This window comes from Plantactinospora mayteni (genome assembly GCF_016862935.1).
Taxonomy (GTDB): domain Bacteria; phylum Actinomycetota; class Actinomycetes; order Mycobacteriales; family Micromonosporaceae; genus Plantactinospora; species Plantactinospora mayteni.
This window is the reverse complement of the sequence record NZ_BONX01000061.1, coordinates 1-41,797: the sequence shown is the minus strand read 5'-3', so window position 1 is coordinate 41,797 and position 41,797 is coordinate 1. Positions and strand designations below refer to the sequence as shown.

The window sequence follows — 41,797 nt, the reverse complement described above, 5'->3', positions numbered from 1 at the left end:
CTGGCTCGACCGTCCGGTCCGGCGGGGTGTCGGCCCGCAGCCGTAGCCGGTGCTGCCACGCGACCAGTTGTCGGTGCACGCTGGCCGGCCCGATCAGGGGGTCCTCGGTGACCGGCCAGTCGGCCGGGTGTAGCAGGAAGGCGTCGGTCTGCCAGCCGCCCAGCCCGCCGTGGCTGCCGACAAGCTCCTCGAACGCGGTGACCTCCTCGGTGACCGGGTCGACCGTGCTGATCAGCACCAGGTCGCCCACGTGGTCCATCTCCTGATGTCTGAGCAGGTCAGCCGCGGCGAACGGGCCGTAACCGGCCAACGGGTCCGTACCGTCGACGCGTCCGTCGCGCAGGTGATGCTCGCCCCGGTCGCCGACGGCCACCGGGCCCGCCTCGCCGCCGACCACGACCACCCCGATCCCGGAGTGGGCGGCCAGCCCACTGACCAGACCGGGGTAGGCGGCGTCGATCTCGGCCCGGTTGAGTTTGCCCGGGTGCCGGGTGAGGTAGACCATCGCCAGGTTGCCGGAGGCCACGACGACCGATTCGGCCTCCGTACCGGCGGCTCGGCGGGCTTCCTCGCCGGCCGGCCCGAGCGTCACCTCGCGGTCCGCGGTACGCGAGCGGACGGCCGCCCGAGTCGAGGCCGCGGTGACACCCCGCCGGGCCGTGATCTCGGTGAGCAGCGTGTTGACCGGACCCCAGGGCTCCACCGCGCCGCTCACGTCGGCCGTCGCGGCCTGCGCTGGTACCCGTCCCGTCCGCCCGCCGGCGGTGGCACCGGTACGGACCAGTCGATCCACCACCCGCGCCAACGGCTCCCCGAACCGCTGCCGGAAGGTCGCACCCTGACTCTGGCCGTGGTCGGAGAGCACCACCAGGTGGTAGCGGCGGTCCGCGCCGGCCGAGAGCCGCTCGATGATGCCGAGTACCCCGTCGAGCCGGCCCAGCGCCTCCATCGCCTCCGGCCGGGCCGGCCCGGCGTGGTGGGCGACCTCGTCGTAGTCGACGAAGTCGCAGAAGATCACCGGGGTGCCCAGCGCCATCTGCTCGGCGATCAAGGAGACGTTCACGTCGCGCAGCATGCCGGCCAGGGGCCGCAACGCCAGGAACGCCCCCGACCGGCCGACCCGGGGTCGGATGTCGCGCAACCGCTGCGCGCGGGCCTGGTGCAGTTCCTTGAGTACCCGGCCGAGGCCCAGCACGATCGCCCGGCTGAAGCCGTAGGTCATGAACGACGCGTACCCCCGGGTGGAGCGGCCGGGCAGCGCCGCGCGGCTGATCGTGAACAGGGTCGTGGGCGCGTCGCCGGAGAAGACGTTGCTGATGCTCACCCCGCCGTCCCGGAGCAGCCCGTGGCCGTCGGAGAGCCGGCGCTCGACCACCGCCGCGTCCTGGGGCCGGTTCGTGACCATCAGCCGACCGCTCTGCTTCTCGTACCAGCGGAATGCCGGCACCGATCGGACGTCGCCGTGCAGGATGCCGGCCTGGGCCGCCGGGGTCGTCGCCGGCATCCCGGTGTGCCAGGTGCGTAGCTGGTGGCTGCGGCTGCGGAGCCATCGGCCGATGGTGGGCAGGTTGCCGGTCCGTACCGCCCACTGGATCAACGGGGCGGACACGCCGTCGAGCTGCACGACGAGCAGCCCGTCCCCACCGGCCGGTGTGCCCGCTCCGCCACCCGCCCGGCGTACCCTGCGCATCACCCGCCGCGCCGCACCGACGAACACGTCGTCGGTGCCCGAATCCGTCAACCAGTCGACCAGCGTGGCCAGCACCGCGGCGATCCACGATGCCACGAACGCCGCCGGCAACCCGGAGATCTTCGCGTCGGGTGCGAGCCGCAGCGCGACGTACATCACGATCGTCTGCACGCTGGCGCCGACCACCATCGCACCCAGGCCGCCGAGCACGGTGGCCAGTGCGAGCAGCAGCGGTCGCAGCAGCGCGCCGACGCACGCGACCAGTACGACCAGCCACAGTACGGCGGACAACCCGTAGGCGTCGACACCGGGCATCAGCCAGAGCATGCCGGCCAGTACGACGAACGAGGTGACCGCGCTGCGCAACAGCCCGAGCAGGCGGGCCAGGGTGGGGCGCCAGGCCCGCAACTCCGCGCGTACCAGCCGTACCCGTCCGGGCGGCACCATGGCCGGCGTGCGCGACGGATCGGCGGGCTGGTTCACCGCACCACCCTGACACAGCACCGCCACGCCAACCCAGGCCGTCACGGCGCGACAGCGGGATGTGATCATGACAACACCGCCGCACGGCGGACTCCTCGACCGACCGGTCGATCGGCGAGCCGAGACGTGCCGCGATCCGCGATCACGTCGCTCGGGCAGCCAGCGTTGTCGGGGCCACGTGTGGTGAGCGTCGGGTGGCGTGAACCGGCTGAGGAGCCAGCTGCCTAGTTACCCATCTATTGGCTATATTTGGGTGGTTCCGCCCGGGTGACGCGGGCGATCGGCGGCGGCCCTCACCGACGCGCCTTCCAGGTCGGCCAGCGGACAGGGGTGGGGACGTGGCGGAGCCGCCGTCCGGCGGGAGCGGGAAGGCGCCGCCGGACCGCCCTCGGAGCAGCCGCGGTGGACGTCGATCGCGGATCAGGGCCCTCGGGCCGGGGCTGGTCTCCGGCGCGGCGGACACCGATCCGACCACCGTGGCGACCATGGTCGTCGTCGGCTCGACCACCACCTACGGACTCGCCTGGTTGACGCTGCTCATGATGCCGGCGATCGCCGTCGTCCAGATCCTCGCCACCCGCGTCGGCGTACTCGCCCGCCGAGATCTCCAGCAGGCCGTGCGCGACGGCTACGGCCGGTTGCTCGGTGCACTGCTGCTGACGTCGATCCTGGCGGTCAACGTGGTGACCATCGCGGCCGACCTCTCGGCCGGAGCAGCCGCCCTCGGCATCCTCACCGGGACACCGTCGCCGTGGCTCGTGCCCGCGTTCGGCGCCGCCCTGGTCGTGCTGCTCGTGATCGGCAAGTACGACGAGGTGGAACGGGTCCTCAAGTGGATGATGCTGATCCTGCTCCTCTACGGCGCGGCCGTCGTACTCGCGCACCCGGACTGGACGGCGGTGGCCCGGGGCAGTCTGGTGCCCTCGGCCCGGCTCAACTCGGACCACCTCGCCGGCGCGCTGGCGATCTTCGGCACCACCCTGACCAGCTACATGTACGTCTGGCAGACGGTGGAACAGGTCGAAGGGCCGCCCCAGGCGGGTGAACTGAAGGCCCGCGAGTTCGACGGCGTGGCGGGAGCCGTCTTCGCCACGGTGATCTTCTGGTCGATCCTGGTCTCCAGCGGAGCCACCCTGGGCGTACACAACCAGCATCCCAACAGCGCCCAGGAGGCCGCGCAGGCGTTGCGCCCGGTGGCCGGGCCACTGGCCAGTACCCTGTTCTCGCTGGGCCTGCTCGCGTCCGCGATCATCGCCACACCGATCATCGCGGCCACCGGCGGCTACGTCACCGCCGCCGCCATGGGCTGGCGGCGCGGACTGTCCCGCAGCCTGCGCCAGGCCCCCGGCTTCTACGCCGTGATCATCGCGCAGACGGCGCTCGGCGCCGCGCTGGGAATGTCCGGCATCCCGCCGATACGCCTGCTGTTCCTCGCCAGCGTGGTCGCCGGCATCGCCACACCCATCGGGCTGATCCTGCTCGTGCTCGTCGCCGCGAACCCGAGGCTCGTCGCCGGCCAGCAGATCCATCGCGGCCTGCTCACCGCCGGCTGGGCGATCACGATCATGGTCAGCCTCGCCGCTCTGGTCTACCTCGCCCAACAACTACATCTCATCCCGCTGTGACGCGGCAGGTCCGGGCGGTCGGCACGCTGCGGCGCAGCCCGGGTACGCCCGAGAAGCTCGGCGTCCCGCCGGGCGCTGGTCGACCCGGGTGACCCGGACCGCTGCGGCGTAGTCTGCACCCGGGTTGCCGGCTGGCCGGGCAGGTCAGGCGGGCTTGATCTTCGTGGCGTCGGTGGCGGCGGTGTCGGAGGGCCCCTGGTGATCGCGGAGCGACAGGCGACGGGCCAGCACCGTGGCGCCGGCAAGCGTGGCCAGCACGATCGCCACCTCCGCGACCACCACCTCGACATTGGTGCTGTAGCCGGTGGTCCGGGCGAACGCCATGGTGACCGGTGTGACGAGGATGCCGGCCGTCGGCACCAGGAGGCTCATCATCCAGGCTGTTTTTCGGATCAGGGGCAGGTCGGAGAGTCGGAGCCGCACCGCGACGACCGCTCCGACAACCACCACCGCGGCCGGTACGCCGTAGTAGACGGCGACGGCGAGCTGGATCGGTATCTGGACCGAGCGGGGGAGGTCCACCAGGCGTACGAACAGCGGGTACAGCGCGACCAGGACGCCGTAGCCGAGCAGGCCACCGAGGAGCGCACCGGTCAGCGCGGTGCCGAGAAGACGGCGGTAGCTCCCGCGAACCCGCTGGACGCCGGCCTCGTCGGCGAGCCGTCGGGCGAAGCCGGGTATGTCGTCACCGAGCAACAGCATGGGGTCGCGTCCATCGGCGGCTGCGGCTTCCAGGTCGAGGCGCAGATCGGCGGCGAATGCCGCTCGGTCCGCCGGACCGACCCCGTAGGCGCGCCAGGCGCGGTCGGCCTCGGCCAAGACGGTGTCGATGGGGTCCACGGTCAACTCCTCGTGAGGTCGTGGTCGGACGGGGTGAGGATGCCGTCGACGGTTTCGACGAAGCGGGTCCACTGTTTCTGCCAGGCATCCAGTTGGATCCGGCCGGGGCCGGTCAGCGCGTAGACCTTGCGGGGCGGGCCGGTGGGGCTCACCTGCTGTTCGTCGGCGACAAGGCCAAGGCGACGCATCCGGGTGAGCAGTGGATAGATGGTGCCGTAGCTGATCGCGCCGAAGCCGGCCGCTTCCATCCGCCGCACGAGTTCGTAGCCGTGCACGGGTTCGCGTGCCAGCAGTGCCAGCAGACACATGTCCAGCGCTCCGCGGAGGAGTTGGGTCTGCCGGTCGCTGTCATGAGCCGGCTCGTTTCCCGCCGCTATCATGCGATGCATCATACAACACTATTCGGCGCCGCGATATACCGCTGGAGTCGGGTGCGGCGTTCCGCACGTCGCCGTGGAGCGCCGCGAGTGACCGCTTCAGGGCGGCGGCGCTACCCCGATCCGGCGCCACCCCGATCCCTCCGGGTGACTTCGCCGGGACGTTGGTCCCGTCCTCGGGTGCGGGCCGGCCCTGCCGGGTAAGCCGCCCGGGGAGCAGGTTGAGGGCAGGAGGAATGGAGGCGCTGATGAAAGCAGTCGTCTATGACGGGCCGGGCCAGAAGTCCTGGAGGGACGTCCCCGAGCCCACGATCACGGACCCCCGGGACGCGATCGTCAAGGTGGACACCGTGACAATTTGCGGCACGGACCTGCACATCCTGGCCGGCGACGTACCAGAGGTCCAGCCCGGGCGGATCCTCGGGCACGAGGCCGTCGGCACCGTCGTCGACGTCGGCGCGGGGGTCACCGGCCTGAGCCGGGGCGACCGCGTACTGGCGTCCTGCATCTCGGCCTGCGGCGTGTGCCGCTACTGCCGCTCCGGCCGGTACGGGCAGTGCCTGGGCGGCGGCGGGTGGATCCTCGGCCACCGCGTCGACGGCGTGCAGGCGCAGTACGCCCGGCTGCCCTTCGCCGATCTGTCCACGTACCGGCTGCCGGCGAACGTCACCGACGAGACCGCCGTCATGCTGGCCGACATCCTGCCCACGGCCTACGAGGTGGGTGTACTCAACGGTCAGGTCCGGCCGGGCGACACGGTCGTGGTGGTCGGGGCCGGGCCGATCGGGCTCGCCGCGATCCTGACCGCCCGGCTGTACTCCCCGGCGCACCTCGTCGCGGTCGACAGGGCGGAGCGCCGGTTGCAGGCGGCCAAGCAGTTCGGGGCGGACGTCGCGGTCGACGCCGGCGAGGACCCACGGGAGGCCGTCCAGGCGCTCACCGGCGGGCTCGGCGCGGACGTGGTGATGGAGGCGGTCGGTACGCCGCAGGCGTTCGAGACCTGCACCACGCTCGTCCGCCCCGGCGGCCGGGTGGCGAACATCGGGGTGCACGGCAAGTCGGCCGTACTGCACCTGGAGGAGCTGTGGAGCCGGAACGTCACGATCACCACGGGACTCGTCGACACGTACTCGACGCCGGACCTGCTCGGCATGCTGGCCGCCGGTCAGCTCGACGTGGGGCACATGATCACGCACCGGTTCGCGCTCGATGACTTCATGGCGGCGTACGACGCCTTCACCAGGCCGGCCGAGACCGGCGCGCTGAAGGTCGTCCTGTCGCAGGACTGATCCCGGTACGACGACGACAGCGGCGGCATCGGCCGGGTTTGGGTGGCCACGCCACGGGGCGGGCCGCCGCCCCCGCCGCGCCCTCGCCGCCGGGATCCGGTGGGGACCCCGGCGGCACCGGTAGGGACGGCGGGCGGCGGGCCGCCGCGTGCGGTCAGCCGGTGGCCGACGGGAGTTCCCGGACCACCGCGACCCGGCAGTGTGCGTGGTGCAGCAGTTGCTGGCTGATCGAGCCGAGCAGCAGCCCGCCGAAGCCGTCACGGCCTCGGGAGCCGACGATCACCAGTTACCCGGTGCCGGCAGGCCGGATGGCGCCGCACCGATCCCGGGCGAAACCGGCCCGGCAGGAGCTGAAGGGTCGATCGCCACCCACGGCCGGGCCGTTCGGCCCTGCCCACGCCCGGGCCGGTCGACGTGCCATGGACGGGAGGACCCGCCGTCGCGGTGGGCGGGCCCCGGAGACGTTCCGGTGGGCGGGCCCCGGAGACGTTCCGGTGGGCGGACCGGAGACGTCGCGGCGGGTACCGGGTGGGGTGCTCGGGAGGGAGCAGGCCGTGCGGAGATGGACGGTGTGGGAGGTCATGACCGCCGACGTCGTGGCGGTGCCCGAGGACGCCAGCTACCGGGCGATCGTCGACGTCCTCGCCGAACGCCGGATCAGCGCGGTTCCCGTGGTCGACCCGGCCGGGCGGGTCGTGGGCGTGGTCTCCGAGGCCGACCTGCTGCGCAAGGTCGAACTCGCCGGAACCGTCGCCCGCCGCCTCGTCCCCGGCCGGCGGCGGGCGACGCGGGCGAAGGGCGAGAGCAGGACCGCACGGGACCTGATGAGCGTGCCGGTGGTGACCGCCGGGCCGGGGACCTCGCTGCACGCCGCCGCTCGGCTGATGGCCGAGAAGGGCGTCAAGCGGCTTCCGGTCGTGGCCGACGACGGCACCCTGGTCGGGATCGTCTCCCGTGCCGACGTGCTGAAGGTGCACCTGCGCTCCGACGCGGAGCTGCGCGGCGACATCGCGGACGAGGTACTGCGGCGGACCCTGTGGCTGGAACCGTTCGAGGTGCGCCTCGACGTCGACGCCGGGGTCGTCACGCTGCGCGGACACCTCGATCGGCGCTCGCTGGCCGAGCTGACGGTCCGACTGGTCGGGTCCGTGCCGGGGGTGGTCGCGGTGCAGGACCACCTCACGTACGAGCTGGACGACGCCGGGCCGGCCGGGGTCGGGCGGAACCCGTGCTGATCGCCGGGCGGGACCGATGGCGGCCGGCTCGGGCCGTTGGGCCCTGGTCGACCGGCCCGAACCCGAGATGTGATGGAGGGGCCAGTGCCGACCCGGTCGGGCTCGGACGCCCTGATGATCCGCGAGCCAGAACCCAGCCCGACCGGGTCCGATTCGGCGATTGGGGAGAGCCATGACAAGTACCCGTGACCTGCTGGCCGAGCAGCCGTTCCTCGACGGTCTGGCCCCGGCCTGGCTCGACCGGCTCACCGCCTACGCCCACCCGGTGTTCCGCAACCGTGGCTACCGGCTGTTCGCGGGGGGACGGCCGGCGATGCGCTTCTGGCTGCTGCGTACCGGGCGGGTGGCGCTGGACCTGCCGACGCCGGGCCGGGGGGACGTGGTCATCGAGACCGTGGGAGCCGGCGAGGTGCTGGGCTGGTCCTGGCTCTTCCCGCCGCAGCGGTGGCAGTTCGGGGCCGTGGCGGTCGAGCCGGTCCGGGCGGTCGAGTTCGACGCGTCCGGCGTACGGCACCTGATGACGGACGACACCGCGCTCGGCTACGAGCTGAACCGTCGGTTCATGGCCGTCATGCTGGACCGGTTGCAGGCCACCCGCACCCGCCTGCTCGACCTGTACGGCTACCCGGAGCCACGCGCCTCGTAGCCCGTCCGCACCCCGAACCTGCCCCTCAGCCCGCGCACCGCCACACGTGCCTGCCGGTCCGCAGGCCAGCGGGTGGTCAGGCCGTACGCGCGGAACTGGCCGCGTACCCCGACTTCGGCACTGGTCGGGCGCGGGCCGAGGGTTGATCACCGCCGGGATCGGCGGTCCGAGGCGGTGGCGGTGGCCACGTCGACCGGATAGCTGCCCCGGGCCAGCAGCATGATCAGCCCGTTGAGCAGCAGCGGGAGGAGCATGACGAGGAAGGCGTCGCGCAGCCCGCCGGCACGGCCGGCCGAACCGCCGCCGCCGAGTACGTCGGCGAGCAGGCCGAAGGCCGCCGGGGCCACCGCCTCGGCCGCGAGGCGCAGCAGCGTACGCAGGCTCTCGGCCCGCCCCCACATCCTGCCCGGCACGATGTCCAGCCGGGCGGCGTCCAGTGGCGGGTTGGCGGCGGCGAGCGCGGCGGTGCCGAGGGCGATGACCGGCAGCGCCAGCCCGATCGAGGAGATGAGGAAGCCGGGCAGCAGCAGGAGCGCCGCGGCGCTGTAGCCGACGGCGGGCACCAGGACGCGGGCGTCGGTACGGCCACGGTGCAGGATCCGGTCGGTGAACCGGCCACCGGCCACCGCCCCGGCGAGCGCGGTGGTGCCGACGACCAGGGCGAGCGCCCCCAGCAGCCCCTCCGAGACGCCGAAGTGCTGGGTCGCGAAGACGACCGCGAAGGTACGCAGCCCGGCGAAGAAGAAGTAGCCGCTCGCGGACGCGATGATCAGCAGCCGGTTGGTGGGAATCCGGAGCAGGTAGACCATGGCGCGCCGCAGCGGGATCTCGTCCGCGTCCTCGGCCAGGATCCGCTCGGGCGCCGGTTCGATACCCCGGGCGATGACCACGTCCCGCACCTTGTCGCCGTCGGAGCCGTGTGGGTGCTCCCCGTCGACGCGCTCGTCGTCCGCGCCGTCGTCCGCTGGCGGATCGCCGCAGAGCCAGGACGCGCCGCCGCGCTCCGGTTCGGGTAGCTGCCGCAGCAGCGACACGGCCAGCGCCAGGCTGGCGGCGGCGAGCAGGAAGAAGGCGTACCGCCAGGAGAGCGCGGCGGCTATCGCACCACCGGCGAGCAGCCCCGCCCCGGCGCCGACGATCTCGCCGGTGAGGATCCAGCCCAGCACGGCCGCCCGGTCCGCCGGCGGGACGAAGTCACCGGTCAGCGACACCACCACCGGACCGGAGGCGGCGACGGCGGCACCGAGCAGCAGCCGGGAGGCGAGCAGCCAGCGGTAGTCGGGGGAGAGACCGCCGGCGATCATGGCGACCGCCCAGGCGGCTACCGTGACCGTGAGCAGGCGTACCCGGTTGACCCGGTCGGCGAGCATTCCCATGGGTATCGCCGCGAGGGCCCCGACGCCGGACGAGGCGGACGCCAGCAGACCCAACCGGGCGTGGCTGATCCCCAGGTCGGCTTCGAGTTGCGCGGCGGCGGCGCCGATGGTGCCGGTGTCGGCGCTGTTCAGCGCGAGGACGGCGCCGAGCAGCAGGACGACGCGCAGGCGTCCCGGGCCGCCCAGGACCCGACGGCTCCGGGCCCCGAACCACGCGCCCAGGCGGCGCCCCGAAGGCCACCGGGACACCGTGTCGCGCGGTTCGGTGAGCCGGCATCACCCCGATGGTGTGAAACAGCCGGGCGGACCGGATCCCTTCTGGTGTGGCATGCCGGGTTTCAGCCGGTCAGCGCCGCCCTCCCGCGCTGTGCCGGCCGCCCTCGGCCGGTCGACGCAGATGTGACTCGATGGCCTCGATGACGCGGGGGCGGAGGTCGGCCGCGCGGATGACGGCGTCGACCGAGCCGACCTCGACAGCACGCTGGATGTTGTGCACCCGGTCGAACTCCGTGGCCACCTCGCCGAGCTTCTCCGCCCGGACCGACCCGCGAAGCTCGTCGAGTTCCGCGGTCAACGCGGCCCGGTCGGCGCCGGAGGCGGACGCGACCCGGGCCTCCAGGTCCCGTACCCGAGGGTCGGCCGCGGTACGGGCGTCGACGTCGCCGGAGAAGACCACGGCGGCGGCCGGAGCACCGCCCAGCACCGAGGCGAACGAGCCCTCCAGCGCCAGTACGGTCATCTCGGGGTTCAGCGCCTTCGAGAACACCACGAACGCGCCGCCGTGGTACCGCGAGATCACGCAGAACACGATGGGCCCACGGAAGTTGACGATCGCCCGGCCGATCTCGGCGCCGTACTCCAGTTGCAGTTTCCGCATCGACTCCGGCGAGCCGTCGAAGCCGGACAGGTTCGCCAGCACCACCAGCGGCCGGTTCCCGCTGGCCGAGTTGATCGCCCGGGCGGCCTTCTTCGAGGAGGCCGGGAAGAGCGTGCCGGCGGTGTAGGTGTCCGGGCCGTCGGTGGGCGGGAAGCCGCGCCGGGGTACCGTGCGTGACTCGATGCCGAGCAGGCAGACCGGGATGCCGCCGAGATGGACGTCCTGCACCACCGCGGTCTCCGCGTCGGCCATCCCCGCCCAGCGTTCCAACACCGGGTGGTCCTGGTCGGCCAGCGCCCGCATCACGGTCCGGATGTCGAACGGCTTCTTGCGATCGGGGTTGGCGGTCGCGGAGAAGATCTCGCCGACGGTGCTGAAGTCGCTGCCGGGTACGGCATGCGGGAAGTCGGAGACGTCCCGGTCGGTGGGGTCGGTGCTGGTCGCCCGCCGTGGCGCCGGCTCGCCCGGCGCGACGTACGTGTGCTCGTAGTGCGACATCAGCACGTCCCGCGCGGCGGTCAGGTTCGGCGCCCAGTATTGTGCCTGCCCGTTCGGGCCCATCACCCGGTCGTAGCCGCCGATGCCGAAGTTGTCCTCGGCGGAGACGCCGCCGGAGAAGTCGAGCGACTGCTTGCCGGTGAGCACCATCGCCGAGTCCGGCGTCATCACCAGGATGCCCCTGGTGTGCATCAGCATCGTCGCCTCGGCGTTCCAGTACGGCTGGGCGCCGACGTTGATCCCCGCGACCACGATGTTGATCTCGCCGCCGTACTGGGTGAACTCGACGATCCGCTTGAGTGCGGCGGCCACCCAGTCCATGTTCTCGGTGCCCGACGTCATGGAGATCCGGGCGCCGGCGGAGAGCGCGTACCACTCCAGCGGTACCCGCATCCGCTCGGCCAGGTCCAGCGCGGCGATCACCCGACGGCACTCCGGCTCCGACAGCGCACCGAGCGACTTCGTCGGGTCGCCGAGCAGCACCACCCGGGTGACGCCCTGCGGGTGCCGTGCGGTCGGGGTGCTGACCACGCCGGCGACGATCGCCGCACTGTTGCGCCCCTTCGGCCGGTCGACCGGCACCAGCGCGTGCTCGCCGTCGAGGTCGTACTCGACGAAGTCGCCGAGCAGGCCGGTCAGCTCGTACGGGTAGACCGTGTTGCGGCTGCTCGCCCGCAGCACCTTCAGCCGGTAGTCGTCGAGCGGCTCGACCGGCTCGACCGGCGGCTCGCCGACGGTCAGTTCGGCACCGCCGGTGGCGTCGAAGGAGATCCGTACCGCGATCTTGGTCAGCTCGCCCGTCCTGCGGTCGCGCTGCCGCGCGATGAACAGGATCTCCTCCAGCCCGGCACCCGCGGTCGTCGGGCGTACCCGCCCGGCGATCATCTCCATCTCCTCCCGGGTGAGGCCGCTCGGCGGCCAGACGTAGATCACGATCCGGTTGGTGTTGAAGCGCGTCTTCGACGGGCGCCGGGACTGCGCGCGGCGGATCGAGTCGAGGCAGGCGGCCACGGTGTCCTCGGTGGTCGGCAGCGCGACCAGCCGGCCGTCCTGCTCGCGCAGCTCGGTCAGGTCGCGTACCTGCGCGAACGCGACGAGGCGCTCGTCGGACGGGTTGTCCCGGGCCACGCACTGGAAGAGGTAGACCTCCTCGTCCGACGACGGCAGTCGGGTCAGGTCGAACTCGCGCAGCCGCTCGATCTGCATCCGCTGCGCGATGTACGGGTGCAGGCCGCGGATCAGCCGCTCCTCGACCATCCCGCCGCTCGACGGCCGGAACGTGAAGTGGTGGTGCATCACCGCCCCCCGCCGTCCCGCCACGGTGGTGGTGAGCCGGCGAACCTGCGGCGGCAGCGGGTGCGCGCCGATGACATCGAGCAACGCCTCGACCGTCGCGTCGAAGTCCTCCGGCTGGTTCTCCCAGCCGAGGTAGAGGTCGGCGTCGACGGCGTCCTCGCCGCCCGCCAGTTCGGCGAGCCCGCGCAGCGCGCTGCCCAGCGCGTCGAAGCGCACCGCGGCGGAGACGAGGCGGGAGCCCGCCCGGTCGGCGACCACGAACGTGCAGCCCGCGACCTCGCGGGTGTTGACGCCGGTGAGCCCCTTGTTGCCGTAGTACCGCCGGGTCAGCACCTCCAGCATGACCGCGTGGTCGAGGTGGTCGCGGTGGAGCCGCCGGCCGAGCAGCCGGACCAGTGGCTCGGTGCTGCGTACCATCTCCGCGATCCGCTCGGCGCGGTCCGGCGCGTCCGGCTGCTCGTCCAGGTGGCGCAGGTGGGTGCGGACCCGGTCGTAGACCAGGGCGCGGTTGCGCCGCAGCAGCGGCTGGGCGAACCAGGCGAACACCACGCCCCGGGCGAGGTCGGCGACCACCGGGAAGCGGACCTGGGTCGCGGCCACCAGTCGCTCCAGCGCGAGACCGGCCGGCTCGCGCAGCGACTCGTCCGGCGGCGGCTCCCGCAGCCACGCGCGCAACAGCGTCGCGACGACGGTGGCGTCGGCGGAGGCGCGTTGCTGGGCGAGGAAGATCCGGAACACGGCGGCTTCGAGCGCGGGGGAGCGCTCCAGTTCGGTGACACCGTAGTGCCCGAGTGCCCGGGCGAGCCTGGCCTGGAACGCGTCCGGCAGCCCGGCCCGCTCGACGTCGAGGCTCTGCAGGTAGGTGTGGAAGTATTCCCGGGCGCTGTGCACGTGGGCCTCGCCGCCGCCGTCCTCGCCGGTGGGCCGGTTGCGGCTCAGTTCGGCGAGGTTGGCGAACACGTTGACCAGGTCGAGTTCCTCGGCCAGCGGCCGGCGGCCCTCCTCGATGGCCGCCCGCCGGGTGCCGAGGTAGTCGTCGAGTACCCGGCGGTCGTCGTGCGGGTCGACGTCGAAGCCGAGCAGCAGGCCGCGCAGGTCCTCCTGGCCGCGCCGGGTGCGCTGCCGCGCCGGGATCTCCTCGGGCGCGGTCGGCAGGTCCAGTTCGACGGAGGCAACGGCCGGGGTGTCGGCGGCCCCGTCGCCGAGCGGCTCCAGCCGCAGCAGCGGTGCGCCGGCCTGCACCTGGCTGCCCACGGAGACGGCGCATTCCTTCAGCCGCGCCTTGAACGGCGCCCGCAGTACCGTCTCCATCTTCATGGCTTCCAGCACCAGTACCGGCGCGCCGGCCTCGACCTCGGCGCCGACCGGCAGCGGCGTGGCGACGACCAGCGCGGGCATCGGGGAGCGGACGACGCCGCCCTCGTCCCGGCTGACCCGGTGCGTCACGCCGGCCACCTCGACCAGATGGGTCGGCCCGTGCGTCCCGGTGAGCAGGCGGTACCGGTTGCCGTTGACGACGATCTGTCCGCTGTGCCGGTCGAAGCGGTCGAGTTCGACGTCGGCGGTGTGCACGCCGCCGCCCGCCTCGATGCCGACCCGGAACCGGTGCGGGCTGATCCGTGCCACGCGGATCCGGTAGCCGACGCCGCGCAGTTTGAGGTCCAACGGTCGGCCGCTGGAGTGCTGCACCTGCGGGCGCCCGCCGGACGCCGTCGCCAGCAGTCGCCGCCGCTCGACGCCTTCCTCCTCCTCGTACGTCTCGATGGCGGCCGCCGCCAGCGCGACGGCGGAGTGCCGGTGCGCGACCAGCCGGCCCGTACCCCGGACGCGGTCGATCCAGCCGGTGTCCGCGCTGGCGTCGATCACCTCGGGCTGGTCGAGCAGGTCGAGCACGAAGCTCTTGTTCGTCGCGCCGCCCTCGATGACCACCGTGGTCTCCGCCATCGCCCGGCGCAGCCTGCCGAGCGCCTCGGCGCGGTCACGACCGTAGGCGATGATCTTCGCGATCATCGAGTCGAAGTCGGCCGGGATGGTGTCGCCCTCGCTGACACCGGTGTCCACCCGGATGCCCGGCCCGGCCGGCAGGTCCAGCCGGACGATCCGGCCGGGGGAGGGCGCGAAGTCGCGGTCCGGGTCCTCGGCGTTCAGCCGGGCCTCGATGGCGTGCCCGCGCTCCACCGGCGGCTCGCCCTCGAGCCGCCCGCCCGCGGCCACGTGCAGTTGCGCCTTGACCAGGTCGAACCCGGTGGTCGCCTCGGTGATCGGATGCTCGACCTGTAGCCGGGTGTTGACCTCGAGGAACGCGAACAGCCGGTCGCCGGGGTGATAGAGGAACTCGACGGTTGCCGCACCCCGGTACCCGACCGCGACGGCGAGCCGTTCGGCGGACGCCTTGAGTTCGGCGGCCTGCGCCGGGCTGAGTACCGGCGACGACGACTCCTCGATCACCTTCTGGTTGCGCCGCTGCACCGAACAGTCGCGGACGCCGAGCGCCCAGGCGGTGCCCTGGCCGTCGGCGATCACCTGGACCTCCACGTGTCGCGCACCGGTGACCAGGCGTTCCAGGAACACGACGCCGCTGCCGAACGCCCGCGCCGCCTCCTGGCTGGTCCGCTCGAAGGCGTCGGAGAGTTCGGAGTCGTTCGTGACCACTCGGATGCCGCGCCCGCCGCCGCCCGCGGTCGCCTTCAGCATCAGCGGGTAGCCGATCTTGGTCGCCGCCGCCAGGGCCGCGTCCAGGGTCTCGACCGCGCCGCGGCTCCACGGCGCGACCGGGACGCCGACCTCCTCGGCGATCAGCTTCGCGCCGATCTTGTCGCCCAGTTGCCGCATGGCGTCCGCGCTCGGCCCGACGAAGGTGACCCCGAGCTTGTCGCACAGCTCCGCGAACGCCGGGTCCTCGGCGACGAAGCCCCAACCGACCCACGCGGCGTCGGCCCCGGACCGCAGGAGCGCACGCTCCAGCGCCGTCATGTCGAGGTACGGACGCGCGGAGGCGGGGCCGAGGTAGTAGCCGAGGTCCGCCTCGCGTACGAATGTGGCGGTGCGGTCGACGTCGGTGTAGAGGGCGACGGTCTCGATCCGCGTCCCGGTCTCCGCAGCCAGCTCTCGGACCGCGTGGATGAGGCGCATCGCGGCCTCACCACGGTTGACGATGGCGATACGGCTGAACACCCGACCGACCCCTCCGGTAGACCCACGACGAACTCGCCACGGGACGAATGCCCCCGGCCCTGATCACCCTTCTGCCTGCGGGCTGGTAGCGCCATGTCGTGGACACCGAACAGTATGCGGCCCGGTTTGTAGGAACCCAACAAAACCTTTTGGCTGTCCCCGCCCCCGGCGCGACCGTCGGGCCAGCGGCGATGCCGGCACCCGCAGGGTGTGATCATGCCCGCCGCGCTGGCGTGGCAGGATCGCCGCCATGACGTCGCCGCAATGGCTGAACCGTTATCTCGCCGGGCGACGGGAACAGGTCTGGCATGAGCTGCGCCAACTGGGCGGCACCATTCGGCGGGATTCCGACCTTGCCGGTGAGGCGCAGTTGGTCTGCGACGAGATGGCCCGCCGGGCCCGCCAGAACGTCGAGGTCCTCGTCGAACGGCTCACCGCGGACGGCTACCGATTCCACGCGAACGACGACGAACAGACCCCGGTGACGCCACACGCCGCCCCCACCGCCTCGGCGTCCGCGCACGCGGACTGGCTGGCGGAACGGTTCGGCGACGTCCCCATGACGATCCGTTCCTGGACGCGGTTGGTCGGAGACGTCTGGCTGGTGGGAAGCCACCCGCAGTGGCCGGGGTCAGCCTCCGGTGACCCGCTGGTCATCGAACTGGAGGGTTCGCGGTACCCCGACCACCCGTCGATCCGAGACTACTTCGGGGCCGAGTGGGATGGTTGGCGGGAACACTCCGAGGACGCCCCGAATGCCGGCCTGTTCGTGCTGCCCCTCGCGCCGGACCGGCTGCACAAGGAGAACGTCAGTGGCGGCCCGCCCTACGGAGTCGTACTGCCCGACGGCTGCGTGGACGGGCTCTTCGCGGGCGAGACGACCACACCATTCGTCTGCTATCTGAACCAGGTGTTCCAGCGCGGAGGTTTTCCCCGCTGGACCGGATCACCGGACGAGTGGCGGATCAAGCGCGCCCTGGCCCGAGACCTGCTCCCGCTCTGAGTCGACGGGCCAGCGGCTGACCGTCGGGACCCCGTGGCAGGCCCACCGAAGGTGGCGGCCCGCCGACGACCGACCCCGGAAGCGGTCAGGAATCGAGAAGCCCAGGTCAGGGAGCCGCAACTAGCGTCACCGGCATGGACGTCACCACTCGGCCGAGCCCGCCCGCGCGGCGACCGCGTCGAACGTCCCCACCCGGCAGGTCGCCGGCGCCCGTGGTTGCCCGTCTTCCGAGGAGGTCCCGGTGAACTGGAACAAGTGGGTTCGGCAGCTCCACCGCTGGCTGTCTGTCGCCTTCACCCTCTCCGTCGTCGTCGCCACCGTCGCCGTGGCGCAGCAGGAGCCTGCCGCCTGGGTGTTCTACCTGCCGCTGCTCCCGCTCGCCCTGCTCCTGTTCACCGGTCTGTACCTGTTCGTCCTGCCGTACGCGACCAGGTGGCGTGGCGGGCGCCGCACTGTCCGCGACACCTGACCCGGTTGACCCGGGCCGTTCGCGCCGCGGCCGGCTTCTGGACGTAACGCTGAGCCCGATCCATCGCGAAGAACGGCGGTTCAGCGCGAGGTTTCCGACTGATTCCCTTCTCTTCGGTACGGACCGGTTGACTGTCCGCCTCCGTGGCTGCAAGATTCCTATCTTGCAGATAGGAATTATGGAGTTGGGCGGAAGGGGCGAGCGGTGGGTGTCGGACCTCGACCCCTCGCCGGGTGCCACCCCGCCGATCGGAGGCACATCAGCGGTGCACATCTCCGCGCGTACCGACTACGCCATCCGGGCGATGCTCGTCATCGCCGAATCCCACCCACGCCTGGTCACGACCTCGGAGATCGCCACGGTGGACCAGATTCCGGCGAGCTTCCTCTCGGAGATCCTGATGGACCTGCGGCGTACGGGACTGCTGCTGAGCTTCCGGGGGACCGAGGGCGGCCATGCCCTCGCCCGTGCGGCGGAGGCGATCAGTGTCGGCGACATCCTGCGAGCCACCGAGGGCGTACTGATCACGACCGTTCGCGGTCGACCGACCGCACTGGCCAGCTATCGCGGGGTGGCGGGTGGCCTGCGGGACGTCTGGCTCTCGCTGGACCGGGCGATCACCGAGATAGTCGACCGGACCACGCTGGCTGACCTGCTCGGCAGCGCGGGACGGTCCCCGACCGGCTGACGGCCGACCGAACGGCCATTGACGTCGCGACGCCCGCAGCCCTAGCGTAAAACCGATATAGCCGATCAAGTTAATAGGAAAATGGGGAGATAGATGAACCGGACCAGAGCGGCGGTCGCTCTCACGCTCGTTGCCAGCCTGGCCCTGTCGGCCTGCGGCGGAGGGTCGTCGGCGGGCGACACGACGACCCTGTCGATCGTCGGCTACGCCGTGCCGGAGGCGGCGAACAAGGCGATCATCGCGGAGTGGAACAAGACCGACGACGGCAAGGGCGTACGGTTCCAGACCTCGTACGGCGCGTCCGGCGACCAGAGCCGCGCGGTCGTCTCCGGCCTCAAGGCGGACTACGTGCACTTCTCGGTCACCAGCGACGTGACCCGGTTGGTGGACGCGGGACTCGTCGACCAGAACTGGGACGACGGCCCCAACAAGGGCATCGTGTCCTCGTCCGTCGTGGTACTCGCCGTCAGGGAGGGTAACCCGAAGAACATCCAGGGCTGGGACGACCTCGTCAAGCCGGGCGTCTCGATCGTCACCCCCAACCCCGCCTCGTCCGGCGCGGCCCGGTGGAACGCCCTCGCTGCCTGGGGACACGTCTCCGCCAACGGCGGAACCGACGCGCAGGCCGAGGAGTACCTGCGCAAGCTCTTCGCGAACGTGGTCTCGCTGCCGAACAGCGGCCGGGACGCCACCACCGCCTTCCTCGGCGGTACCGGTGACGTCCTGCTCGCGTACGAGAACGAGACCATCCTGGCCACCCAGAGCGGCGAAAAACTCGACTGGGTGATCCCGTCGACCACGATCCTGATCGAGAACCCGGGCGCGATCCTGAAGAGCGCCGGCCCCAAGGCCCAGTCCTTCCTGAGCTTCGTCCTCAGTTCCGGCGGGCAGCGTCAGTTCGCGCTCAAGGGCTTTCGGCCGATCATCGACGGCATCGACACCAGCGGTGTCGAGGGAGCCCTCGACCCCGACAACCCGTTCCCGGCCCCGCAGAAGCTGCTCACCGTCGAGAAGGACTTCGAGAGCTGGTCGGCGCTGTCGAAGAAGTTCTTCGACGAGAAGGACGGCGTCATCGTCAAGATCATCGCCGCGTCCGGGAAGGCGCGATGACATCGGCCACCCTCGCTCCCGACCGGCCGGCGTGGGGGCGCCGGCCGGCTCGGGGCGGTCGGCGCCTCACCCGGGCCTCGGGTCTCGGCCTCGGTGTGGCGATGCTCTGGTTCAGCCTGCTCGTCCTCATCCCGCTCACCGCCGTGGTGGTCACCGCCGCCGACGGCGGGTGGACCGAGTTCTGGTCGGCGGTCACCAACCAGCAGACCGCGGCGGCGATCCGGCTCACGGTCGGCACCGCGTTCCTGGTGACCCTGGTCAACGTCGTCATGGGTACGACGATCGCCTGGGTGTTGGTCCGCGACGAGCCGTTCTTCGGCAAGCGGGCCCTGGAAGTCCTGATCGACATCCCGTTCGCCCTGCCGACGATCGTCGCCGGTCTGGTGCTGCTGTCGCTCTACGGACCGGGGAGCCCGCTGGGCGTGAACATCGCCAACACCCGGGTCGCGGTCTTCTTCGCGTTCCTCTTCGTCACGCTGCCGTTCGTGGTGCGGACCGTACAGCCGGTGCTGGCCGAACTCGACCGGGAGGCCGAGGAGGCGGCGGCCTCCCTCGGGGCGAGCCGGTTCACCGTCTTCCGCCGGATCATCCTGCCCAGTCTGACTCCGGCGATCGCGGCCGGCGCGGCGCTGTCGTTCGCCCGTGGCGTCAGCGAGTACGGCTCCCTGGTGCTGCTCTCCGGCAACCTGCCGATGCACACCGAGGTGACCTCGGTACGGATCCTCAGCAGCATCGAGAACGACAACCTGGAGGGTGCGGCGGCGGTGGCCGCCGTGCTGCTGGTGATCTCGTTCGCGGTCATCGTCGCCGTGGACGTCATCCAACGGCGGGTGGTCCGCCGTGGCTGAGCACTCGACCGCTGAAGCTGAGCGTCCGACCGCCGTCCAGGCCCGTCCCCGCCCCGGGCCGGCCAAATACCTGCTGCGGCTGGTCGTGCTGGTCTACCTCGTGCTGCTGGTGGCCTGGCCGGTCGCGCTCGTCGGGCGGAACGCGTTCGCCAACGGCCTGACGGACCTGCGGGGCATCCTCGACGATCCCGACGTGGTGCACGCGCTCCGGCTCACCATCACCGTCGCGGTCACCGCAGTGGTGATCAACACGGTGTTCGGGGTCGGGATCTCGCTCCTGCTGGTCCGGTACGAGTTCCCCGGCAAACGACTACTGAACGCCCTGCTCGACATCCCGCTGTCGGTCTCGCCGATCGTGGTGGGCCTCGCCCTGGTGCTGGTCTACGGCGGCCGGGGCGGCTGGTTCGGGCCCACCCTGGAGAACGTCGGCTTCCAGGTCATCTTCGCCACCCCCGGCATCGTGCTGGCCACCGTCTTCGTCGCCCTGCCACTGGTGATCAGAGAGGTCGTACCGGTGCTCCAGGAGGTCGGCGACGAGCAGGAGCAGGCGGCGCGCAGCCTCGGCGCCAACGCCATCCAGACCTTCCGCCGGATCACGCTGCCGACCATCAAGTGGGGCGTGGTCTACGGCGTCGTACTCAGTCTGGCCCGGTCACTGGGGGAGTTCGGCGCGGTCAAGGTCGTCTCCGGAAACGTCCTCGGGCAGACCCGCACCGCCACCCTGGTGGTCGAGGAGAAATACCTGAACTTCGACAAGGGCGGCGCCTACGCCACCGCGCTGCTGCTCACCCTCGTCGCGGTGGCAGCCATCATCGTCGTCTCCGTCATCCGCCCTAAGGAACAGCGTTGAGCATCGAGATCGCGAACGTCACCAAGCGGTTCGGGGAGTTCGTCGCACTCGACGACGTCTCCGTCAGCATCCCGTCCGGCCAGCTCACCGCGCTGCTCGGGCCGTCCGGCGGAGGGAAGTCGACGCTGCTGCGGATCATCGCCGGCCTGGAGCAGGCCGACAGCGGGCGCGTGCAGATCGAGGGACTCGACGCCACGAACCTCCCACCGCAGCGGCGCAACGTCGGATTCGTGTTCCAGCACTACGCGGCGTTCAAGCACCTGTCGGTACGCCGCAACGTGGCCTTCGGGCTGGAGATCCGTCGGCGCCCGAAGGCGGAGATCCGCAGCCGGGTCGACGACCTGCTCGCGCTCGTCCATCTCGAACAGTTCGCCGACCGGCTGCCGTCCCAGTTGTCCGGCGGTCAGCGGCAACGAATGGCCCTGGCGCGCGCCCTGGCCGTGCAGCCCACCGTGCTGCTGCTCGACGAGCCGTTCGGTGCGCTCGACGCGAAGGTCCGCAAGGAGCTTCGGGACTGGCTGCGCCGCCTGCACGACGAGGTCCACGTCACCACCGTCTTCGTCACCCACGACCAAGAGGAGGCGCTGGAGGTCGCCGACGAGATCGTCGTGATCAACGATGGCCGGATCGAGCAGATCGGGTCACCGGACGAACTCTACGACCGGCCGGCCAACGACTTCGTGATGCGGTTCCTCGGCCCGGTAACCCAACTCGGCGACCGGTTGGTACGCCCGCACGACGTACAGATCCTGCCCGCCGACGGACACGAACCGGGTGCCACCACCGGTCGGATAACCCGGATCACCCGGGTCGGTTTCGAGATCCGGATCGAGATCACCGCCGACGACCAGGTCATCGCCGCCACCCTCACCCGCAACGAGTTCCTCGCCCTGCACCTCCAACTCGACACCACCGTACGGGTCCGGATCGCGCCCGAGATCCAGGCAGGCACGGTCGCCGTCGACAGTGGCCCGAACCTCCCGGCCACCACGGCGGTCACCTGACACACCGTTCGGTGCTCCGGGGCGCGGTCGTCACCGGCGGTTCGCTGGCGGGGCCAGCCGTTCGACCGCGCCGATCACCAGGTCCCAGAACGGGTCGACGTCCAGGTGCAGTGCCACGTCGGCGTTGTCGGGGGTGGCGGTGCGGTGGTGCAGGTCGACCACGGTCGCGCCCCGGGTGAGGGTCCCGGCCAGTTCCACCGAGACCGGCGCCGGCACGCAGGCGACGATCGACGGGTCGATCACCCGGGCAACGGCGATCGGGTCGTGCAGCGGCGGATCGGCCAGCCCGAACACGTTCTGGTACGTCGCCGCGAAGAACGTCATGAGGTCGACGCAGATCCGTGCCAGGTCGGTGTCGAGCCGCTGGAACCTCGCGATGACGTCCGGCGTCACCAGCGCCTGGTGCGTGACGTTCAGCCCGCACATGGTCACCGGCAGGCCGGAGCGCAGCACGACGTCGGCGGCCTCCGGATCCACCACCACGTTGAACTCACCGTACGGCGTGACGTTCCCGCGTCCCGTCGAGCCACCCATGAAGACGATCTCGCGGATCTTCGGCGCCACCTCCGGATGGTCCCGCAGCAGCGTCGCGATGTTGGTCAGCGGCCCGGTGGGGACGAGCGTGACCGGTTCCGGATGGTCGAGCAGGATCCGGCGGATCAGCGCGACGGCGTGCTCGTCGCGGACCGGCACCGTCGGTTCGCCCAGGGTCGGGCCGTCGAGTCCACTCGCCCCGTGGATCTCCGGCGCGACCCGCAGCTCGCCGACCAGCGGCGCGGCGCAGCCGGCGGCGATCGGCACGTCGGTGATGCCGGCGGCGGTGCAGATCCGCCGCGCGTTCACCGTGGTCTTGTCGAGGGTCTGGTTGCCGGCGACGGTGGTGATGGCCAGCAGTTCGATCCGGGGATCGGCCGCCGCCAGGAGCAGGGCCAGCGCATCGTCGTGCCCCGGATCGCAGTCGAGGATTACCGGAGTAGTCAAGGAACACAACCCGTTTCGGAGGTCGGCGGCAGCGGTTCGCCCAACCGTACGGCAGGGGTCGCCGGCACTGCCGGCGCCGCCGACGGCAGCGACAGGTCGAGCGCGGGTCACCCGACGGTGCGCCCGAACCGTCGGGGCCGTCCTCCGGCGTACCGGCGCTACGGGACGGTGACGCCGTACGCGGCCAGGATCTCCATGATCGGCTGGTAGTACGTCGTCCCACCGCTGGTGCAGTTGCCGCTGCCGCCGGAGAGGATGCCGAGGATGGTTCCGGTCGACGCGGAGTAGAGCGGCCCGCCGCTGTCACCCGGCTCGGCGCAGATGTTGGTGCGGATCAGCCCGGAGACGCTCCCCTCGGCATAGTTCACGGTCTGGTTGAGGGCGGTCACCGTGCCGCAGCGCACTCCGGTGGTGGCCCCGCTGCGGCACACGGCCTGACCGACGTACGCGTTGCCGGCGCCGGTGATCGGCAACAGTTGCGGGTAGGTGTAGACCGCGCTGGGGTGGCTGACGCTGCCGGTGTAGCGCACGATGCCGTAGTCGTTGCCGGGGAAGCTGCTGCCGGTGTTCGGGCCGAGCGGGACCGTCCGGCCGCTGTCCGCGTACCAGGTCGAGGCGGCCCGGGTGCAGTGCCCGGCGGTGACGAAGTAGTAGGTGCCGCCGGCGCGCACGTTGGCGCCGAGGGAGCATCGGCCGGTGCCGCCGTAGATGGCCTGCCCGCCGGCGATGAGTAGGCGCAGGCGGCCGGGTTCGCGGCGGAACACGGCTCCGGAGCGGGCGGCGACGGCGCGGAGTGTCCGGGCCTGGGCGTTGTCGACGGACTCGTCGACGGTGAGCGTGGTCCGGCCGGTCGCCGGATCGACGCCCCACGCGGTTCCGGCGGTTCGCACCTCGGCCACCGTGGCCGGGCCGGGCGAGGCACCATCGTGCCGGTGTGCGGCGGCCGGGGCGGCGGGCAATAGTACGGCGAACGTGAGGACGAGGACCGGTACGAGGCGCATCCCGCAACCCCCGATTGTCGACTGTCGATGTACTGCCAGGATCCGTCCTCGGCGACGCGGATTCAACCCCCGACGCGGGATCCCAGCGTTGTGATCCGACATTCGTCAGCCACCCGCGGTCCCGGGCGGTGGTGCGGTCGTCCCGCGTACGACGAGCGCGGTGGGAAGGAGCGCTTCGGCTCGCGTCGCCGGGAGTCCGAGCAACTGTTCGGCTGCCGCGCGACCCTTGTCGCGGTGGGGCTGGTGCACCGTGGTCAGCCCGGGGCTCGACCAGGCTGCCGGCGGTGCGTCGTCGAACCCGACGACGGAGAGCCGCTCCGGCACGGCGATGCCGTGTTCGGCGGCGGCCCGGAGTGCGCCGAGTGCGATCTCGTCGCTGGCGGCGAGCAACGCTGTCGGCCGGTCCGGGGCGCCGAGCAGGTCGTTCGTGGCGCGGTAGCCGGCTTCCCGGCCGTACGGCGCGCACTCGACGACCGGCACGTCGGCCCAGGTGATGCCGCCGGCCGTCAGCTCCGCGCGGTATCCCGCGAGGCGCTCGCGCATGACGTGGAGTCGTGCGGTCTGCTGGCGGGCAAGCTCGGCTCGACCCGTCCGGCCGTCGGGGTGCAGTGGGGACGCCAGTACGGCGATCCGCCGATGGCCGAGTGCGATCAGGTGTCGGGCGGCCGTCGCGGCAGCCGCCCGGTCGTCGATGCCGACATGGCCGGCCGGCGGCCGTGCCGGACCGTCCACCACGACGACCGGTACGTCGCGGCCGAGCGCGGTGTCGATGCGGCCGTCGCCGTCCAGGTCGCAGTGGCACACGAAGCCGTCGACCAGGGCCCGCTGGACCAGGTCGGTCTCGGTGCCCCGGGGAATGAGCACCAGGCCGACGTCGAACCGTTCGCACACCTCCCCGATGCCATTGACGAAGAGCGCCTCGGCCGGGTCTGAGAGGGCGAAGGTGAGCGGGTCGTCGAAGACCAGCCCGATCGCGCCGGCCCGCCGCCGGCTGAAGGTCGCCGCGATCGGGTCCGGGCCCGGATAGCCGAGCCGGCCGGCCTCGGCCAGAATCCGTTCGCGCAACCGTGCGCTGAGCTGATCGGGTCGGTTGTACGCGTTCGACACCGTTGCCTTCGACACCCGCAGCGCACGGGCCAGGTCGGCCAGCGTGACACCCCGGCCCGGCCGTCCCCCACCGGTCCGCTTCCGCTCCGTACCTTCCACGGTTCGATGATACGGTTCTGAACTAGTTCAGTCTTAACTAGTTCAGAGAGGCTCTGGCGTTGAGACTCCGTCCGGCGTACGCGGCTGTCGCGGGTGCCTTCCTCCTCAACGGACTGATCTTCGGCACGTTGGCGGCGCGGCTACCGGCACTCCAGTCCGGACTCGGGTTGACCGATGGTGAGTTGGCACTGGCCCTGGTGGCGCTCAACGGCGGTGCCCTGGTAGGGCTGCAAGCCGGCGCCATGCTCACCCGCCGCTTCGGCACCCGGGCGACGCTTCGGGTCGCCCTGCCCACGTTCGCGCTGCTGCTGATGCCGATCGCCGCGGCGCCCACCCTGCCGGCGCTGGCCGCCGCGCTCGCCGGCTCCGCGGCCGTCAACAGCGTGGTGGACGTGGCCGTCAACGCCAACGGCCTGACGGTCGAGCGCCGGTACGGCCACCCGGTGCTCTCCCGGCTGCACGCCATGCTGACCTTGGGCGGCATCATCGGAGCCGGCATCGCCGCCGGCGTCGCCACCCTCGGCGCGGGCGTGCACACCCACTTCGCAACCGTCGCCACGATCGGCATCGGCGGCGCCGTACTGCTTCCCCGTTGGCTTGCCACCGAGAGTCCTCGCCCGCTCTCCCCTCGGCGGCGAGTCGACGGAGCAGGGTCCCTGCCGAACCCGCCCCGGGTCGGTCCGCGCCGACGCAGCCGCGCCGGCCGACTCCTCGGACTCGGCGGTCTGGCCTGCTGCGTCACCCTCGCCGAGGGCAGCGGGAACGACTGGACTGCCGTGTACCTGCACGGCCTGGGCGCGAGCGAGGCATTCGCGGCCAGCGGAGTCGCGACGTTCCTCGGCGCGATGACGGCCGGCCGGTTCGCCGGCGACCACCTACGGGACCGGATCGATGCCGTACCACTCGTCCGGGGCGCCGCCCTGGTCGCCGCCGTCGGCCTCGGGCTGGCCCTGCTGATCCGCCATCCCGTCGCCGGTCTCACGGGCTTCGGCCTGCTGGGGCTCGGCCTGTCGATAACACTTCCGGTCATCCTTGCCGTAGCCAGCCAGCGTGCCGCCCAGGACGGGGTGCCGCCCGCCGTGACGATCGCCCGGGTCTCCGCGATGGCCTACCTGGGCAGCTTCGTCGGACCCGGCCTCATCGGTGCCCTGGCGACCACGACCAGCCTCGGCACCGCGCTGTTCCTGCCCGTCGCCGTTGCCGCGACGGCCGCACTCGCCGCCGAGGTCCTGGCCCCGCGCGTGTCCTCGCCAATGAACCTTTTTCAACCTCCCCTTGCGGTCCGCCGTGGCCGCAGGTGGAAGTCGGGGCGCATGCGCCGCGCGGTTCAGGTTGAAAAAGGTTCAATCCAGCGGAAAACCGCGCGGCGTCCCCGGGAACGGTAACCGCCGCCGGCCCTGACCACGCAGCCTCACCGTCGGCTTGCCGATGGCCCGGGAGTTCGCGGACCGGGCAGGCCCACCCGGAGGTGACAGGTGCCAGCAACAGAGCATGGGTCGGCGTACGTCTCGGGCGCCGCGGGGGAGCGGTTCTATTGTGGCGTGGTGACAACTCGGATGATCGTGCTGAACGGCGGATCGAGCTCCGGTAAGTCCGGGATCGCCCGGTGTCTACAGGCGGTCCTACCGGATCCGTGGCTCGCCGTCGGGATCGACGGGCTGATCGACGCGATGCCCGCCTCGATGCAGACCACGGCTGCGGGGATCGAGTTCGCCCCGGACGGCGGCGTGATCGTCGGGCCGGAGTTCGCCACGCTTCAGGCGGCCTGGATGGAGGGGGTCGCCGCGATGGTCCGTGCCGGCGCACGGGTCATCCTCGACGACGTGTTCCTCGGTGGAGCGGGGTCCCAGCAACGCTGGCAGCAGGTTCTTGTCGGACTGGACGTGTTCTGGGTCGGCGTCAGGTGTGAGAGCGCGGTCGCGGCGGGCCGCGAGGTCGCCCGGGGAGACCGGATCCGGGGGATGGCGGTGTCACAGGCGGAGATCGTCCACCAGGGCGTCGTCTACGACCTGGAGGTGGACACCACACATACCGAGTCCCTGGAGTGTGCGCGGACTATTGCCGCACGACTCGGGTCGTCGGCGGCACCCGATGGCTCGGCGGGCGGCTGATTTTTTTTAACGGTCCGTAGCACAGGCTACGCCCTCCCAGTCATGCTCTCCTTGAGCATCACGTCGACCTGCCGAAACGCAACCGCGAGGTACGGCGAGCACCGGCCATTGTGGACCCCGGGTGCTCGCCGGGTGCTCGTCTGTTCGACATAGCCCCTGTCCAGCCGGCCACGGAACGTCCGAGACAACCACACCGGGTCCGCTCCGGGGACTTGTAGATCACGTCGCCGTCGCGGTGGCCAACCGGCCTCCCGACGGGCGCTCCCTCCGGCGCACCTCGCGAGCGGCCGGCCTCAGTCGCTTGGGCTGCCACCGGGGGACGGTTGCCCGTGGTCGCGGGGCGCAGCCGGCCCGGTGCCGCCGACCCGGTCGCGTGCTTCCAGGACATGCTCGACCACACCAGCTACGCCTTCACCGCCGACACCCACACCACAGTCCTGCCCGAACAAGCCAGACAAGCCGCCGAAACCACCGCCCAACTCGTCCTCACCGCCCAGCACAAACACCCCCGAGCCAAGCCCCAACCGACCGAGCCGACTCCAGCGGCAGCCTAACGCCGAGCCGGCCCAGCCGATCAAAATCCCATGATCAACACTTCGGAACAGACCAGTGCATCCGGATGACGCACGGCCATGTGCCCTGACACACTCAGCCGCATGTTGACCACCATCACCCTCCGGAACGTCGGCACCGCCGCAATCGTGGTCGGACTGCTCATCGCCCTATTCACCCTCGGCACGACCACCGATCGTCCATTCACGCTGGCCTGGCTGCTCGTCCTCGTCGGGACCGGCCTACGGTTGGAGGCCGCCATCCGCGCCCCGAAACGCACGACACCATAGCCCGGCCGCTGACCTTCCCTGGCGCGTGCCGGGGAAGAACTGCTGTCAAAGCAGCTGAAGGACGCCCTGGCCGCGGGCCAGCCGCCCCCGGGACCCCAACCAGCCACCCCCACGCCCGTGGGGTGGTCCGGACAAGCTGCTGTTCGGGGTCGCTGTTAGATCCGGATGCCGGGTTGCCCCAGCGGTCAAAAACTGGCCGGAACTGCTGCGAGCCTTCTCCGCATGAACAGTGAAGTTCTGCTCCCACAGCAATCGGTTCCCGCCGCCGGCGCCGTGCTCAACCCGTTCGTGATCGTGGATGACGCGGCCGGCCTCATCACGTTCGTATCCGAGGTCTTCGGCGTGTCGGAGACCGCCGAGGCGAGGACCCCGATGCCCGACGGCAAGCTGATCCATGCCGAGCTACGCCTCGGCAGCGTCGATCTGATGATCGCCGATCGGCTCGACGGCTGGCCACTGCGGCCTGGTCTGCTCCAGGTATGGGTTCGCGACGTGGCAACAGTGCTGCGGCGTGCCAACGCTCACGGCGCCACCACCGTCACCGAGCCGATCCCGTTCTGGGGTGAATCGACCCTCGGCAGGATGCTCGACCCCTGGCAGAACATCTGGTGGCTCTGGGCACCAGCACCGGGCCAGCCCGATCCGACGCCTCACTGGGACGGCGGCCCGGACATCATGTTCACGACCCTGGACGATGCCCTCAAGTCGTTGACAACCTGAATCGATCCCCACCGTCTCGATCGGCTGCACTGATCTCGCCCACACGCGGAGATCAGTGCAGCACTCGCCCTGTCACGTACTGTGACGCACGGTCGGCGGCAGGTCAGTGCACCGGGAATCACCGCGAGTGAACATCGACGTCGTTGTCGCCGACGCGGCCGTCCTCGGGTATGCAATCGCGGCGGCGGGAGGGGCGTATACGGCGCCACAGGAAGTCGACGCCGTCCGCCAATGCCGGTACAGCGCGACGAGGCACTCCTGCACCAGGTCGTCAGCGGCCGACCACTGCCCGCACAACCGGTACGCCAACCGTCGCAACCACGCCATACGCGCCCGCACGTACTCGACGTATTCCCGTTCATCCCGCAACCCGGCCTCCTCACCACACTAGGAGCCGCCCAGGCCCTGTTTCGGTTGTGGCGGAGTGGTAAGCGAACTCGCGTCGTGCCCGCCGCAGAGCTGATCCGCCCACGCCGGGCGGAGCACCGCCGCACCATCTCGGCAAAGCCGGACGCCACCCACAGGGACGCCGCTACAGATGTTGATCGACGTCCAGGCGCGACGCCGCGCACGCTCTGCGGTAGATCCGGGCGCCTGATCCTGGCGAGCCGTATGGCAGGCGGGAAGGCGGCGCCGATGGTTCGGCTCGGCGGCGTTGCGTTCTGGGTCATCAGCCGATCGGATGACCGAAGGCGACGATCGGCTATTTCCATGTGCGACGGACACCCTGCGACGTCTAGGAAGGAGGCATGACCAACGAGGTGACCGTTCCCCTGCTGCCGTGCGCATCCATTGACGACATCGAAGCCTTCTACGGAGTTCTCGGTTTCCGCACCACGTACAAGCAGCGCAAGCCCAACGCGGCTGTGGGGGTGCAGCGGGAAGACCTGCATCTACAGTTCTTCGAGATCGCCGGATTTGACCCGGAGCAGTCCTATGGCTCCTGTGTAGTACTCACCGCGGACATCGAGGGACTACACGGGGCATTCGCAGCCGGCATGCGCGCCGCGTACGGCAAGGTACTGGTGTCCGGAACGCCGCGGATGACCCGGCCCAGGGCGCGGAAGAACGCCGACGGGTTGGGCGGGTTCACCGTCATCGACCCGGGCGGCAACTGGATCCGCGTCTTTCGGAACGCCGCCACCGCGCCCATGCCGGCCGCCACGCCTGCCGGGCGGCTGGCCAAGGCCCTGGCGAATGCTGTCGTGCAGGCCGATTCCAGGGGAAGCGTCGGACAGGCCGTTCGGATCCTCGACAGCGCGTTGGCCCGCCCGCAAGCCGACGACGACCCGGTCGAGCAGGTGGAGGTCCTGGTCTACCGCGCCGAACTCGCGACGATGCTGCACGATCCGAAGACCGCGGCCGAGATGCTGGCCCGCGCCCAGTCCGTCACGCTCACGGAAGCCGAATCCGAAAGGGCGGCACCCGCGTTCGACAACGCCGCCGACCTCGCAGCAGCACTGCGGTGACTCACCATACGAACGCCTCCGTCATCTCGGCACGACAGGACATCCTCGCAGCTGTCCACCTCGAGGTCGGCGGCTACCGAAGGTGACGGAGGTGCCAGCACCGGCGCGCACGACCGGCGGTATGAGAGTGAACGCCTCGGACGTTAGGTCGACTACTTTGGCTTTCGCCGCCGGACTGCCGTTGCGGTTCACCGAGGGCGAGGCCGTGGTTGGGTCGCTCGGTTGGATGATGATGAACGGGTGAATCTGCGCCGTCCAGTCAGCTCCCGCGTGTTTGCGGTGGTTTTCGCGGCGTTGCTGGTGGGACTCGTCGGTTACCTGGTGAGCTTGCAGTTCACCGTCGGCGCCTCGGTGTCCGGGCGGCTCTGCATCGGCGCGACCTCGCTGATCGCCCTGCTCATGGTGGTCAGCTTTCTCCGGTACGCGTTGCAGCGGTTTCAGGTTGATGCCGACCGGGACGGCTGGACGGTGCGGATCGGCCGGTACCGAGGTGACCTGCGATGGGCCGAGATCTCAGCGGTGGTGATCGAGAACCGGGAGATCGAGGGGCGGGATCACCGCCGGACGGTTCCCGCGCTCTACCTGGTACCAGACCCGGGCGTCAGCCTGGACACTCCGAGGGACCTGCAGGCCACCGTGGACGGACGACCGGCGGTACGGCTGTTCGACCTGGCCGACCCGAAGATCGAGGAGAAGCAGTTCATCGGCGACCTGGCGAGGCTGGCCGGCGACCGCCTCGAGGTTCGGGTCCACCGCCTCAACCTGATGCTGCCGAGCGAGGACGCCCGGCAACGGCTGAACGGCGGGAAAGCTCTCCCCGCCTTCCCGCCTGGCGCGCAGGGCGTGCGGACGCAGCGCCGGCTGAACCGGCGGCGCTTCCTGCTGTTTGTCGGCTGGTACCTGTTCGCCGTCGTTCCCGCGCTGCTGCTCACCGGCTTCGCGGCCCGGTTGCACGAGCTGCTCGGCGCCGCGGTCGCGGTAATGGGCCTGCTCACGGTCGTCGCTGCGTACGCCCAGTTCGTCACGATGTTCAGCCATGCCACCGACCTCGTCGACACCGAGGTGGCGATCGCCGGCACGGAACTCGTTCAAGTGATCGGCGACCGTACCCACCGCGACGACATGCACGGCGGCAAAGCCGTGGTGCTGCCACCGGGGACGAGACGAGGCTACGGCAAGGCGTGGCTGCTCGGGTTCCCGCACGCCGTGGTGCTGCTCGGCGATCCGCGGACCGGACGGCTTCGCGACCATGCCGACCTGCGCGCCCTGTCGGCAGTGCTGCGCGAGTCGCCACATGAGGCCGACTGGGCCGCCGCCCGAGACATCGACAGCCTCGCCCTGCGGTCCCAGGTCGGCGACCCGACGGAGCCAGGCGGTGCCGAGAACACCCGCCTGTGGATTTCGCTGACCAAAGCCGGCCGCATCCTGGCCTGGGCCGTCGTCGTGGGCTCCGTCCTGCTGGCTGGCGGCTGGATGCTGGAGAGTACCCACTACCTGGGGGGCGCGGTCACCTTCATCTGTGTGCCTCTGGCCACCGTGTGGGCGCTGTACGCGCTGTACCGGATACTCGCGCTGCTCGGCGCGGCGTGGCAAGCGGTCCGGAAGAACCACTAACCAGCTTCGAACGCCCACAGCCGCAGTACCTCGGCGAGGAGGAGTTTCTTCTTCGTCCTCTTGATCACGCTGGCGGGCGTTGTACCCGCAACCGCCCGTCGGCTCGCCACGCCGGAAGCAGCAGCCAGCGACGCGGCCACCCGGCGCCGCGCCTTAACTGCGGCAGATCCGCATGGGTCAGAATGTGCCGATGACGATCTCCGCTGACGATTCCGGTCCGGTCCGGATTGTGACGGCGGTTCTTCGCGATGGCGATCGGGTGTTGCTGTGTCATCGAAGCGCCGGACGCCGTTGGTATCCCGACGTGTGGGACCTGCCGGGCGGTCATGTCGAGGAGGGGGAGGAGCCGAAGGAGAGCCTTGTCCGCGAGCTTCGGGAGGAGTTGGGAATCACGGCGTCGGAGCCGTCCAGCCCGCCGATGCATGAGATCCGGACCGCGACGTTCGACATGCAGATCTGGTTGGTCGACAGGTGGACCGGAACACCCGTCAACGCCGCGCCGGACGAACACGACGCTGTGGTACCCCTCATTGCTCTACTGCGGTCGGTTCTGCGGCGGCGCGTGGTTGTCCGTATGACAGCCGCCTGGGCTGAGTGCGGGCGGCGCAGCCCGTCCAGCACGAGGGTGATGACATCGTCGGCCTCGGCTCGCCAACCGGGGCGGTCATGGGCCGCACCGATGCCATGCAGCGCCATCATCACGGCACCGGCATCCACGTCGTCGCGGACGGTGCCGTCCCGTACGGCGGCGGCCACCAGGTCGGTGACAGCCTGCTCCAGCGCCCGGCTGCCCTCGGCGAGGGCACCCGAGCGATCGGCCATGAGTGTGGCCAGCGTCCGGGCCAGGCCCTCGTGGGCGTCTATGTGGTCGACCATGCCGCGTAGCAAGGTCGCCAAAGCCTCCGCCGCGGCTGCGCCCTCACCCTGATATTCCCGGAGCCACTAACCGGCCCTCTCAGCCTCGGATACCTCGCCCACTTTGGCCTCGGCCTCTTCCACCCGATCACCAGGGAGCCTTCTCCATCGTGATGGTGCTGGTCACGGTGGGCGTGGAGGGCCGGGATCGGGGTGAGATGAGGCTCCCGGTAAGACAGCAGTCTGTGACCAAGATCCCCAACCGGGAGCCTCTGTCGGTCAGGAGGTAGCTCGTCGTCGGCGACCACGCGCACCGCCGTTGGAGGTGGCAAGCGTCTTGCCCTCTGCCGCTGCGAGCAACGCGGGTAGGCACTGTTGGCGGGTGAGTCCGGCGCCGAAGGTGCCCGACCCGAGTCCCGTCTGTTGCCAGTGCAGGCGCACCACCGGCTCCTCCGCCTCCTGCCCGTCCAACTCTTCCGCTCCGGTGGCTGCCGTGTCTTCCACGATGACGTGGTTGGTCAGCTCTGGGACGCCGAGGGAGGTGAGTAGGTTCCGCAGGAGGAGTCCGCAACGTGCGGCGTCGAAGTTTCGGACACGTTCGTCGGCGAGCACCAGGCCGATCAGCTCGCGTTCGCGTTCGGCCAGGACGGGGCGCATCGCCGCGGGGACGCGGCCAACGAGCCGGTCCAGCTCACCCGCCTCGATACGGGCGTGGGGATCCGCCCACCAGCCCTGCCAATGGACCTCGTGCCGGTGGAGGATGGCCACGATGTCGTCCGGGTAGCTCACCGTCATTTCCTGCAGGAGGCGTTCCCACGGCTGACCGATCCCCGTCCAGGTGTCGCGGAGTCGGGTCATGAACTTGTCCGGGGTTTTCCGCTGCGGCGGGTCGGGCTTCTTCGCAGATCAGCGGCCTGCGATCATCAGCGGATGGAGTTCGTACTCGATCCGCCGCACGGGGTTGGTCCGCTGCGGCTCGGGATGACAACCGACGAGGCCCGTGGTGCTCTCGAGACTCTCGGCCGGCTGGAGCCAACCGTCTCGGGTGAGCTGGCCGTACATCTGCCGAGCGGGCTCGGGTTCAGTGTGGGCTTCGGGGTTGGGCCGACACGGGGCCGGGTCAACGCGATCGAGGTGTGGCGTCCGCACGAACGCGACGTGGTGCGATACCGCGATGTCGACGTCTTTGGCGTGCCTGCGCTGGACGTCGTGGAGCGGCTACGTCGCCACATCGACCTTGTGTCGAACGAGGATGACGACGGGTTCACCGCACGGGAGCTGTATCTCGCGCTGTGGCGGCCGTTCGCCGCGGACGACGACCCGTCTGAGGAGCAGGGTCACTTCGTCCAGTCGGTGCTCGTGGCCCGGCCCGGCTACGACGACACGCCCGCCGAGGCGGCGGCCCGCCTGGCCGCTGGCGGTCAACCGGGCTATTGATCCATTTGGCTTCCGCCCCGCGCGCTCGACGGCAGTGGACACCGCACTACAGTCCCCCCGATGATCGATTCAGCACCGTTTGTCAGTGACGAAATGCCCGGCGGCTGGATCGGGGACATCGCGGCGGTCGAGGTGGGCTGACCGTGGTATGCGTGTCCTATTGGGGTCGGGATGGGGTGTGGGTCTGGGAGCCGCCACAGAACGTCTGGCGAAACCTGATGTTGCCGTTCGCCTGTGCCGGGGATCCGGAGGCGGCGCAGTATCCGGACGCCGGAAACGAGTTGGACTCGTTGGCGTTGGCCGTCTCTGGCGGACGGGTGGTGTTGGCGGCTGGTGGCGATGAGCAGGGTGTCGCGTTCTGGGATGTCGACACCGGCGAGTTGATCAACGGAACGTCCTTCAACGGCCTGTACATCGCGGCCGTGGCGGCCCTGGATGGTGGGGACGGTTCGACGCGGTTCGTGACGTGTAGCGGAGTGCACTGGGACGGCATCATGGTGTGGGAACCGGTCGCAGGGTCGTCTCCGGTCGGGTTGCCCGAGTCCACCGTGGACGCAATCGGCGTCGGCCGTTTCGAGGGTCGTTCGCTGGTCGTGGCGGGTACCCGTGAGGACGTCACGCTGTGGGACGTAGATTCGCGTGAGCGATGGGCCTCGTCGTTGTACACCGAGGATGAGAACGACGACGGTGAGGACACTGGAGACGAGCGGATGCATGCCGTCGCCATCGCCCAGCAAGGCAGTGGCTTGGCGGTCGTGGCGTTGACGGATTCCGGGAGCGTTCGGGTCTGGACGCTTCCGTCGCCCCGCCCGGTCCGGACGGATCGTGAGCTCGCCGTCGAGCTCCATATCCACGTTGGCCACTGTCGTTGTCGATGACCGCCCAGTCGTCGTCACCGGCGGCACCGATGGAACCGTGCGAGTCTGGGACCTGTCGGACGGGCGGGCGATCGGGGCGTTGCTGACCGGCCATCGTGATTCGGTACGCAAGGTGGTAACCGGCACCCTGGGCGGCCGGCCCGTGGTCGTGAGCGCAGGCGACGATCGGACGGTCCGGGTCTGGGACCTGGCCCCTCAACCGCACTGAGCGGCAGGATTTCCGGCAGCTGCGGGAGTCGTCGAGGGCATTGATGGTCCGGTCCAGACGCGCAGGGCCGAGGGCATGGAGGGTACGGCTGGGCCGCCACTGACCGCCCTCGCGACATCCTCTCGTCGGCATGATCGGACGCCGCACGCTAGCCGTACGCCGTCACGCTCTGTCTCCGCGCGCAGCCCGCCGCCGCGGGTTCTCTGCGGCAAATGTGCGCGCCGGCCGTTGGTCCAGCCCGTGTCAGCGGTGCGGCGTCTCTCCTGGTTCCTCGAGCATTGATGTGATGGCAACGGCCTTTCGGACTGCCCGTTCGTACTGGGTCCGTTGAAACACGAACGGGCCGAAGGTTCCGTAGTCGCGGTTTGGGCGGAAGGGTTGGGCGAAGCCGCGCCACGTGACCAGGCCATCATCGAGGAGGACGAGGGCTTCGAGTGGCCAGCAGCCGACCTCCCCGCAGTCGCAGCCGAGGAGCGCGATCACACCTCGGTTCGCCCAGTACGCGGAGTCCGGTGCCCCGGTGAGGTAGGAGGTCAAGTCGCCGAAGTTGAAGTGGTCCAGCACGATTCCGGCGTACGCGCCAGGCACGTCGTACCCGGCGGCGAGTTCATAGCCGCGGACCAGGTCCACCAGGCTGACGTTGTCGATGTAGGGCAGCACTTCCCGTGCGGGCGTCGGTCCGTGCCCCCACGGGCGCACCTCGAACCGGACCTTGCGAATGGGGGGCGGAGTCGGCACGGACCCAGTGTGACTGGACACGTCCGGGTCAGAGCACCCCTGGCGGCGTGGCCCTACCACCCGCTCCGACGATTCGCAGCCCACTGATCGTGCCGTGCTCTTCAACAATGTTGAACGAGGCAGGTCAGGCCGTCGCGCCGGCAGTGGCCGCCGCTGCCGCTGAGGCCGCAGAGGCGTCGGTCGATTATCTTGTGGACTGCGGTTTCGGCCCATACCGATCGTCGGAGCTCAGCGAAGCGGCCGCGCACCTGCATGGGCGGTAGATCCGGGACGAGTGCCGTTCCCAGCCCAGTGCACTGACCAGGCCGCACAGGGCGTAGCCGTAACAGCCAACAATCAGCGTAGTGATCTCGGCGTGGGACGATGCGTGGATGGACGAACCGAGCAACGGGCACCGGCAGGGCGAGGCTGGCTGGTACTCCGCTCGATGCGTCTTCCGTCTGGGGTCTGACCCGGCGAGTCAGCTGTACGAAGAGCGACTGACGCTGTGGCGGGCCCAGGACTTCGACCAGGCGATCGCGTTAGCGGAGGCGGAGGCGCTCGGGTACGCGGCTGAGCAGCACGACATGACCTTCGCGGGGCTGGTTCAGGCGTATCGGCTGTTCGATGAACCGGGGCACGGTGCGGAGGTGTTCTCACTGCTGCGGGAGAGCGGGCTGGACCCGCAAACCTACCTGACGACGTTCTTCGATACCGGCAAGGAGAGACAGGGTGACATCGGCGATGGCGCCTGACCAGGTGGCGACCGAGCCTCCTGCAACCTTTGCTGGCTATCTCGCGCCCAGCCTACGGCAGCAGATTCGGATGTCGAGCGAGTGGCAGCCAAATGCGGCACGCTCGACGTTCTGGCATGCTCTTGCCATGCCACACCTTCCTGGGCGACCGGGACCTGCCAGTGCTGCGGGGAAGGCCGGGACGTTCGTTGGCGCCTTGTGCCTTGCTACGGTCGTCGGTTTCGGGATGGCCGAACGGCGTGGGCCGGTGCTCGGTGTCCTTGCCTTCCTGGCTTATTGATTGATCCTGGGCGTTGGTGCGCTGTCGTTCTCCCGTATGCGGCGTTGGTCAGCCGACCACATTGTCGCGGATTCTTTGGCCTTCGTACCGCTGTTGTTCTTCGCGCTCCTGTTCATTCCGGCGCTGCCGTGGTGGGGTGCCGCCTTGATCGCTGTGGTGGTCGGTGCCGTCTTCGTGCCCTTGGCGGTGCGGCGACGAACAGGGCATCGAGTTGCCGAACGCTGAGCCGTGGATCTGGCGGTGAGTGACGGGGAAGCCGGCCTATGCGGTGGCCGAGACACGCTGGTTGAGGCAGGCGGCGCTGTCTGTGGCGTACGCTGCCGTTGCTGGAGGACGTGCTGTCCTCGGAGTACGACCGGACCAGCGGTGCGTTGCGCGAAGCCCTCAACCCATCGCATCCGCCGATCTGGTTCATCTGATCTTTCGACTACCTGTGGGGTGAGCGCGGCGTGACAGCGGTAGCGCCCGATAGTCCAGTGCCGGTCGATGGGGGTCTGGTCAAGGTCTGGTTTCGGTTCGTGCCGCGGGAGGGGTGGCTGCCGCACGACACCGAGGGGTTGTGGGCACAGCCGGTGGGTGCGGACACGGTGCGGGTGGCGAACGTGCCGTTCCTTCAGGACGGTGTTGCGGAGGGTGACGTCGTGCGTTTCGTGACCGACGATGGCGGTAGGCGATGGGTGGTGGGGCGGGTCGAGGCGTCGGGCAACTGCACGATTCGTGTGCTGCCGGTGCCTGATGGTCCGCTCGGACGTAGCGCCCAGGCGGTTCACGAGCGGTTCAGGGGCTTCGGCCTTGGCGGGGAGGCGTTCAGTGAGGCGTTCCCGCTGGTGGCGATGAATGTGCCGGCGGACGCTGACTTGGTCGCGATCAAGCAGTTGCTGGTGTCGGGGGAGGCGCAGGGTTGGTGGAAGTTCGAGGAAGGTTGCGTCACCGACGCCTGGCGCGACGCATGACCAGTTTGGTCGGCGTCTGTTGTGTTCGGCTTCCTCAAATGAGACAGCTCAAGCGGCCCGCGTCGCCAGTGAATCGCCGACTCCGATCGCCCTCCAGGTAGGGCGCGCCCACCTCGACATGATCGAATGCACTCAACTCTGCAGAGTCGGACATCGACCGGCACGAAAGGCTGGTCACGGAACATGACGGTTCCGAGTCGGGTGGTGCGCGCACGGACGGCGGGCGTTTCAGGGCGGCGCTGACGGAGTCAATTGGCGTCCTGGTCGGTGCCGTTGAGCAGGTTGACGAGTCCGTTGGGTGCGCCGTCGCCGAAGATGAGGTCGATGGTGTCGTGTGCGCCGACCGCTTCTGCCTCGCTGCGGGCGAACATCACTTCCTCGTACGCGGCGAAGGCGGCCTCGATGTCGCCGGGGTGCGCGGCGATCGCCTCGCCGAGTTCGGCTCCGTCGAGCATGGCGATGTTAGCGCCTTCGCCGCCGGGGACGGTCACGTGTGCGGCGTCGCCGAGCAGCGTCACGCCGGGCATGCGGGCCCACCGGTGGCGGTCGGGGAGTTGGTAGATGCTGCGCAGGATCGGCGCCGTGTCGGCGTCGGTGATCAGGGCGGTGAGTTCGGGCGCCCATCCTTCGAACTCGGCCGCGATCAGCGTCTTCGTGGCGTTGGCGTCGGCGAAGTCTATGTCGGCGAACCACTCGACCGGCCGGTTGAGAACGACGTATGTGTGGATGATGTTGTTCGCTTCTCGGTGGGCGAGGAATCCCTTGCCGGGGATGAGCGCGTACATGGCGCCGTCGCCGACCGCCTTGGCCGCCTCGGGGTGACGGTCGTCGACATCGTGCAGGTAGGTGTCGACGTAGCTTATGCCCGCGTACGTCGGCTTCTCGTCTGACAGCAGGGCTCTTACTCGCGACCAGGTCCCTTCGGCGCCCACAAGAATCTTCGTGGTGACCGTCGAGCCGTCCGCGAAGGTGAGCTCGTGCCGGCCCCTGGCGAGGGGAGTGGCCGCGACGAGCTTCTTGCCCCACCGCACGGTGCCGGCCGGCAGTGACTCGAGCAGGATGCGCCGGATATCGCCCCGCAGTGCTTCCGGCCGGGCCATGGAACCGTCGTCGGGGACCTCAGCCAGCACCATGCCGTGCCGGTCGAGGACCCGCTGCGCTCCACCGCCCGCGTGGATGATCGCGCGATATTCCTGGGCGAGCCCGGCGATCGCGAGGGCGCGCTGGCCGTTGTGCTCGTGCAGGTCGAGATGGCCGCCCTGACTGCGGGCCTGGGCCGAGGCCTCAGCGTCGTAGACGGTCACCGGGACGTCATGCAGGTGCAGGACGCGGGCGAGCGTGAGGCCGCCGAGGCCGGCGCCGACGATCGTGACGGGAGTAGTCATGTCAGTCCTCTCGAAGAAGTTTGGACCGGCGGTCCAACTCCAAGATTGGACCGCCGGTCCAACTGTGTCAAGATGATGGACATGACCATCCGCACGGCCCGAAACACGAGGCGCAGCGATGCGCTGTCCCGGGAACGCATCGTCGAGGCGACCGTCGAGGTGCTCGACGCGACGGGAGAGGCGGGCCTGACGGTCCGGGCGCTGACTGCTCACCTCTCGACCGGCCGCGGCGCGATCTATCACCACGTCGCCAACAAGGAGGAACTGCTCGCCGCCGCCACGGACGACATCGTGGGTCGGGTAACGGCGGGAACCGGCGACGACGACCCTGAGCGGGCCATCCGTGCTCTCGCGCTCGGGATCTTCGACGCGATCGACGCGCACCCGTGGGTCGGGACCCAGCTCTCCCGCGAACCATGGCAACCCGCCGTCTTCCGGATCTGGAAGAGTGTCGGGTCGCAGCTGCAGCGCCTCGGCGTGCCTGGGCCGGCCAGGGCGGACGCCGGATCAGCGTTGGTCAACTACGTCCTCGGCGCGGCAGCGCAATACGCCGCCGGGGCCCGGCGGGCGACCAGCGACGCGGATCGCAAGGCATACCTGGAGACTCTGGCGGCACAATGGGCGCAACACGACCCGGACCCGATCGTGCAGGACGCGGCCTCGCAGCTGCGCGAACATGACGACCGTGAGCAGTTCCGCGCCGGAGTGGACATATTCCTGACCGGCATCACTGCCCGCAGATAGGCGTCCGTTCTCGAATCACCCATTCCTGATCGGCCAGGCGGTGACCGGTCCACCACGGTGAACGCCTGTAGGCGACGCACTCACATCGGCAGTTCCGGGTCTCTTGCCGCAGAGACGACGGCCCACAGCCGGCTCACCGACCAAGTCGTCCCTCGCTACCGGCGGCGCCCGTGGTGCGTCGGTCCCCTTTGCTTCGGCCGGCGAGGGCGTTCTGGGTGGCTTTCCGGTCGGAAAGCCGGGTCGATCAGAACGACACGATGATGCCGACCATCGGGGGGCGGCGTAGCCGCAGCAGGCGAGCGAACCAGTTCCCTGCCCGTGACATGACGTATCGGCTGGCCAGCAGCTTGCGGGCCAGTGCCGTCCCGTCGTCGTCCAGCAACCGGGCCGTTCCCGTTACGCTCGGCGCATCCGGCGCCACCGTCCCGCGTACGGAGCACGGCCGCACACGCACTTGCGGGTTGTTCCGGATCCGCTTGACCTTGCCCGATCCCGCTTCGGTCACGATCCAGAGTTCAGCACCGTGCGGTACGTGCCAGACCGGCGTGCTCACCGGGGTGCCGTCCTTGCGGTAGGTAGTCAGACTGACGTACCGGCTACGGACGATCTCGTCGGCCACGGTCATCGTGCCAGCGTAGCGAGCCGCGCCCCGGGCCGCGCCCGCAAGGTTGAGAGCAACTGGCCGGCAGGAAGGCTTACCTGCGCCCTCCGCCAGGCTAGCGCAACGGCTAACCGAGGCCGGACATGCTGATCAAGCCGACAGATGAGGCCCTTCGAACCTCACGGTCCGTCACCGCCGCCAGCGCCCTCGGCGCGGCAGATCCGCGCACGTGACCGTGGGCTTGCTACGCCGACCTCCTTTGATGGGCGACGCGAGGTTCCCCCGGCGATGGGACGTCCCGCCGTCGCGCGACCTTGAGCTCAGACGTCGTCACTCTCGGCCGGCGAGTGCAAGGGCGACTTCCAACTCGTGCTGCTTGGCTGGGGCCAGAGTGCCTGTCCGCTTGATCAGCGACTCCTCGCTGACAGTCGTACTTCGAGGTGGGTAACTGGCGCTACCGGTGGACAGGTGACGGAGAAGTGGCAGCCGGGTTCGCTCGATGACGTGTACAGGCCCAGCCCGGAGTCTGATCCTGCGGAACTCTCCTACCCAGAGATGCCGGGCCGTTCAGCTTCCGGCGTTACTCGCTCTGGTCCGGGCACGCAGGGCTTCGAGCCCGGCGACGGGGAGCGAGCGTGCCTGGCCCTCGGCGATCCAGCCGTCGATCATCTGATCGGTCTGTTCCGACAGCTTGCCGAAATGAAGATGCAGATACCCGGGCAGGTCGAAGGGAACGAGCAGGGGAAGCACTCGCAGCGCGACACGCGTCAGCGGCGCGGAAGTGCTGAGCCGTCCCGGCGGCGCCATACCGTACATCGCCGCAGTCACCGTGGTGGCCTCGCGTGCCGCCAGTGCTGGCAGGGCGAGCTGCTGGCGCAGTTTGGGAACTGACCAGTCGAGCGTGCCCAGCATGGCTAAATACGGTTGGGTTGTGGCGGCCCGCATCTCACCGCTGCCGACGGCCGCCTCAGAGACAGAAAAGGGTCCACTGGACAGCGCAGTGATCAACGGCTTTACGCGTTCGGCCTCACCCGCGAGCTGCAGGCTGGGGCCAGCGGGCAGCCAGTAGGCGATCCCGGACCGGACTCGGTCGCGATTCGATATCGGCGCGTGATAGGCAAACAGCCCCGGGGTTGCCTGCACGATCTGCGTACCGGGCCAGACATCCTGCAAAAAGGCGAGGTCGCCGGGATCCTGCCCAATGGACACGATGGTGGCACCGCCGACCCGTTTGGCCAGGTCCGGGAGCCATCCGTGCCGCAGGACAACCGACGACACGCAAAGCAGCACGGCGTCCCACCGGGCATCCGGCAGGGCGTCAAGCCCACGTAGCGACTCGTGCGGAAGCCACGTTTCTGTGACCGGCCCTCGACCGCTCCGTAGCCGGTGCAGTTGATAAGGGTCGGCCGGGACCTGTCCGTCGGCTCGGAGCAGCACGCTCACCTGTGCACCGCCCACGGACAGCTGATGACCGATGACCTGGCCGATCGCGCCGGCACCAACCAACAACACTTTCATGACAACACCAAACTCCTGAGATCCATCGACGGATGAGCGATCGGGAGGCGGGTCACCGCCTGCCGACCGGGGCGCTGCGGGCCGCGAGCTTGCCTCGCCGGACGCCATCACTGGTTATCTTCGGTAACCTGAACATCATCGGTA

The 41,797-nt window shown here is 70.2% G+C and carries 39 protein-coding genes and 3 pseudogenes; 26 read left to right on the top strand and 16 right to left on the bottom strand.

Features of this window, described 5'->3' with window-relative positions; all coding sequences use genetic code 11:
* The coding region (locus tag Pma05_RS37215; RefSeq protein ID WP_372441623.1) for an alkaline phosphatase family protein at positions 1-2,173 on the bottom strand (2,173 nt) is incomplete at its 3' end.
* A gap of 338 nt (positions 2,174-2,511) precedes the next feature.
* Between Pma05_RS37215 and Pma05_RS37210 the strand changes: the two genes are divergently transcribed.
* On the top strand, positions 2,512-3,798 hold the full coding sequence (locus Pma05_RS37210; protein ID WP_203862219.1) for an NRAMP family divalent metal transporter: 1,287 nt from the start codon (positions 2,512-2,514) through the stop codon (positions 3,796-3,798).
* A gap of 144 nt (positions 3,799-3,942) precedes the next feature.
* Here the strand turns inward: Pma05_RS37210 and Pma05_RS37205 are convergent, their stop codons facing one another.
* The gene (locus Pma05_RS37205; RefSeq protein WP_203862218.1) at positions 3,943-4,638 is read right to left on the bottom strand and encodes a hypothetical protein; all 696 of its coding nucleotides are present in this window, start codon (positions 4,636-4,638) and stop codon (positions 3,943-3,945) included.
* A 2-nt stretch (positions 4,639-4,640) separates the two neighbouring features.
* A complete protein-coding gene (locus Pma05_RS37200; protein ID WP_203862217.1) occupies positions 4,641-5,018 on the bottom strand; it encodes a PadR family transcriptional regulator in 378 nt (125 codons plus the stop codon).
* A gap of 245 nt (positions 5,019-5,263) precedes the next feature.
* On the opposite strand from Pma05_RS37200, the gene Pma05_RS37195 reads away from it, so the two are divergent.
* The gene (locus tag Pma05_RS37195; RefSeq protein WP_203862216.1) at positions 5,264-6,304 is read left to right on the top strand and encodes a zinc-dependent alcohol dehydrogenase family protein; all 1,041 of its coding nucleotides are present in this window, start codon (positions 5,264-5,266) and stop codon (positions 6,302-6,304) included.
* Positions 6,305-6,458: 154 nt separating this feature from the next.
* Here Pma05_RS37195 and Pma05_RS37190 read toward each other — a convergent pair.
* Positions 6,459-6,590: pseudogene (locus Pma05_RS37190) on the bottom strand (universal stress protein); the annotation flags it as partial.
* A gap of 268 nt (positions 6,591-6,858) precedes the next feature.
* Here Pma05_RS37190 and Pma05_RS37185 point away from each other — a divergent pair.
* The gene (locus tag Pma05_RS37185; protein WP_203862215.1) at positions 6,859-7,539 is read left to right on the top strand and encodes a CBS domain-containing protein; all 681 of its coding nucleotides are present in this window, start codon (positions 6,859-6,861) and stop codon (positions 7,537-7,539) included.
* Positions 7,540-7,711: 172 nt separating this feature from the next.
* Positions 7,712-8,185 (top strand): Crp/Fnr family transcriptional regulator, encoded by a 474-nt coding sequence (locus Pma05_RS37180; protein ID WP_203862214.1) that lies wholly within the window; start codon positions 7,712-7,714, stop codon positions 8,183-8,185.
* A 146-nt stretch (positions 8,186-8,331) separates the two neighbouring features.
* On the opposite strand, the gene Pma05_RS37175 is transcribed toward Pma05_RS37180, so the two are convergent.
* Together Pma05_RS37175 and Pma05_RS37170 are read right to left on the bottom strand one after the other, a co-directional pair.
* The gene (locus Pma05_RS37175) at positions 8,332-9,810 is read right to left on the bottom strand and encodes an MFS transporter (RefSeq protein WP_203862213.1); all 1,479 of its coding nucleotides are present in this window, start codon (positions 9,808-9,810) and stop codon (positions 8,332-8,334) included.
* Between the two features lie 97 nt (positions 9,811-9,907).
* On the bottom strand, positions 9,908-15,406 hold the full coding sequence (locus Pma05_RS37170) for an ATP-binding protein (protein ID WP_203862212.1): 5,499 nt from the start codon (positions 15,404-15,406) through the stop codon (positions 9,908-9,910).
* 250 nt (positions 15,407-15,656) lie between these two features.
* Here Pma05_RS37170 and Pma05_RS37165 point away from each other — a divergent pair, with 250 nt between their 5' ends.
* From Pma05_RS37165 to Pma05_RS37135, 7 genes are all read left to right on the top strand, one after another.
* Positions 15,657-16,409 carry a hypothetical protein gene (locus Pma05_RS37165; RefSeq protein WP_203862211.1) on the top strand — a complete coding sequence of 251 codons (753 nt, stop codon included), beginning with the start codon at positions 15,657-15,659 and terminating at the stop codon, positions 16,407-16,409.
* Positions 16,410-16,650: 241 nt separating this feature from the next.
* The gene (locus tag Pma05_RS37160; RefSeq protein WP_203862210.1) at positions 16,651-16,878 is read left to right on the top strand and encodes a hypothetical protein; all 228 of its coding nucleotides are present in this window, start codon (positions 16,651-16,653) and stop codon (positions 16,876-16,878) included.
* Between the two features lie 163 nt (positions 16,879-17,041).
* Entirely contained in the window at positions 17,042-17,566 is a 525-nt protein-coding gene (locus Pma05_RS37155; RefSeq protein WP_239313930.1) for an RrF2 family transcriptional regulator, read from the top strand.
* 93 nt (positions 17,567-17,659) lie between these two features.
* Positions 17,660-18,676 carry a sulfate ABC transporter substrate-binding protein gene (locus Pma05_RS37150; protein WP_203862209.1) on the top strand — a complete coding sequence of 339 codons (1,017 nt, stop codon included), beginning with the start codon at positions 17,660-17,662 and terminating at the stop codon, positions 18,674-18,676.
* Positions 18,673-19,524, top strand: coding sequence for a sulfate ABC transporter permease subunit CysT (gene cysT, locus Pma05_RS37145; protein ID WP_203862208.1), 852 nt, complete (start codon positions 18,673-18,675; stop codon positions 19,522-19,524). Before Pma05_RS37150 ends, cysT begins: the two co-directional genes overlap by 4 nt.
* Entirely contained in the window at positions 19,517-20,374 is an 858-nt protein-coding gene (locus Pma05_RS37140; RefSeq protein ID WP_203862207.1) for a sulfate ABC transporter permease, read from the top strand. The genes cysT and Pma05_RS37140 overlap by 8 nt, the downstream gene beginning before the upstream one ends.
* Positions 20,371-21,378, top strand: coding sequence for a sulfate/molybdate ABC transporter ATP-binding protein (locus Pma05_RS37135; RefSeq protein ID WP_203862206.1), 1,008 nt, complete (start codon positions 20,371-20,373; stop codon positions 21,376-21,378). The genes Pma05_RS37140 and Pma05_RS37135 overlap by 4 nt, the downstream gene beginning before the upstream one ends.
* A gap of 30 nt (positions 21,379-21,408) precedes the next feature.
* On the opposite strand, the gene Pma05_RS37130 is transcribed toward Pma05_RS37135, so the two are convergent.
* The 3 genes from Pma05_RS37130 to Pma05_RS37120 all read right to left on the bottom strand — a co-directional run bounded on the left by Pma05_RS37130 (position 21,409) and on the right by Pma05_RS37120 (position 24,566).
* On the bottom strand, positions 21,409-22,359 hold the full coding sequence (locus tag Pma05_RS37130; protein ID WP_203862205.1) for a nucleoside hydrolase: 951 nt from the start codon (positions 22,357-22,359) through the stop codon (positions 21,409-21,411).
* 158 nt (positions 22,360-22,517) lie between these two features.
* Positions 22,518-23,360 carry a S1 family peptidase gene (locus tag Pma05_RS37125; RefSeq protein WP_203862204.1) on the bottom strand — a complete coding sequence of 281 codons (843 nt, stop codon included), beginning with the start codon at positions 23,358-23,360 and terminating at the stop codon, positions 22,518-22,520.
* Positions 23,361-23,465: 105 nt separating this feature from the next.
* The gene (locus Pma05_RS37120) at positions 23,466-24,566 is read right to left on the bottom strand and encodes a LacI family DNA-binding transcriptional regulator (RefSeq protein ID WP_239313928.1); all 1,101 of its coding nucleotides are present in this window, start codon (positions 24,564-24,566) and stop codon (positions 23,466-23,468) included.
* Between the two features lie 59 nt (positions 24,567-24,625).
* Between Pma05_RS37120 and Pma05_RS37115 the strand changes: the two genes are divergently transcribed.
* The 5 genes from Pma05_RS37115 (at position 24,626) to Pma05_RS37095 (ending at position 28,239) form a co-directional block, all read left to right on the top strand.
* A complete protein-coding gene (locus Pma05_RS37115; RefSeq protein ID WP_203862203.1) occupies positions 24,626-25,951 on the top strand; it encodes an MFS transporter in 1,326 nt (441 codons plus the stop codon).
* 159 nt (positions 25,952-26,110) lie between these two features.
* Positions 26,111-26,677 carry a chloramphenicol phosphotransferase CPT gene (gene cpt / locus Pma05_RS37110; protein WP_203862202.1) on the top strand — a complete coding sequence of 189 codons (567 nt, stop codon included), beginning with the start codon at positions 26,111-26,113 and terminating at the stop codon, positions 26,675-26,677.
* Positions 26,678-27,006: 329 nt separating this feature from the next.
* Positions 27,007-27,231: a hypothetical protein gene (locus Pma05_RS37105; protein WP_203862201.1), complete on the top strand. Its 225-nt coding sequence runs from the start codon at positions 27,007-27,009 to the stop codon at positions 27,229-27,231.
* Positions 27,232-27,333: 102 nt separating this feature from the next.
* Entirely contained in the window at positions 27,334-27,519 is a 186-nt protein-coding gene (locus tag Pma05_RS37100) for a hypothetical protein (RefSeq protein ID WP_203862200.1), read from the top strand.
* Positions 27,520-27,684: 165 nt separating this feature from the next.
* A complete protein-coding gene (locus Pma05_RS37095) occupies positions 27,685-28,239 on the top strand; it encodes a VOC family protein (protein ID WP_203862199.1) in 555 nt (184 codons plus the stop codon).
* 72 nt (positions 28,240-28,311) lie between these two features.
* On the opposite strand, the gene Pma05_RS37090 is transcribed toward Pma05_RS37095, so the two are convergent.
* Positions 28,312-28,566, bottom strand: a complete 255-nt coding sequence (locus Pma05_RS37090; protein WP_203862222.1) for an RNA polymerase sigma factor — start codon at positions 28,564-28,566, stop codon at positions 28,312-28,314.
* Between the two features lie 422 nt (positions 28,567-28,988).
* On the opposite strand from Pma05_RS37090, the gene Pma05_RS37085 reads away from it, so the two are divergent.
* From Pma05_RS37085 to Pma05_RS44200, 3 genes and pseudogenes are all read left to right on the top strand, one after another.
* A complete protein-coding gene (locus Pma05_RS37085) occupies positions 28,989-29,708 on the top strand; it encodes a DUF8817 family protein (RefSeq protein WP_203862198.1) in 720 nt (239 codons plus the stop codon).
* 270 nt (positions 29,709-29,978) lie between these two features.
* Complete coding sequence (locus tag Pma05_RS37080) at positions 29,979-31,322, top strand: hypothetical protein (protein WP_203862197.1); 1,344 nt, start codon at positions 29,979-29,981, stop codon at positions 31,320-31,322.
* 172 nt (positions 31,323-31,494) lie between these two features.
* Positions 31,495-31,800 (top strand): annotated as a pseudogene (locus tag Pma05_RS44200) (NUDIX domain-containing protein); the annotation flags it as partial.
* 137 nt (positions 31,801-31,937) lie between these two features.
* On the opposite strand, the pseudogene Pma05_RS44195 reads toward Pma05_RS44200, so the two are convergent.
* Positions 31,938-32,219, bottom strand: a pseudogene (locus tag Pma05_RS44195) (SbtR family transcriptional regulator); the annotation flags it as partial.
* A gap of 237 nt (positions 32,220-32,456) precedes the next feature.
* The gene (locus Pma05_RS37065) at positions 32,457-33,035 is read right to left on the bottom strand and encodes a hypothetical protein (protein WP_203862196.1); all 579 of its coding nucleotides are present in this window, start codon (positions 33,033-33,035) and stop codon (positions 32,457-32,459) included.
* A gap of 72 nt (positions 33,036-33,107) precedes the next feature.
* On the opposite strand from Pma05_RS37065, the gene Pma05_RS37060 reads away from it, so the two are divergent.
* From Pma05_RS37060 to Pma05_RS37050, 3 genes are all read left to right on the top strand, one after another.
* On the top strand, positions 33,108-33,614 hold the full coding sequence (locus Pma05_RS37060) for a hypothetical protein (protein WP_203862195.1): 507 nt from the start codon (positions 33,108-33,110) through the stop codon (positions 33,612-33,614).
* A gap of 176 nt (positions 33,615-33,790) precedes the next feature.
* Positions 33,791-34,492 carry a WD40 repeat domain-containing protein gene (locus tag Pma05_RS37055; protein ID WP_203862194.1) on the top strand — a complete coding sequence of 234 codons (702 nt, stop codon included), beginning with the start codon at positions 33,791-33,793 and terminating at the stop codon, positions 34,490-34,492.
* Positions 34,440-34,700, top strand: a complete 261-nt coding sequence (locus Pma05_RS37050; RefSeq protein WP_372441622.1) for a hypothetical protein — start codon at positions 34,440-34,442, stop codon at positions 34,698-34,700. Before Pma05_RS37055 ends, Pma05_RS37050 begins: the two co-directional genes overlap by 53 nt.
* Positions 34,701-34,943: 243 nt before the next feature.
* On the opposite strand, the gene Pma05_RS37045 is transcribed toward Pma05_RS37050, so the two are convergent.
* Positions 34,944-35,438: a hypothetical protein gene (locus Pma05_RS37045; protein ID WP_239313920.1), complete on the bottom strand. Its 495-nt coding sequence runs from the start codon at positions 35,436-35,438 to the stop codon at positions 34,944-34,946.
* 344 nt (positions 35,439-35,782) lie between these two features.
* Between Pma05_RS37045 and Pma05_RS37040 the strand changes: the two genes are divergently transcribed.
* From Pma05_RS37040 to Pma05_RS37030, 3 genes are all read left to right on the top strand, one after another.
* The gene (locus tag Pma05_RS37040; protein WP_203862192.1) at positions 35,783-36,172 is read left to right on the top strand and encodes a DUF4288 domain-containing protein; all 390 of its coding nucleotides are present in this window, start codon (positions 35,783-35,785) and stop codon (positions 36,170-36,172) included.
* A gap of 280 nt (positions 36,173-36,452) precedes the next feature.
* Entirely contained in the window at positions 36,453-36,677 is a 225-nt protein-coding gene (locus Pma05_RS37035; RefSeq protein WP_203862191.1) for a hypothetical protein, read from the top strand.
* 251 nt (positions 36,678-36,928) lie between these two features.
* Positions 36,929-37,405, top strand: a complete 477-nt coding sequence (locus Pma05_RS37030) for a DUF4265 domain-containing protein (protein ID WP_239313917.1) — start codon at positions 36,929-36,931, stop codon at positions 37,403-37,405.
* A 248-nt stretch (positions 37,406-37,653) separates the two neighbouring features.
* On the opposite strand, the gene Pma05_RS37025 is transcribed toward Pma05_RS37030, so the two are convergent.
* Entirely contained in the window at positions 37,654-38,790 is a 1,137-nt protein-coding gene (locus Pma05_RS37025; protein ID WP_203862190.1) for an FAD-dependent oxidoreductase, read from the bottom strand.
* An 81-nt stretch (positions 38,791-38,871) separates the two neighbouring features.
* On the opposite strand from Pma05_RS37025, the gene Pma05_RS37020 reads away from it, so the two are divergent.
* Positions 38,872-39,534, top strand: coding sequence for a TetR/AcrR family transcriptional regulator (locus Pma05_RS37020; RefSeq protein WP_203862189.1), 663 nt, complete (start codon positions 38,872-38,874; stop codon positions 39,532-39,534).
* A 244-nt stretch (positions 39,535-39,778) separates the two neighbouring features.
* Here the strand turns inward: Pma05_RS37020 and Pma05_RS37015 are convergent, their stop codons facing one another.
* Both Pma05_RS37015 and Pma05_RS37010 read right to left on the bottom strand, forming a co-directional pair.
* Complete coding sequence (locus tag Pma05_RS37015; protein WP_203862188.1) at positions 39,779-40,159, bottom strand: PPOX class F420-dependent oxidoreductase; 381 nt, start codon at positions 40,157-40,159, stop codon at positions 39,779-39,781.
* 543 nt (positions 40,160-40,702) lie between these two features.
* Complete coding sequence (locus Pma05_RS37010) at positions 40,703-41,653, bottom strand: 2-dehydropantoate 2-reductase N-terminal domain-containing protein (protein ID WP_203862187.1); 951 nt, start codon at positions 41,651-41,653, stop codon at positions 40,703-40,705.
* Positions 41,654-41,797: the final 144 nt, after the last annotated feature.

Bases quoted from the DNA above. Each gene is read 5' to 3' on its own strand.
- Pma05_RS37180 (WP_203862214.1), top strand. From the start codon at position 7,712: ATGACAAGTACCCGTGACCTGCTGGCCGAGCAGCCGTTCCTCGACGGT.
- Pma05_RS37125 (WP_203862204.1), bottom strand. From the start codon at position 23,360: ATGCGCCTCGTACCGGTCCTCGTCCTCACGTTCGCCGTACTATTGCCC.
- Pma05_RS37095 (WP_203862199.1), top strand. From the start codon at position 27,685: ATGCCGGGTTGCCCCAGCGGTCAAAAACTGGCCGGAACTGCTGCGAGC.
- Pma05_RS37090 (WP_203862222.1), bottom strand. From the start codon at position 28,566: ATGGCGTGGTTGCGACGGTTGGCGTACCGGTTGTGCGGGCAGTGGTCG.
- Pma05_RS37200 (WP_203862217.1), bottom strand. From the start codon at position 5,018: ATGATAGCGGCGGGAAACGAGCCGGCTCATGACAGCGACCGGCAGACC.
- cysT (WP_203862208.1), top strand. From the start codon at position 18,673: ATGACATCGGCCACCCTCGCTCCCGACCGGCCGGCGTGGGGGCGCCGG.
- Pma05_RS37065 (WP_203862196.1), bottom strand. From the start codon at position 33,035: ATGACCCGACTCCGCGACACCTGGACGGGGATCGGTCAGCCGTGGGAA.
- Pma05_RS37020 (WP_203862189.1), top strand. From the start codon at position 38,872: ATGACCATCCGCACGGCCCGAAACACGAGGCGCAGCGATGCGCTGTCC.
- Pma05_RS37150 (WP_203862209.1), top strand. From the start codon at position 17,660: ATGAACCGGACCAGAGCGGCGGTCGCTCTCACGCTCGTTGCCAGCCTG.
- Pma05_RS37195 (WP_203862216.1), top strand. From the start codon at position 5,264: ATGAAAGCAGTCGTCTATGACGGGCCGGGCCAGAAGTCCTGGAGGGAC.
- Pma05_RS37025 (WP_203862190.1), bottom strand. From the start codon at position 38,790: ATGACTACTCCCGTCACGATCGTCGGCGCCGGCCTCGGCGGCCTCACG.
- Pma05_RS37060 (WP_203862195.1), top strand. From the start codon at position 33,108: ATGGAGTTCGTACTCGATCCGCCGCACGGGGTTGGTCCGCTGCGGCTC.
- Pma05_RS37100 (WP_203862200.1), top strand. From the start codon at position 27,334: ATGTTGACCACCATCACCCTCCGGAACGTCGGCACCGCCGCAATCGTG.
- Pma05_RS37165 (WP_203862211.1), top strand. From the start codon at position 15,657: ATGACGTCGCCGCAATGGCTGAACCGTTATCTCGCCGGGCGACGGGAA.
- Pma05_RS37085 (WP_203862198.1), top strand. From the start codon at position 28,989: ATGACCAACGAGGTGACCGTTCCCCTGCTGCCGTGCGCATCCATTGAC.
- Pma05_RS37010 (WP_203862187.1), bottom strand. From the start codon at position 41,653: ATGAAAGTGTTGTTGGTTGGTGCCGGCGCGATCGGCCAGGTCATCGGT.
- Pma05_RS37015 (WP_203862188.1), bottom strand. From the start codon at position 40,159: ATGACCGTGGCCGACGAGATCGTCCGTAGCCGGTACGTCAGTCTGACT.